Raw genomic sequence first — 55933 nt, 5'->3', positions numbered from 1 at the left:
CCGATGATCGCGGCGAACCCGATCGCCAGCAGCATCGCCACCGGCAGCCAGGTGAACCGCATGGTCAGCCGGATGCCGCGGACGCGACCGATCACCCAGGTACCCGGCGGTGGGCCGGCGGGCTGGGCGGGGTTCTGGGGATCGCGCGGTTCTGGCATCGACCCAACGCTACTTGTCCGGCGGTAACACCACGCTACATACCCACCTCACACGCCGACGCCGAGCGTGGCGACGTACCCCTCGGTCGCGTTTCCGGTGACCGTCGCGAGCTGATGTACGCCGCCGTCGTCGCCGAACACGTTGTCGTTCTCCAGGGATGTCCGGGCCAGGTTCTGGGCGCTGCCGTCGTAGCCGTCGGTGGCGTAGACCGTGTCGCACGCCTCCTTGGGCAGGGCGAGTTGGGAGGTCCTGGTGATCTTCCCGGCCGCGGTCGCGTCGTTCAGGCTCGAGTAGACCTCGAAGTGGATATGCGGCCAGCGGCCCATGTACGCCGCCGGGAAGATCGTGGTGAAGGTGACCTTGCCGGTGGAGTCCGCGGCCTGGACGCCCCGGAGGTAGTTCTCATCGGTGGCGCCGTCGGAGTACAGCGAGTAGCGGCCCTGGGCGTCGCAGTGCCAGAGGTAGACGGCCGCGCCGTTCAGCGGGGTGTCCTTGTCCGCGTCGAGGATCGTGAGCTCGACAGTGAGGGGTACGCCGCTCGCCACGCCGGATGCGGATCCGAAGGACTTGGTGAGGTCGCTGCGGACGATGCCGGACTCGGTCAGCACGTTCGGTCCGTTGGAGCCGTCAGCCGGGTACGGCCCACCGGTCTCTTGCGGGATCTCGTCGACGTCCGTCGCACCGGAGGTGGTGGAGGCGGTCGGCGAGCTCGAGGTGGTGGACGCCGTCGGCGAGGTCGAGGCGGTGGTCGGATCGGCTGTGACCGAGCCGGTGTCGTCCGCCGAGCAGCCGGCCACCGCGGCAAGGCCGGCGCCCGCGAAGAGGCCGAGAAAGCGTCGGCGATGCAGCGTGCCCAGGTCGTACTCCAGGCCCAGGTCGTGTTCACGGGGTGGCTTCGGTGGTGGCGTCATGCAACCAGCCTGACGAGTCGAGCCGATGGTCTTCCGAAAGTCCGCTGGGAGTTCGCTGTGAACAGGTTTTCCACAGACCCGGGTGGTGCGCACGCGAAGTGTCCATGGACTCGCCTAGGGTCTTGGGTATGAGCGTTGCAGCTGAAGTCGATGTGCATGGGCATCCCCGTGGGGCGTTGTCGCCGTCCCGGGCCGCGGACTTCATGAGCTGCCCGCTGAAGTATCGCTTCCGCGTCATCGACCGGCTGCCCGAGAAGCCGTCGTCCGCCGCCGTCCGGGGCACCGTCGTGCACGGTGTGCTCGAGCGCTTGTTCGACCTGCCGCGCGGTCAGCGGACGCTGGAGCACGCGGCCGAGATGCTCGAGCCGCAGTGGCAACACGTCCTGGAGATGGAGCCGGAGGTCGCGGAGCTGTTCGCCGAGGACGCGAGCGGCGAGGAGCTGGCCAAGTGGCTGGCCGAGGCGCACCAGCTGCTCGGGAAGTACTTCACCCTCGAAGACCCGAACGCTCTCGAGCCGGCCGAGCGGGAGCTGTACGTCGAGACCGCGCTGGAGTCCGGCCTGGTCCTGCGCGGGTACGTCGACCGCCTGGACGTCGCCCCGACCGGTGAGATCCGCGTGGTCGACTACAAGACCGGCCGGTCGCCGTCGGAGTTCTTCGAGGCCAAGGCCCTGTTCCAGATGAAGTTCTACGCGCTGGTGCTCTGGCGGCTGCGCGGCGTGGTGCCCGCGATGCTCCAGCTCGTCTACCTCGGCAACGGCGAGATCGTCCGCTACGTCCCCGACGAGGCCGACCTCCGCGCCTGCGAACGCAAGATCTCGGCCCTGTGGACGGCGATCACCCGGGCGCTCGAGTCCGGTGACTGGCGCCCGAGCCCCGGCCCGCTTTGCGACTGGTGCGACCACAAGGCCCTCTGCCCCGCCTGGGGCGGCACACCGCCACCCCTCCCGACCCGCTCGGTGGAGGAGGTCGCCGCCGAGTCCGCCGGGGTGGATCTGGTCGGCGTCGACGGCTGAGGCCGGCCACTCGCCCGCGGAGGAACCCTGGGTGGATAGCGTTCGTCGCATGAGTGTGGTTGACACGGCTGCAGTGCGTGCTGTCGGAGTGTGGAAGCGGTACGGCGGCGGCCAGACGCAGGTCGACGCGCTCGCGGACGTGAGTGCCGACTTCGGGAAGGGCCGGTTCACCGCGATCATGGGTCCCTCGGGGTCCGGGAAGTCGACCCTGCTGCATTGCCTCGCCGGCCTGGACAAGCCGACCGACGGACAGATCTTCCTCGGCGACGTCGACCTCACCCGGATGCCCGAGAAACAGCTCACCCACCTGCGCCGGGACCGGATCGGGTTTGTGTTCCAGGCGTTCAACCTGGTCCCGACCTTGACCGCTCTCGAGAACATCACGCTGCCCGTAGACCTGGCTGGGCGTAAGCCCGACCAGGACTGGCTCACGACTGTGATCGACACGATCGGCCTGACCGACCGCCTCGGGCACAAACCGTCCGAGCTGTCCGGCGGCCAGCAGCAGCGGGTCGCGTGCGCCCGGGCGCTCGTCTCCCGGCCGGACGTGGTGTTCGCCGACGAGCCGACCGGCAACCTCGATTCGCGCTCGTCGGCCGACGTACTCGGCTTCCTGCATCGTTCCGTCCGTGACTTCGGTCAGACCGTCGTCATGGTCACCCACGACCCGACCGCGGCCTCGTATGCCGACCGCGTGCTGTTCCTGGCCGACGGCAGGCTCGAGTCCGAGCTGCTCGACCCAACCGCCGAGACCGTGCTCGACACCATGAAGAAGCTCGACCCCGTGGTGGCCGGCTGATGCTCAAGCTCGGCCTGCGCTCGGTCCTCGCGCACCGGCTCCGCTTCGTGCTGTGCACGGTCGCGGTCCTGCTCGGCGTCGCGTTCGCCGGCGGTGCGATGGTCTTCACCGACACCCTCTCCGCCGCCCTGAAGAAGAACTTCACCACCAGTACGGCGGACATCACCGTCACGCCCGTCACTCCGATCGACGCCGGCACCGACCGGTCCGCGACCTTCCAGTCCACACTGGTCGAGCGCGTCGCCGCCGTACCCGGTGTTGCGAGTGCGAACCCGCAGCTCCTGGTCAGCGGAATACAGATCCTTGGTCCGGACGGGAAGCCGATGGAGACGTACGGCCTGCCGAACTTCGGGTCCGCGTGGCCCCGGGACTCCCGGACCGCGCAGTTCAAACTCCTCGAGGGCGACCTGCCCTGGGGCGTGGGCCAACTCGGCCTCGACCGGTCGACCGCGACCCGCCTGGGCTACGACTTGGGCGACCAGGTCCGGATCGTCACCCCGACCAGGGCCGTGACCGCCAAGCTCACCGCCATCACCACACCCAGTCTGGCCGGGATCTCGGCCGGCGCACCGCTCGTCACCTTCGACGCAGTCACCGCGCAACTGTTCCTGCTCGGCAAGCCGGGCTGGACCTCGATCAGTGTGGCCGTCCAACCCGGCGCCGATCCCGGCAGCGTGCGCAACGCGATCGCGCAGACCGTCGGCGACTCGGTCAAGGTCCGCACCGCCGCCCAGGTCACCGTCGATGGCCAGCACGACCTGGACAACACGTTCGGCGGCCTCAGCACCGTGCTGATGCTGTTCGCCGGCCTGGCGCTGTTCGTGGGGACGTTCCTGATCGTCAACACGTTCGCGATGGTGGTCGCGCAGCGATCCCGCGAGCTGGCGATGCTCCGGGCGATCGGCGCGTCCCGCGGCCAGGTCACCGGCACCGTCCTGGCCGAGGCGCTCGTCATCGGCGTGATCGGTTCGACCCTCGGTCTGCTCGTCGGCATCGGCGTGGCGGCGGGCATCCGGTTCTTCTATCAGCACCTCGACATCCAGATCCCGACCGCGCCGATGCAGGTCAGCGCCGCCACCGTGATCACGTGCTACCTGATCGGCATCGGTGTCACGATCGCGTCGGCGTACCCGGCGGCGCGCCGGGCCGGCAAGCTCCCGCCGGTCGCCGCGATGCGTGACGACGTGGCGCTGCCGGAGCGCTCGCTGCTGGTGCGCGTCCTCATCGGCGCGTTCATGCTGCTGATGGCCGTGACGCTGTACCTGATCGGGCTGAGCGCCGGTGCGCTCCCCGGCGCCGTCCTGATCGGGTTCGGGGCCGCGATCACCGTGCTCGGCGTCGTCATGGTGAGCCCGCTGATCAGCAGGTACGTCGTCCGCGCCCTGATGTGGCCGTTCGGGCGCAAGGCCGCGGTGACCCTGGGGCGCCGCAACGCCGAGCGGAACCCACGGCGGACCTCGGCCACGGCGTCCGCGCTGATGATCTCGGTCGCGCTGATCAGCGGCCTGCTCGTGATCGCCGCGTCGGCGAAGGCGTCGATCGACAAGAACATCGCCGACGAGCTCGGTACGGCGGAGCTCGTCATCACCTCCGACGGCCCGGCCGGCTTCAGCCCTCAGGTCGCCGACCGGGTCACGAAGGTCTCCGGCGTCCGGTCGGTGCATCAGCTCCGGCAGCAGGCCGGACAGGTCGGCGACTCCGCGGTGCAGGTCAGCGGTGTCAGCGATGGCACCCTCGACGGGTCGATCACCACGAAGTTCGACGCGGGCTCGGCGGCCGGACTGCACGACGGCCAGGCTGTCCTCCCCCGGAATCTGGCGAAAACCCTCGGCCTGAGCGTCGGCAAGACGTTCGACCTCACCACGACGACGGGCAAACACCGCCTCACCGTCGGCGGCATCCTGGCCCCGAACCGTCAACTGAACGCGATCGTGCTGTCGCTCCCGGCGTACGAGTCCGTCGGCGGCACCGCGAGCGACTGGGTCCTGTACGTCGAAGTTGCCCAGGGCACCCAAGTGGCGCCGGTCGCCGCCCTGATCCTCGGGCAGCTGAAGGACTACCCGTCGATCCAGGTCCGCGACCAGCAGGAGTACGCGGCCGGCGCCCGCGGACCGGTCAACAGCGCGCTGGCCGCGGTCGGCATGCTGCTCGCGCTCGCGATCCTGATCGCGATCCTCGGCATCATCAACACGCTCGCACTCGGCGTGGTCGAGCGGACCCGCGAGATCGGCCTGCTCCGGGCGATCGGCATGGACCGACCGCAGCTGCGCCGGATGCTCCGGGTCGAGTCGATCGCGATCTCGTTGCTCGGCGCCCTGCTGGGGCTGGCGATCGGGGTGCTGTTCGCGGCGTCCATCCAGTCCGCGATGGTCGACAACGGCCTGAACGTCCGCGACATCCCGGTGCTCCAGCTGGTGGTCGCCGCGCTGGCGGCCGCGGTCGTCGGCGTACTCGCTGCGGTCTGGCCATCACGGCGCGCAGCGCGTCTGGACGTCCTGCAGGCGATCGCCACGGAGTAGAAGGCGACCTACAGCCATACCACTGCCTACACAGGTAGCCTGCGATTGTGCCGGGCACAGTGCAGTCGATCGAGCGGGCTGCGGCCGTGCTGCGACTGCTCGCCGCCGCGCCCAACGGGCTCGGGGTGGCCGACCTCGGCAACGCGCTCGGGCTGGCGAAGACGACCGTGCACGGCATTCTGCGCACCCTGCACCAGGTCGGCTTCGTCGAACAGGACCACACCGGCGCGCACTACCACCTGAGCGACGCCTTCGGCCGGCTCGGCGAGAGCTACCTGGATCCGAACGAGCTCCGCAGCCGCGCGATCAACTGGGCCGACTCGCTGGCCTCCCGCAGCGGCGAGGTGGTCCGCGTCGGCCGCCTGGTCGAAGGCAAGGTCGTGGTCGTCCACCACGTCTTCCGGCCGGACGACAGCGACCAGGACCTCGACGTCGGTACGACGCTCCCGCCGCATGCGACCGCCCTCGGCAAGGCCGTGCTGGCGTTCGACACCAGCGGCGCCGCCCGGCCGCACAAGCTGGAGGCGTACACGACCCGGACGATCACCGACCCGGTCCGGCTCGTCGACGAACTGGCCGCGGTCCGCGCCAAGGGCTGGGCCGGCGAGTTCGAGGAATACACCGTCGAGCTGGCCGGCATCGCCGCTCCGATCCGGGGGCTCGGCGGCCTGGTGGTCGGCGCGGTCGGGCTGGCGGGGCGGGTCGAGCGCATCTGCGACAGCCGCCTGCGCCACCGCGCCGACCTGGTCAGCATGGTTCGTGCCACCGCGGAGGCCATCGGTCGTGACCTCCGGGAGGAGACTTGACGGGTGGGCCGAGTCGGTCGCGGAGAACCGGCCGGCGGGTGATCGGGGGTTGGGCAGATGGCTGAGCAATACGTGGCCGCAGTGGATCAGGGGACGAACTCGACGCGGTGCATCCTCTTCGATCGGCGCGGGCGGTTGGTGTCGGTGGCACAGCGGGAGCACCACCAGCTCTTCCCCCGGCCGGGCTGGGTCGAGCACGACGCCGGCGAGATCTGGAACAACGTCACCCGCGTGGTACCCGCCGCGATCCGGCAGATCGGCGCCTCGCCGTCCCAAATTGTTGCCATCGGCATCGCCAACCAGCGCGAGACCAGCCTGCTCTGGGACCGGATCACCGGCCGGCCGATCGGCCACGCGGTGACCTGGCAGGACACCCGGACGGACCGGCTCGTCACCGAACTGGCCGGCACCGAAGGCCCGGACCGGTTCGCGGATCTGTGCGGTCTCCCGTTGACGACGTACTTCTCCGCGCCGCGGATCAAGTGGATGCTCGACCACACCTCCGGTCTGCGGCAACGCGCCGAGCGCGGCGAGATCCTCTTCGGCACGATGGAAAGCTGGCTGATCTGGAACTTCACCGGCGGCGCGAACGGTGGACTGCACGCCACCGACGTGACCAACGCGAGCCGTACGATGCTGATGAACATCGAGACGCTCGAATGGGACGACAGGCTGCTGCAGGCGTTCGACGTACCGCGCGCGATCCTGCCGGAGATCCGCCCGTCGTCCGGGGTGTTCGCGACCGCGACCGAGGTGCTTCCCGGGGTCCGGATCGGCGCGGCCCTCGGTGATCAGCAGGCCGCGCTGTTCGGACAGACCTGCTTCAGTGCCGGTGAGGCGAAGTGCACCTACGGCACCGGATCGTTCCTGCTGCTGCACACCGGGCAGGAGATCGTCCGGTCCAAGCACGGCATGCTGACCACGGTCGCGTACCAGATCGGTGACCACCCGGCGTCGTACGCGCTGGAAGGGTCGATGGCAGTGACCGGCTCACTGGTGCAGTGGTTCCGGGACGGGCTCGGGATGATCCACACCGCGGCCGAGATCGAGACGCTGGCCCGGACGGTCGAGGACAACGGCGGGGCATACATCGTGCCCGCGTTCTCCGGCCTGTTCGCGCCACACTGGCGGAGCGAGGCGCGCGGGGTGATCGCCGGGCTGACCGGCTACATCACCAAGGGCCATCTCGCCCGCGCGGTGCTGGAGGCGACCGCGTTCCAGACCCTCGAGGTGGTCGACGCGATGAACGCAGACTCCGGGATCGCGCTGACCGCGCTGAAGGTCGACGGCGGGATGACGGCCAACAATCTGCTGATGCAGTTCCAGGCCGATCTGCTCGACGTACCCGTGGTGCGCCCGATGGTGACCGAGACCGTCTCGCTCGGCGCGGCGTACGCCGCGGGCCTGGCGGTCGGCTACTGGCCCGACCTCGAGGGGCTCCGCAGCAACTGGCACCGCGCCGGCCAGTGGCTGCCGCACATGGATCCCGCCCGCCGCGAGACCGAGTACACGAACTGGAAATCCGCCGTCCAACGCACCTTCAACTGGATCCGCCCGGAGGACCAGAGCCTGTAACCAGCCGGCCACGGAACAACTGGATGCTGATGGCAACGATCCAGAGCCAGAACAGGCTGTACGGGATCAGCCAGATGTCGGTCGTCCAGAAGGCGCGGCCGAGCAGGAATCCGACCGCCGCCACCAGCGCGAGCCAGCCGAGCAAGTTCGGCAACTGGTGGGCTGACAGGAAGATCCAGCCGGCGGCGAACAGGAAGCCCGCCAGCGGGACCCAGGAGGTCGCGAAGCCGAGATTGCCCATGTCGAACGCGTACCGGGCGATCTGCGGCTCGACTCCTTCGTCGACGCGGAACGCCGCGAGCTCCCACCCAGGACTCATCACCAGGACCACGAAGGCGATCCCGGATGTGAAGGCGGCGGCCGAGCGCCAGGCTGGACGGCCTTCAACCTCCCGGAGCACCACCGAGACGCCCGCCACGAACCAGGCCAGCGCCAGTACGGCGAGCACCCCCAGGAAGCTCCCGGTGGCGTAGAGGGTGTCGTGGCGGGCCTGCAGGAAGCGCAGGATCTCGTCGGCCGAGGCGTCGAACGGCGGCTCGGCGCCACCGACCTGCTGCAGTCCCTGGCTCGTGAACACCAGGACCAGACCGGTCAGTCCGGCCACCCCCGTGGCGACGGACATCGTCCGCCACTGCGCATTCAGCTGTGTGATCTCCCCGGCCATGCAGCCCTCCCCTGGCTCACATGTTTCGAGTAAGCCACGGGAGGGCTGGAGCGTCCAGAGGTCAGGCAGGCGACACGATATCCGGCGCCTCGAGGCGGACCTTGTCGGCGGACTCGTCGTCGGGCTGCTCCTGGGAGTCGCGCTCGGACTGGACCCGGCGGAGGTAGACCGAGACCTCGCGCTCGATCGCCGCCTCGTCCCAGCCGAGGGTCGGGGCGATCAGGCGGGCCGCGGCCTCGGCTGCGCCGACTCCACGGTCCCAGGCCTCGATCGAGATCCGGGTCCGGCGAGCCAGAACGTCGTCGAGATGGCGTGCGCCTTCGGCCTTGGCGCCGTACACGATCTCGGCCTTCAGGTAGTCCTGTGTGCCGGGCAGTTGCTCGCCGAGCGTCGGGTCCTCCTCGACCAGCGCGAGGACCTCGTCGATCATTGCGCCGTACCGGTTCAGCAGGTGCTCGATCCGGGCCACGTGCAGGCCGGAGCGCTGCGCGATCAGGTGCCGTTGGTTCCACAGGGCGTGATAGCCGTCGGCGCCGACCAGCGGGGTGGTCTTGGTGACCGACTTCGGCACCCGGCCGTCCAGGGCCGCCGCGGCGGCGTCGATCGCGTCCTTGGCCATCACCCGGTATGTCGTGTACTTGCCGCCGGCAACGACCACCAGGCCCGGCGCGGCGTGCGCGACGAGGTGTTCGCGGGACAGCTTCGACGTGCTCTCCGACTCACCGGCGAGCAGCGGCCGCAACCCGGCGTACACACCCTCGACGTCCTCGCGCGTCAGTGGCGTGGTGAGGACCGCGTTGACGTGCTCGAGCAGGTACTCGATGTCCTTGCTGGTCGCGGCCGGGTGGGCCTTGTCCAGGTGCCAATCGGTGTCGGTGGTGCCGATCAGCCAGTGCCGGCCCCACGGGATGATGAACAGCACGGACTTCTCGGTCCGCAGGATCATCCCGGTGCTGGACTGGATCCGGTCCTTCGGGACGACGAGGTGGATGCCCTTCGAGGCGCGCACGTGGTACTGACCGCGCTCCCCCACCATCGCCTGGGTGTCGTCGGTCCAGACGCCGGTCGCGTTCACGACCTGCTTGGCCCGGACCTCGAACTCGCGGCCGCTCTCCAGGTCCTTGGCCCGCACTCCGGTGACGCGCTCACCCTGCCGCAGGAAACCGGTGACCTTGACCCTGTTGGCCACGTGAGCGCCGTACGACGCCGCCGTCCGGGCGAGCTCCATCGTGTGCCGGGCGTCGTCGACCTGGGCGTCGTAGTACTGCAGTGCGCCGATCAGGGCGGACTTCCGCAGGCTCGGGACCAGCCGCATCGCGCCGCGGCGGGTCAGGTGCCGGTGGAGCGGCAGTCCGGCGCCGAAACCAGAGCTGACGGCCATACCGTCGTACAGGGCCACGCCGGCGCCGGCGTAGAACCGCTCCCACCACCGGTGCTGGAGCGGGTAGAGGAACGGCACCGGCTTGACCAGATGCGGTGCCAGGCGTTGCAGGAGCAGACCTCGCTCCTGCAACGCCTCGTGGACCAGCCGGAAGTCGAGCATCTCCAGGTAGCGCAGGCCACCGTGGACGAGCTTGCTGGACCGGCTGGAGGTGCCGCTGGCGAAGTCGCGCGCCTCCAGCAGTCCGGTGGTCAAGCCACGGGTCGCGGCGTCCAGCGCCGACCCGGTGCCGACCACCCCGCCACCGATCACCAGGACGTCCAGTTCCCGTCCGTCGGCCATCGCGTCGATCGCTTCGGCCCTCGCTTGCGGTGACAGAGCCACTACGCCCACTGTGCTGTTCCTTCCGATTCCGTTACCTACTGCCGATACCGCCTGATCAGCCGACGTCGACCCAGTCAAGCGTGCGCTGGACCGCCTTCTGCCAGCCGGCGTACCCCGTGGCCCGCTGTTCATCGTTCCACTGCGGCTCCCACCGCTTGTCCTCGTTCCAGTTCTGGACGAGTTCCTCCTTGTTCTTCCAGAAGCCGACCGCCAGGCCGGCCGCGTACGCCGCCCCGAGCGCCGTGGTCTCCGCCACGACCGGCTTGCTCACCGCCACGCCGAGGATGTCGGCCTGCATCTGCATGCACAGCTCGTTGGCGGTGATGCCACCGTCCACTTTGAGCACGTCCAGCTTGACGCCGGAGTCCTTCTCCATCGCGTCCGAGACGTCCTTGCTCTGGTAGCAGATCGCTTCCAGTGTTGCTCGGGCCAGGTGGGCGTTGGTGTTGAACCGCGACAGTCCGACGATCGCACCGCGAGCGTCGGAGCGCCAGTACGGCGCGAACAGGCCGGAGAACGCGGGCACGAAGTACACCCCGCCGTTGTCCGCGACCTGCCGGGCCAGCGTCTCGGTCTCCGCCGCGCCGGAGATGATACCGAGCTGGTCCCGCAGCCACTGGACGGCCGACCCGGTCACCGCGATCGAACCCTCCAGCGCGTAGACCGGCGCCTCGTCACCGAACTTGTAGCACATCGTGGTGAGCAGGCCCGCCTTCGACCGGACCAGCTCGGTGCCGGTGTTCAGCAGCATGAAGTTACCGGTGCCGTAGGTGTTCTTCGCCTCGCCCGGGTTGAAGCAGACCTGACCGACGGTCGCCGCCTGCTGGTCGCCGAGGTCACCGGTCAGTGGCACCACCCCGCCCACTGGCCCGTTCGCGAGCGTCTCGCCGTACTTGTTCGGGTCCGACGACGGCCGGATCTCCGGCAGCATCTGCCGCGGGATGTTGAAGAACGAGATCAGCTCGTCGTCCCAGTCGAGCGTCTCCAGGTTCATCAGCATCGTGCGGCTGGCGTTCGTCACATCGGTGACGTGGACACCGCCTTCGGTACCGCCGGTGAGATTCCACAGCACCCAGCTGTCGGTGTTGCCGAAGATCGCGTCGCCCGCCTCGGCGGCCTCGCGGACGCCGTCGACGTTCTCCAGGATCCACTGCACCTTGCCGGCCGAGAAGTACGTCGCCGGCGGCAGGCCGGCCTTCTGCCGGATCACGTCCCCCTTGCCCTCGCGGTCCAGCGCGGAGGCGATCCGGTCGGTCCGGGTGTCCTGCCAGACGATCGCGTTGTAGTAGGGCCGCCCGGTCTTGCGGTTCCAGACCACCGCGGTCTCGCGCTGGTTGGTGATGCCGACCGCCGCCAGGTCGCTGGCCTGCAGACCCTGCGCGTTCATCGCGGTCCGGATGACCGAGCTGGTCCGCTCCCAGATCTCCACCGGGTTGTGCTCGACCCAGCCGGCCTGCGGCAGGATCTGGTCGTGCTCCAGCTGGTGGATACCCACCTCGTTGCCGGAGTGGTCGAAGATCATGAATCGGGTGCTCGTGGTGCCTTGATCGACGGCACCGACGAAGTCAGCCATGGAAAGTCCTCTCCTCACACTGCTCTGTGCTGCGATGCGTCATGCTGCGGTCTCCTCGTCGGGAACTCGGCCCGGCTCCTCGTCCGCGTCACCGACGGGCAGGTTCCGACCGACCAGGAGGTCGTAGAGGAGCGCGCCGATGAGTGCCCCGATGATCGGTCCCACGATCGGGACCCAGAAATAGAGGTCTCCGAACTGGTCCTTGAAAGCTCCCCCGTAGCCGGTCAGGTAGGAGGCCAGCCGGGGCCCGAAGTCACGCGCCGGGTTGATCGCGTAGCCGGCCAGCGTGCCCCAGGCCATTCCGATGCCGACGACCAGCAGGCCGATCAGGAACGGGCCCAGGTTCGCCGCGGGGGCGGTGTTGCGCAGGTCGACGATGGCCAGGATGACCAGCATGAGGATCGCGGTGCCGATGATCTGGTCGAGGAAACCGCCCCATACCCCGACCCCGAGCTCCACGCTGCCGTTGCCCGGCAGGGTGGAGAACACGCCCTGACTCTTGATGGTCAGGCCAGGGTCGAACTTCTCCAGAACGGCGTTGTAGTTCCAGCGGACCACCAGAGCCGCCACGAACGCGCCGAGGAACTGCGCACCGATGTACGGCAGCACCTTCCGCCAGGCGAACCCACGGAACGCCGCCAGGGCGATCGTGACCGCGGGATTGATGTGGGCGCCGCTGATCCGGGCGGACACGTACACGCCCATCGTCACGCCGATACCCCAGGCCCATGCAATCGAGTCGTGATCCCCAATACCACCGGCCACCACTTGGGCCACCACACCCACACCGAACAGGATCAGGATGAACGTTCCGGCGAACTCCGCGGAACACTCAGCCAGAAGGGTTCGTGCTTTGACCGCTTCGGTCGTAGCCATACCGAGCCTCCCTTCCACGCCGTGACGACCACGGCTGTCCGGAATCTAGGAGCGATCGCGAGGCGGCACAACGCCCATCGTTCGACATTGTCGAACGCCGCGCCACCGACCTCCGACTGCGACACACGGTGACCTCATCGCCTCGAACGGGTACCACCCGGACAGGTCTCAGATCTCACCTCGTGCCAACCGGCTCGGGTCGGTCGGCGTCTGGGGTTTGGGGCTTCTCGGCTTCTGGAGGGGTTGGATGAACGTGTCGCTGCTCGGGGGCTGGTTTCCGGCGATGCTGGACGTCGTGACCGCTGCCGCCCTCGTGGTCGCGGTGGGGTGGCGGGATCGGCAGTGGCGCGTACGGGCGGTGCCGATGATCGCGGGTGGGGCGACGTTCGGGACGCTGATCGCCGCGTATCCGGCGGCACGATTGCTCGGCATCACCGATCCGCTGCCGTTCCACGTCTGGCTCTGGTTCGGGGCCGGGCTGGCGGCGTTGATCGTGCTGGCGGCCGGGTGGCGGAGCGCGCGCTGGTGGCGACGCGGGACGGCGGTCGTGGCGATCGCGCTCGCGACGCTGGTTTTCGCGAACCAGATCAACCAGTTCGTCGGCTACTACCCGACCATCTCCGCGGCGGTGAACGACTGGACCCACACCCCGCTGCCCGGTCAGGAATCCATGTCCGGGCTGGCACACGACGCCGGTACGGCGAAACTCCCGCCGGCCGGTCGATTGGTCGCGGTGAACATCCCACCGGCGTACAGCGGATTCCGGCATCGGCAGGAGCTGGTCTACCTGCCGCCGATCTGGTTCCGCGGCCGTCATCGGCCGACGCTGCCCGTGGTGGAGCTGATCGGCGGCGAGCGCGGTGGTCCGGGTGACTGGGTCCGGCTCGGCAACGCCGTACAGGTGTCGGACGACTACGCCCACCGCCACCACGGGTACGCGCCGATCCTCGTCTTCACCGATTCGATCGGGAGGTTCACCAACGACACCGAATGCGTCAACGGTCCGCGGGGCAACTCCGCCGACCATCTCGACCAGGACATCCCGCATTTCATCGAGCACACCTTCGACGCGTCCCGGAATCCGGCGCAGTGGGCCGTCGCCGGATTCTCGATGGGCGGCACCTGCGCCCTCGACCTGGTCGTCGAGCACCCGTCGACCTTCACCCACTTCGTCGACATCTCCGGCGACCTGGCCCCGAACAGCGGCGAGCCGGCCCAGACCCTCGCCGATCTGTACGGCGGGAACGTCGCCGCCGAGCACGCGAACGAACCGCTCCTGGTCATGCCTGCCCACGGCCGGTACCGCGGTGTGAGCGGCCTGTTCCTCACCAGCACCGCCGAGCTCCGGCACCAGCACGAGGCCGAGGAACTCTCCCAGGCCGCGGCCAAGGTGGACATCTGGTCCCGGGTCGACATCTCCCCCGGCAGCCACGTCTGGCAGTTCGCCGGTCCCGCCTTCGCGACCGCCTACCCTTGGTTGGCGAACCAGCTCGCCGCCGCCCCGGCTCACCGCGAAGCGAGGTCCTCGAAACCGGCGTGATGCCCAGACTGCGACGGCTCACCACCGCACTGCTTCTCATCGCACTCGTCGCCACCCTGGCCCGCGGCGGCGCGGTGAGCGCCACACCGCGGCCGCCGACCCCAGCGGTCGCTCAGCTCCATGTCGTCGCGCTCGGCGACTCGGTCACCTCAGGCACGGCCTGCAACTGCGCTGCCTTCCCCACGATGTACGGCGACCTTCTGCACACCCGGACCGGCGACACCGTCACCGTCGACAACCTTGGCGCAGGTGGCCTCGACAGCACCGGTCTGCTCCGGCGGCTCGACCAGCCCAACTCCCCCACGGAGCAAGCGATCTCCGTCGCCGACCTCGTGCTGCTCACCATCGGCGCGAACGACTTCGGCGACCACCACGACGACGTCACCGCCGGCCGCTGCACCGACACCGACTGCGTCGCCGACGAGCGCGAACAACTCACCATCAACCTGCACCGGATCCTCGGCCGCATCCACGCCCTGCGCGGCGATCAGCCGACCACGATCCTGGCGACCGGCTACTGGAACGTCTTCGAGGACGGCGAGGTCGCCCGCCGTACCTTCCCGGTCACGGGTCGCGCGGCCACCGACCAACTCACGCTCCAGGTCAACTCCGCGATCGCCGGCGCCGCCCAGAAGGACGACGCGAGATACGTCGACATCTACACGCCCTTCGAGCGCGACGCCGCCGACGTCACGACCCTGTTGGCCCCCGACGGCGACCACCCCAACGCCGCGGGCCACGCCCTCATCGCCCGGCTGCTCCTCGAGGCGACGCCCAGCCACTGACCTCAGCTGTCCTGTGTGTCCGGGCTCGGGGCCGGAGCCACGGGCTTGTCGGAGGGCTGGTTCTCCGGGAAGTGGCAGGCGGCCTGGTGACCGGGAGCCAGCTGCAGCAGCGGCGGCTCGGTGGTCTTGCAGATGTCCTGCGCCTTCCAGCAGCGGGTGTGGAAGCGGCACGCGGGAGGCGGGTTGATCGGACTCGGGACGTCGCCCTGGAGGCGGATGCGTTCCTGCTTGGCCTTCCGCTTGGTGTCCGGGACCGGGACGGCCGACATCAGCGCCACCGTGTAGGGATGCATCGGGCTCTCGTACAGGTCGACCCGGTCGGCGAGCTCGACGATCTTGCCGAGGTACATGACCGCGACCCGGTCCGACACGTGCCGTACGACGGACAGATCGTGAGCGATCATCACGTACGTCAGTTCGAACTCTTCCTGCAGGTCCTCCAGCAGGTTCACGACCTGGGCCTGGATCGACACGTCCAGGGCGGACACCGGCTCGTCGGCGACGATCAGCTTCGGGCGGAGGGCGAGCGTCCGTGCGATGCCGATGCGCTGGCGCTGACCGCCGGAGAACTCGTGCGGGTACCGGTTGTAGTGCTCCGGGCTCAGGCCGACCAGCTCGAGCAGCTCCTGCACCGCACGCTTCACGCCGTGCTCGGTCTTCACGTGCTGCAACTTGAACGGGGCGCCGACGATCTTGCCGACCGTGTGCCGCGGGTTCAGCGAGCCGTACGGGTCCTGGAAGATCATCTGCACGTCGCGACGCAGCGGACGCATCTTCCCGTCGCCGATATGGCTGATGTCCCTACCCTCGAGGACGATCTGCCCCGAGGTCGGCTCCAGCAGCCGGGTGAGCAGCCGTCCGGTCGTGGTCTTGCCACAACCGGACTCCCCCACCAACGAGAGTGTCTCGCCGCGGGTCACGTTGAAGGTCAGTCCGTCGACCGCCTGAACGGCGCCCACCTGGCGCTGCAGCAGGCCCTTGCGGATCGGGAAGTGCTTCACCAGGCCGGTGACCGACAGCAGCTCCTCGCCGAGCTTCGGCGCGACTACGCCCGGGACGGCGGTGGGGTCGGTGTTCGCAGTTGTCACAGTCGTCGTCCCGTTCAGAGCTTCGGCTTGATGTCGGTCTCCCACGCTGTCTTGCGGTTCTCCGGGGAGAGATGGCAGGCGACCAAGTGGCCGTCACCGATGTCCAGCAGGTCCGGCCGTTCGGTCTCGCTGGCGCCGCCGTTCAGGTGCGCGTAGTTGCAGCGCGGGTTGAACGCGCAGCCCTTCGGCACGTTGATCAGGCTCGGCGGCGTGCCCTTGATCGGGATCAGCCGCTCGCTGCGCTCCCGGTCGATCCGCGGCATCGAGCCGAGCAGACCCCAGGTGTACGGGTGCTGCGGCCGGTCGAAGATGTCCTCCGCGGTGCTGTACTCGACCGCCCGGCCGGCGTACATCACCTGGATGTCGTCGGCCAGCTCGGCGACCACACCGAGGTCGTGGGTGATGATGATGACGGCGGAGTTGAACTCGCGCTGCAGGTCCCGGATCAGGTCCAGGATCTGCGCCTGCACGGTGACGTCGAGGGCCGTGGTCGGCTCGTCCGCTATCAGCAGGTCCGGGTCGCAGGACAGCGCCATCGCGATCATCGCGCGCTGCCGCATACCACCGGAGAACTGGTGCGGGTACGCGTCGACCCGCCGGTCCGGCTGCGGGATGCCGACCCGGTCGAGCATCTCGACCGCGTGCTTGCGCGCGACCTGCTTGCTCACCTGGTTGTGCACCCGGTACGCCTCGATGATCTGGTGCCCGACGGTGTAGAACGGGTGCATCGCCGACAGCGGGTCCTGGAAGATCATCGCCATCCGCTTGCCGCGGAGCTGTCGGACCTCCTCGGGCGTCGACGAGACCAGGTCCTGGCCGTCGAGGAAGATCTCGCCGCTGATCCTGGCCACACCCGGTGGGTTCAGGCCCATGATCGACAGGCTGGTCACGCTCTTGCCGGAGCCGGACTCGCCCACGATGCCGAGCGTCTTGCCCCGCTCGAGCTTGAAGGAGATCCCGTCGACCGACTTCACCACGCCGTCGTCGGTCGGGAAGTGCACCTTCAGGTCGCGGACGTCGAGGAACGCCTCGCCCCGCGGAATGCGCTGGACAGTGTCTTGCTGGGGTTCGGTCACGAGATCCGCACTCTCGGGTCGACGACGGCGTACAGAACATCGACGATCAGGTTCGCCAGCACGATGAAGAACGCGGCGACCAGCGTCACTCCGAGCACCTTGGGCAGGTCGTTCGCGCGCAGTGCGATGACCGCGTACTGGCCGATTCCGGGCAGCGAGAACGTCGTCTCGGTCAGGATCGCACCGCCGAGCAACAGTCCCAGGTCGAGACCGAAGATCGTCAGGATCGGTGTCAAGGCGGACCGCAGGCCATGCTTGGCGACCACCGTTCGTTCGGTCAGCCCCTTGGCCCGGGCCGTGCGGACGTAGTCCTCGTTCATCGTCTCGAGCATGCCGGCCCGCGTGAGTCGCGCGTACGCCGCGGCGTACAGGAAGGCGAGCGTGGTCCACGGAAGGATCAGGTCGTACGCCCATTCGAGCGGGTTCGAGGCGTCCATCGGGTTCGTGCCGCCCTGCGCGGTCCACCCAAGGCCGTAGCTGAAGATCGACAACGCCAACAGGCCGGTGAAGAAGATCGGCAGCGAGACGCCGGCCAGCGCCACGGACATGAGTGATCGGTCCAGCACCGACCCACGTCTGAGCGCGGAGACGACGCCGACGCCGACGCCGCTGACGAGCCAGATGACGGCCGCGCCGACCGCCAGCGACAGGGTGACCGGCATTCGGGCGACCAGATCCGGCCAGACCGGGGTCTGGTTCAGGAACGAGTAGCCGAAGCAGGGTGCCGGGCAGTGCTCGACGGCCGGGCCGTAGTTGTAGTCCTGCCCGACGAACAGGCCCTTCATGAAGCGGCCGTACTGCACCCAGAGCGGGTCGGTGAAGCCGAGCCTCACCGCGGTTTCGTGGATCTGCTCCGCGCCCGCACTCTTGCCGACATAGCGGGAGGCCAGGTCGTCGCTGGTGGCACCACCGAGCTTCGGGACGAGGAAGAAGATCGAGAACGTCACGGCCGTGACGATGAAGAGCAGGACTATTGCTCCGATCACCCGGCGGACCAGATATGCGAACACGGTACTTGGCTTGGTGGCCGGTGATCATCACGATCACCGGCCACCGTCAGCCTTCACCTACCTCTGCTGGCGAATGTTGGTCAGGGCAACCGACGACTACTTCAGGCCGATCCCGGCGTAGTCGTACATGTTCTGACTGTCGCTCACGTACACGTTGGCCAGGGTGTCCGGACGGTACAGCAGGCCCTTGGCCCAGATGCCCGGCAGGACGGCGGCCTGCTCCATGACCTTCTTGTCGACGTCGACCCAGATCTTCTCGCGCTCTGCCTTGTCGGTGGTCTTCAGGGCCTGGTCGATCAGCTGGTCGACCTCGGGGATCCGGACGCCCAGGTTGGTGTTACCACCGGTGGGCCGGATGACCCGGCTGTCGACGATCTGGCTCAGGAAGCCGAAACCGTCCGGCCAGTCAGCACCCCAGCTGTAGACGATCAGGCCGAGGTTGTTGGCCTTCGCGTAGTCCGGCTTGCCGGCGTACAGCTTGGTGTAGTCGCCGGTCGGGTAGCCCTTCGGGGTCAGCTTGATGCCGACCTTGGCCAGCGACTGCTGCAGCGACTCCGCAACCGCCTTCTCCTTCGGGCGGTCGGCCCGGTAGGCGATGTTGGTGCTGAAGCCGGTCGGCATGCCACAGGCCTGCAGCGACGCCTTCGCCTTGTCCGGGTTGCCGTTCTTGTCGGCCTCGAAGCCGTAGTCGTCGAACTTCTGCGAACCGGTGACCAGCGGCGGCATCAGGTTCGTCGCGATGTCACCACCGACCGGACCGCCGTACGCACGCTGGTAACCCTCGTGGTCGGCCGCGTACAGGATCGCCTTGCGGCAGTCGACGTTGTCCAGAGGCTTGACCTCGCTGTTGAACACGGTGAAGTTCAGCCGCGGTGCGGGGACGTTGTCGGCGTGCGCCTTCAGCTGCGGGTTCGCCAGGATCTTGGCCTGGGTCTCCGCCTGCACACCGGTGCCGGCGATGTCGACATCGAGGTCACCGGCCTGCAGCCGGTTGTCGATGTCCGGGCCGTTCACGTTGTACGTGACGGTGATCTTGTCCGGCAGCGCCTTGCGGCCCGAGTTCGGGTCGGTCTTCGGGTCGTACTGGTCGTTGCGGACCAGGGTCAGGCCCTTGTTCGGGTCGTTGCTCTCGAACTTGTACGGGCCGGTCGAGATCGGGTGCAGTTTGTACTTCGCGCCGGTGTCCTTGGCCTGCGGCACCGGAGCGGTGGCCGGCAGCTGGGCGAAGTAGTCGAAGCCGGCGAACGGCTTGTTCAGGTGGAAGACGATGGTGTTGGCGTCCGGCGTCTCGATCGCCTTGGCGATCCCGGCCATCGTCGGGTCCTTGTAGACGCTGTAGTTCTTCGGGACGTCCAGCAGGAAGTCGTTGAAGTACGTCGGACCGTTCGGCAGCGTGGCCTTGTCCAGCGAGCGGGCGACGCCGTACTTGACGTCCTTCGAGGTGACCTCGGTACCGTCCTCGAACTTGACGCCCTTGCGGATCTTGTAGGTCCAGGTCTTGGCGTCGTCACTCGGCACACCGGCCGCCTCGGCGAGGTCCGGAACGACCTCCGCACCCGCGGCGCCCGGAGCCGACTTGAAGACCATCAGCGGCCGGACGTAGTTGCGGACGAGGTTCCAGGACAGGCCGTAGTAGGTGTCACCCGGGTCCTGGGAGTCCCAGTTCTCGGTGATCGCCATCCGGAGCGTGCCGCCCTTTTTGTCGCTCGGGTTATAGATCCCGGTGACGGCCGCGTTGTACTGCGGCGTCGTCGAGTTACCACCGCTGCCGGACCCGCTGGAGCTCTTGTTGTTGTTGCCCCCGCAAGCCACCAGGCTCAACGCGACGGCCGCACTGACGGCGGTTACCGTCGTGATGCGATTCCATCTCATCTGTTGTTGCACCCCTTTTTTCGTGAGAGCCAGGCTCCCTGGTTGGAGAGAAGTCCTATCGCGACCGCGGGTCGAGGGCATCGCGCAAGCCGTCGCCGAACAGGTTGAAGGCCAGCACCGTGATGAAGATGGCCAGGCCGGGCGGGACCATGTAGAGCGGGTCGACCTGGTACCAGTTCGCGGCGATCGACAACATGTCACCCCAACTGGCAGTCGGCGGCCGGACACCGACGCCGAGGTACGACAGGGCCGCCTCGAACAGGACGTTGGTCGGGATCAGCAGCGTCGCGTAGACCAAGATCGGTGCGATCAGGTTCGGCAGCAGCTCGGTGAACAGGATGTACGGACGCCGGGCGCCGAGACTCCGGGCCGCGTCGACGAACTCCCGCTCCCGCAGCGACAGCGTCTGGCCGCGGATGATCCGGCCGATATACGGCCAGCTGAAGAAGCCGATGATGAACACGATCAGCGCCACCCGCAGGTTGTCACCGCTCAGTCCGAGCAGCGAGTCCGGCAGCGCACCGACCAGCGCCAACGCGAACAGCACCAGCGGGAAGGCCAGGAAGATGTCCATCAGCCGGCTGATCAGCGTGTCCACCACGCCGCCGAAGTAGCCGGCCACGACGCCTGCCACGGTGCCGATCACGACCGACAGCAGCGTGGCCAGGAACGCGATCAGCAGCGAGATCCGGGCGCCGTACACGATCCGGGCGAAGATGTCGCGGCCGTTCACCGGCTCGACCCCGAACGGATGGTTCCAGCTGATCCCGTTCGCCTTGCCGATCGGCGTCTGCAGCGACGGGTCGACCAGGTCCTGGTGGAAGTCGTTCGGCGTCACGCCGACGAGCTTGCAGAGCAGCGGCGCGAAGATCGCGACCAGGATCAGGAACAGCACGAAGGCACCGCCGGCCATGGCGACCTTGTCACGCTTCAGCCGCATCCACGAGATCTGCCAGAGCGACCGGCCCTCGATCCTGCCGGCACCCTCTGCGACCGCCTCAGGCTGCGCTGCCTCTGATCCGGGCTCGACATCGAGTGGCACTGTCACGCGAAGGTACCCCTGCCTCGGTCGGTTGAACCAGAACGAAATCCGGTATGGCTGCGGCCTTAACCTGCCGCCATTACAGCCCGGAGTCAAACGCGGAAAGTGCTGCGTTGCCCGATCGTGATCGTCAGGAAATCGTCCCGTATCGTGGACGTTCGGCAGTAAACCACGCTGACGCACCCACGGTCGCCGGGGCCTCGCGAACCGTTACTGTCATGGCATCTTTGTGTCATTTCCGCAGGACGGAGAGATAGAGGTACGACAGCGGGTCCATCGCCGCCGGAACGTTCTCCAGATCCTTGCCTGCGACCACGGTCAGCCGGCCCTGCCAGCTCGGGATCACCGGGGCCTCCCGGGCGAGCACGGTCTGTAACTGCCCGACCAGATCGTCGCGCTCCAGGCCGTTCTGCTCGGTGGTCTCCTGCTGCAGCAACTTCGACGCCGCGGCCGAGCGGTAGCCGTTCTGGAACGCTCCGTCGGTGGCGACGAACTGCGCGAGGTAGTCGTCGGCATCCGGGTACTCCGGGATCCAGCCCGCGTGGAACAGGTCGTACGCCCCGGCCCGGGTCAGCTGCTGGTACTGCGGCCACTCCGCGCTCCGCAAGGTCACCCGGAACAGGCCCGAAGCCTCGAGCTGCCGCTTGAGCTCGATCACCTCGGCCTTCGCGCCCGCGCCGTACTGCGTCGGCGTCCAGCCGACCGTCAGCGGCACCGGCACGGTGATGCCCGCGTCCTTCAGGATCGCCGTCGCGGCCGCCTTGCTCGGCTGCTTGTACTCCGTCGTGAACGCGTCGACCTGCCCACCGAACCCGGGCGGCACCACGGAGTACAGCGGCGTGACGTGGTCGCCGTACGCCTTCTTGGCGATCGCCGGACGGTCGATCAGCTGCGCGATCGCACGCCGTACAGCCGGCTGGCGCGCGATCAGGGACTTCATGTGGAAGGCGAAGAACCGCGTGTCCGCGTAGTCGCTGTCGATCACCTGGACCTGATCCGACTTGCGCAGCTTGTCCAGCAGGCTCGGGCCGAAGCCGTGGAAGGCCAGGTCGGCCTTGCCGGTGGTAATCGCCTGGTAGAGCGCGGTGGAGTCCTTCAGCAGGCTGATCTCGACCCCGTCGTTCTGCGCGCCACGCGGACCGTGGTACCCGGCGAACTTCGCCAGCGTGATCTCCTCGCCGGGCTTGTACGCCGTCACCTGGTACGGGCCGCTGCCCATCGCCTTGGTGTCGAGCAGCTTGTTCGCCGGGTAGGCCTCCTCGTCCACGATCGACGCGGCGGTCGTGGTCAGCAGGTACGGCAGCCGGGCGTCCGGGCTCTTCAGGTTGAACACCGCGGTCAGGTCGTCCGGCGTACTCACCGACTTCACCGAGGTGAACAGGCCGGCCGCGCCACCCGGCGTCTTCAGCCGGAGCATCCGGTCGAAGCTGAACTTCACGTCCGAGGACGTCAGCTCGTGCCCGTTCGGGAAGGTCAGGTGCTCCTTCAGGCTGCACGTGTACGTCGTCGGCGAGTCGTACTGGCAGTCCGCGGCATCCGGCACCGGAGTCGGCTTACCCGGCATGATCGTCAGCAGGGTCTGGTACAGATTCGCCTGCACCGTCCGCGAGCCCACGTCGTACGGACCGGCCGGGTCGAGCGACGTGATCGCGTCCGTGGTCGCGAGCCGGAGCACCATCAGCTTCGGCGTCGTCTCACCCTGGTGCGGCGCGTTGTCGTCCGGCTCGCCGCACGCGGCCAGGGACACGCCCAGCGCGCCCACCGCCGCGGCCGCCGACACCCGGCGCACCCACTCGATCACGATCTCACCCTTCCCCAGCCCGTTCCCCGAACAACAACGCCCCCGAGGGCATCAAGTGACGGTAACTCGTCAATGGAGCAGCGCGCGCAGGGACTCCGGGGTGAGGGGCTCGAGGGAGCCGACGACGAGCCGGCGTGGCGCCTCCGGGATCGACACCCATTGCGGTACGGCGACGACGTACGCGCCGGCCGCGGTCCCCGCCTGGGTGCCGGTGACCGAGTCCTCGATCACCACGCACTGCGCCGGGTCAACGCCGAGCTTCGCCGCGGCGGTCAGGTACGGCTCCGGGTGTGGCTTGCCGAGGGTTACCTCGTCGCCGGCAACGATCACGTCGAACGGCTCCGGCGGCAGGTGGCCGAGCACCGCGTCGATCATCGTCCGGTACGACGCCGAGACGAGCGCGCACGGGATTTCCTCCTTGCGCAGCGCCTGCAGGAGCTCGACCGCACCCGGCTGGAAGGTCACCTCCTTGCGGAGCGCCTCGATCACCTCGGAGAACATCCGGTCGGCCAGCTCGTCAGCGGTGATCACCCCCGCGGGGATCCGCGACATCCACACCTGCACGGCGTCCCGCAGGTCACTGCCGATCAGCCCGACACAATCCTCGACCGTCCAGGTCGCGCCCAGCTCGGCCAGCAGTCGCAGCTGGACCTCCGCCCAGACCTTCTCGGAGTCGACCAACGTCCCGTCCATGTCCCACAGCACCGCTTGCAGGGGTGGCAACTCCAGCTCCTCCGTCAGTCTCCGGCGATCACGTCACACCTAGTTTCCCGTGTCACCCCAGGTCAGGACATGCCGGGTCTCACCGACACGTTCCGCTGGGCGTGAAACCCGGCACGCCGGACCGGCCGAGCACGTAGGCTGGCAGTCCGGTTTCCGGCGACCCCGCCGGATGGCTACAGAGACGACAGGGGGCCTGCGAGTGGTTGACCTCGCGAACCTGAGGGACCCGGTCGTGATCGCCGCGTTCGAGGGCTGGAACGACGCGGCCGAGGCGGCCACCGGAGCGGTCGACCACCTCATCGACGAGTGGGAAGCGGAGCTCGTCACCGCGATCGACCCCGAGGACTACTACGACTTCCAGGTGAACCGGCCCCAGGTCGGCTTCGACGAGGACGGCGTGCGACGGCTGTCGTGGCCGACCACGCGGCTCTACCTGGCCCGCCCCGAGGACACCGACCGGGACGTGCTGCTGATCCGCGGCATCGAGCCGAACATGCGCTGGCGGGGCTTCTGCCAGGAGCTGCTCGAGGTCGTCGACGAGTCCAACGCGCAGATCGTCGTCGTGCTCGGTGCCCTGCTCGCGGACTCGCCGCACACCCGGCCGATCCCGGTCTCGGCGAGTTCGTCGGACCCGGAACTGGCCGCGTCCTGGAGCCTCGAGGCGTCGACGTACGAAGGCCCGACCGGCATTACCGGTGTCTTCGCCGACCTCTGCAGCACCCTCGGCATACCGTCGGTCTCGATCTGGTCCGCGATCCCCCACTACATCGCCGGCACCCCGTGCCCGAAGGCGTCCCTCGCCCTGCTCGGCAAGGTCGAGGCGCTGCTGGACCTGCAGATCCCCGAAGGCGACCTCCCGGAGCTGGCCCGCGCGTGGCAGCGCGGCGCCGACGAGCTCAGCGAGGAGGACCCGGAGGTCGCCGAGTACGTCCAGTCCCTCGAGGAACAACGCGACACCACCGACCTCCCCGAGGCCACCGGCGAAGCAATAGCCGCCGAATTCGAACGCTACCTACGCCGCCGCAACAAAAACCACCCGGAGTAGCCGCTTCGGCTGTGGTCATGGCCCGGGACTGGGGAGGGTTTTACCCCGATATCGGCACATTTCCCTCCCCAGTCCACGCCAGCGAACCACGACACCTTGGCCGGTCCCGCCCAACCACGACACGCCGGCCCTCTACCCCGATGCCCGCCGAATCGAGCTAGCTGACGGTCAGGTCCCGGGCGGCGGTGGTGATGACGTCGTCGAGGACGGCGCGGGACGTGGCGAGGTCGGCGATCATGCGGTCGATGCGGTCGCGTTCGGCGGTCAGCGAGGTGACGAGCTCCGGCGTGGCGCGCTCGTTGGGGCCGCCGTCCGGGTCGCGCATGCACGGGAGCAGTTCGGCGATCTTCTTGCTGTGCAGGCCGGCGGCGAACAGCTCCTGGATCAGGATCACCCGGTCGACCGCCCGTTCGGCGTACTCGCGCTGCCCACCAGGAGTCCGCTCGGACACCAGGAGCCCGTGCTCCTCGTAGTACCGGAGCGATCGCTCGCTCACGCCCGTTCGCCGGGCCAGCTCCCCGATCCGCATCGCCGATCCTCCCGTGGGACTTGAACTTGACACTGATGTCAGATTTTACCCTCCCCGTATGACGCTCTTCGACTACAGCCCTATCACCGAACGCCCGCGGCTCACGTGGCCCGACGGCAAGCGAGTCGCCTTCTATGTCGGCCTCAACCTCGAGCACTTCGTCCCCGACCAGCCGTCGACGAGCATCTGGCCCCTCGACGTCAAGCCCGACCCCCTCAACCACGGCTGGCGTGACTACGGCGCCCGGGTCGGCATCTGGCGCACCATCGACATCCTCGACCGGCATGGCATCCGGGCCAGCGCGCTGGTCAACTCGATGGTTGCCGAGCACAACCCACAGATCATCAAGGCCGGCGTGGAACGCGACTGGGCGTGGCTCGCCCACGGCCAGACCAACTCGACCCTTCACACCGGCTATGAGCCGGACGAGGAACGCCGGATCCTCACCGACATCACCGACACCATCGAGACGGCCGCCGGTCAGCACCCCAAGGGCTGGATGGGTCCGGCCCTGACCGAGACCCACAACACGCCCCAATTGCTGTCCGAGCTCGGCTACAGCTACGTGCTCGACTGGACCAACGACGACCAGCCCTACCGGCTGAACGTCCCCGGCATGCTCAGCGTCCCGTACACGCTCGAGCTCAACGACCTCGGCCTGTTCCTGCGCGGCCTCACCGGTCCCGACTTCCTCCAGATGGTCAAGGACCAGTACGACGTACTCCGCGCGGAGTCCGAGCACAGCGGCCGGGTGATGGCGCTGGCCCTGCACCCGTTCGTGATCGGGCAGCCGTTCCGGGCGAAGTACCTGGACCTCGCGCTGGAGTACATCGCCGCGCAGCCCGACGTCTGGCTAACCACCAGCGATGACATCGCCAATCACTACCTGACCACCTAACGTCACCCGGAGTAGCCGGTCGCGGCGAGACTGGGGAGGCTTTTACCCCCATATCGGTACATTTCCCTCCCCAGTCCACCCGGGCCCGACGCCGATGGAGACCCCACGGGCCGGTGACCGGGTGGCTAGAGCTTCACTCCGAGGAGAGCGTCGACGGCCTGGGCGACCAGGCCGGGCGCCTCCGGGTCGTCGCCGTTGGCGGACGCCCAGGTGTCGACGGCTGACAGCGCGGCGACGGTGTCCAGGTCGTTGGTGAGCGCCGCGCGTACGGCGTCGACCGCGGCGGCACCGTCCGGACCCGAACCCCGGCCGATCGCACCACGCCAGACGTCCAGTCGCGCCTGCGCGTCGAGCAGATCGGACGGCATCCAGAACCAGTCCGTGCGGTAGTGGTGCGCGAGCAACGCCAGCCGGATGGCCATCGGGTCGGCACCGGCCAGGCGTTCCTTCGACACCAGCACGAGATTGCCCTTGGACTTGGACATCTTCTCGCCGTCCAGGCCGACCATCGCCTGGTGCACGTAGGCCCGCGCGAACGGGTACTTCCCGGTCGCCACCTGCGCGCCGCTCGCCGACATCTCGTGGTGCGGGAAGATCAGGTCCGACCCACCGCCCTGGACGTCGAACGTCATCCCGAGATGCTCGAGCGCGATCGCCGAGCACTCGACGTGCCAGCCCGGTCGGCCGCGGCCGACCGCCGAGTCCCAGGCCGGCTCGCCTGGGCGCTCGTGCCGCCACAGCAGGCTGTCCAGCGGGTCCCGTTTGCCTTCGCGATCGGGGTCGCCGCCGCGTTCGGCGAACAGCTCCCGCATCGTCTCGCGGTCGTACCCGGAGACGCTGCCGAACGCCGGGTCCGCCTTCACTGCGAAGTACAGGTCGCCGTCGACCGAGTAGACCGCGCCGGCCCGCTGCAGGTCCTCGACCGCGTTCGCCACCAGGTCGATCGACTCCACGACACCGACATAGTGCTGCGGCGGGATCACTCGCAACGCGGTCATGTCGTCGCGGAAGAGCTGGATCTCCAGATACGCCAGGTCGGTCCAGTCGACACCGGTCTCGGCCGCGCGCTCGAGCAGCGGGTCGTCGACGTCGGTGATGTTCTGCGTGTAGTGGACGTCGTACCCGGCGTCTCGCCAGAGCCGGTTGACCAGGTCGAACGTCAGGTACGTCGCCGCGTGGCCCATGTGGGTGGCGTCGTACGGTGTGATGCCGCACACGTACATCCGGGCCGTCGCGCTGTCGACCGGTGGCACCTCGACCAGCCCGCCAGAGGCGGTGTCGTAAAGGCGCAGCCGCCGGGCCGGGCCCGGCACGACCGGGATGTCTGGTTTCGTCCACGCCTGCATGCATCGGAGCTTATGCCAGTCCGGTTTTCAACGACGCGACACGTTCCATTCCCCGGTCGAATCCGGCTCAGAACGCGGGCCAGGGAATGGCAGGCCAATCGTCGCTGGGCAACGGATAGGCACCCGTCTTGAGCAGGGTCGCACAGCGCTCGCGGGTGGCGGTCAGCTCGACCGCGGTGATCAGCTCGCACAGCTGCTGACCGAGTCCACCGGCCAGCTGGTCGGCCAACCGGCGTACGTCGTCCAGCAGGTCGGCCGGGATCGGGTCGCCGGCCCAGCCCCACAGGACCGTCCGCAGCTTGTCGTCGGCGTTGAACGTGACGCCGTGGTCGACGCCGTACACCCGGCCGTCGCCCGGGTTCAGCACGTGGCCGCCCTTGCGGTCGGCATTGTTGACCACGGCATCGAATACCGCCATCCGCCGCAACGCCTCGTTGTCCGCGTGCACCAGCGTCACCGGGTTGTGCCGGCCGTCGAGCGCGTCGAGTACGCCGAGCCATCCGGCCGGCACCCGTCCTTGCGGAACGATGTCGACCAGCTCGGTCTCCCCCGGCCCGAGCTCGGCCTCGTCGATCCACAACTGCACCATGCCCTCGCCGAGCGGCCCGTCGCGCAACAGCGTCGGCGGCACGACCGACCACCCGAGCGCCTCGGAGACGACGTACGCCGCGAACTCGCGCTGAGCCAGCGTGCCGTCGGGGAAGTCCCACAACGGCCGCTCCCCCTGCACGGGCTTGTAGACCACGGTCGCGGTCTCGCCGTCGAGGCTCACCGATCCCTGGAAGGTGCCGTTCGACGCGGCCACGAGCCGGCCGTGCAGGGACAGCTCTCCCTGGGCGAGCAGGTCCGGATCGCTCATTCCGGCAGGTGCCTGCGGTAGCCGTTGGCACGTGGACAGATATGCCCCTCCGGGTCGATCGGCCGGCCGCAGAACGGGCAGCTCGGGCGGCCGGACGCGACCAGGGCGACCGCCCGCCGGGCGAACGCGCGGGCCTGCTCCTCGGTGATCCGGACGACGAACACCTCGGCGTCGTCGGACTCCATCGCGGCCGTGATCGGGTCGGTCTCCTCCTCCAGCTCGGCCTGCTCGCCGGTGACGACCGCGAACACCTCGATCACCACCCGCTCGGCGTCGGCCTCCCAGGCCAGCGTCATCGTGCCGGCCCGGAACTCCTCCTCGATCGGCTGCTCCAGCGGGTCCGTGTCGTCGACCGTGGTCAGCGTGGCCGGGTCCCGGTCGAACCGCCGGGCCACCTCGTCCAGCATCACGTCGAGCCGCTCCGCGAGCGCCATCACCTGTTCCTTCTCACAGGCCACCGAGGTCAGCCGGACGCCGGCCCGCGCCTGCAGGAAGAACGTCCTCGCACCGGGTTCCCCCACGGTGCCGGCGACGAACCGATCCGGGTCGTCGTAGGAATGCACAACTCGCGCCATGTCTAGACCCTATTACCGTCCACCGACCACTGCGTCGGAAGACTGCTTCTTGGTCCGTCCCTTGGCCGGGGGTTTGGGGATCAGGGACTTCAGTTCGCTGCCGGAGTCGTTCAGCCGGACCAGGAACGGGCGGGTCGGGGTGTAGGTGATGATCGTGGTCGACGCGGTGTCCACCACGATCCGCTGGAAGGTGTCCAGGTGCTGACCCAGCGCGTCCGCGACGATCGCCTTGATCACGTCGCCGTGCGACACCGCCACCCAGATCGCACCGTCGCCGTGGCTCTTCGCCAGCGCCGCGTCGTGCGCCCGTACGGCGTCGACGGCACGCTGCTGCATGGCCCGCATCGACTCCCCGTTCGGGAACGTCACCGCGGACGGGTGCTGCTGGACGACCGCCCACAACGGATCCTTCGCCAGGGTGGCGATCTTCTGCCCGGTCCAGTCGCCGTACCCACACTCGGTCAGCCGCCGATCCGTTGCCGGACGCAACCCTTCGTGGAGTTTCGCGATCGCCGCCGCCGTCTGCTTGCAGCGCTCCAACGGTGAGGTGACGAGCGCTGCCAGCGGCAGCTCGGCCAGCCGCTGCGCGACCGCCTCCGCCTGCTTGACGCCGGTCTCGTCCAGCTTCACACCCGGCGTGCGGCCGGCCAGTGTGCCGGATGTGTTCGCGGCACTGCGGCCGTGCCGGACCAGAATCACCGTGGGCATGACCTGCACGCTATCCGGTCCGGTCAAGCGACGGTGCCATGATGGTGGCGTGATCGTGGACTGCGGCGTGTACGCCGAGGGCGAACGGCAGGACCTGCCCAGGGATCCCGAGACCGTTGCCCAGGCCATCGACGACAACGGCGAGTGCTTCGGCTGGGTCGGCCTGCACGATCCGTCGGACGCCGAGATGCGCCGTGTCCAGGGCCTGTTCGACCTGCACGAGCTCGCGGTCGAGGACTCGCTGAAGGCCCACCAGCGGCCGAAGATCGAGCGGTTCGGCGAGGCGATCGTCGTCGTCCTGCGTACCCTCTGGTACGTCGACGAGGGCGATGCCGTGGAGACCGGCCAGCTCAGCGTCTTCATCGGTCCGCGGTACGTCGTGACCGTCCGGCACGGTGAGGGCGGTGAGCTGGCCACGGCCCGGCACCAGCTGGAGGAGCGTGCCTCCCTGCTCGGCCACGGTCCGGCCGCCGTCCTGTGGGCGATCTGCGACTCGGTCGTGGACGACTACGAGACTGTTGCGGAGTCGGTCGAGCTCGACGTCGACGAGATCGAGAGCTCGGTGTTCTCGCCCGAGCGCACCAGCGACGCCGAGCGGATCTACAAGCTCAAGCGCGAGGTGCTCGAGATGCGCCGCGCGATCCAGCCGCTGCGCGATCCGATGGAACAGTTCGCCCACGGCATGCCCGGCATCAACCCGAAGGCCGCGCCGTACTTCCGCGACGTCGTCGACCACCTCAACCGCGTCTCCGACCAGACCGAGTCCATCGACACGCTGCTCAGTTCGGCCCTGCACGCCCACCTGGCCAGGGTTTCGGTACAGCAGAACGACGACATGCGCCGGATCTCGGCCTGGGTCGCCATCGCCGCGGTGCCGACCATGGTGGCCGGCATCTACGGGATGAACTTCGACAACATGCCCGAGCTGCGCTGGCACTTCGGGTACTACGCCATCCTCCTGCTGATGGCCGTCACCTGCACCACCATGTACCGCTTCTTCCGCAAGGTGGGCTGGCTTTAAGTAGCGGTGATCGTGCTAGTGGCCAGCAGGATGACGAGCACGATGCCGAGCAGGAGGCGGTAGAAGGCGAACACCTCGATCGTGTGGTTGACGAGGAACCGCAGCAGCCAAGCGATCGACACATAGGCGACGATGAAGCTGACGACGGTCCCGACCAGCAGCGGGACGGCGCCGACGTCGCCGTTCAGGGCGTCCTTCAGCTCGTACGCACCGGCCCCGACCAGGGCCGGAATGCCGAGCAGGAAGGAGACCCTGGCCGCGGCCACCCGTTCCAGGCCGCGGAACAGTCCGGCCGAGATCGTCGCGCCCGACCGCGAGATGCCCGGGATCAGCGCCAGGCACTGGACCAGGCCCATCACGAGCGCGTCGACGAAGGTGAGCTTCTCCAGCGGTCGGCTCTTGGTGCCAAGGCGCTCGGCGGCAACCATCACGAACGACCAGCCGATCAGAGCCGCGGCCACCCACCACAGGCTGCGCAGCGGACCGGAGATGATGTCTCGCGCGAGGAACCCGACGATGACGATCGGCACCGAGCCGACGATCACGTACCAGCCCATCCGGTGGTCGAACTCGCCGCGGTGCTCGGGTTTGACCAGGCCGCGCACCCAGGCGACGGCGATCCGCCGGATGTCCTTCCAGAAGAACAGGACGACCGCCGCGATCGCGCCGACCTGGATCACCGCGGTGAAGCCGGTGATCGCCGGGTCGTCGATCTGCAGGCCGAGCATCTTCGACACGATGGTCAGGTGGCCGGTGCTGGACACCGGCAGGAATTCGGTCAGGCCCTCGACGATGCCGAGGATGATGGCGTCCCAGATCGTCATCAGTGACCGACTCCGGCGAGGTCGAGGGCCTCGGCGACCGTGCGCAGGTCGGCGATCCGCTGGTCGACGGTGGAGGCGAACGGCGTGATCGCGACGGTCGTCGCCCCGGCCTCGGCGTACGCGGTGAGCTTCTCGGCCATCCGCTCCTTGCTACCGAGCAGCGAGATCGAGTCGATGAATCCTTGCGGTACGGCGGCCATCGCCTCGCGGTGCTTCTTGTCCAGGTAGAGGTCCTGGATCTCCTTGGCCTCGTCGGCGTAGCCCATCCGGACCGCGAGCGCGTTGTAGAAGTTCTTCTCCCGGCTGCCCATGCCGCCGATGTACAGCGCGGCGTACCCACGGATCGGGTCGGCCGCCGCTTGCAGATCGTCTCCGGTCATCACCGGTACGGACGCGACGACATCGAAACCGTCGAGTCCGAGTTGGCGGGTCTCGCGGCCCGTCCTGGAGTGGTTCAACTGCTCTCCCAGATAGGCGGGGTCGTTGAGGATGCCGAGCCAGCCGTCGGCGATCTCGCCGGCCAGCTCGAGGTTCTTCGGGCCGACCGCGGCCAGGTAGATCGGCACGTGGTCGCGGATCGGCCGGACGGTCAGCTTCAGTGCCTTGCCGGGTCCGTCGGGCAGCGGCAGCGTGAAGTACTTGCCCTCGTACGCGACGGTCTCGCGGCGGAGAGCGGAGTTCACGATGGCAACGTACTCACGCGTCCTGAGCAACGGCTGAGAGAACCGGACGCCGTGCCAGCCCTCCGACACCTGCGGTCCGGACACGCCGAGGCCGAGCCGGAACCGGCCGTTCGACAGCCGGTCCAGGGTGGCCGCGGTCATCGCGGTCATCGCCGGGGTCCGGGCCGGGATCTGGAAGACCGCCGCGCCGACGTCGATCGTGGTGGTCTGGGCGGCGATCCAGCTGAGCAGCGTGGCCGCGTCGGAGCCGTACGCCTCCGCCGCCCAGGTGACCGAGAATCCGAGCCGCTCGGCCTCCCTCACCAGCCTGAGATGATCCAGATGGTCGTCGCCGCCGAAGACGAAGCCGATGTTGAGTCCGAGTCGCATGACTGGCGAGCCTAGCGAGCCGTTGTCGGTGGCCCGCAATAGGCTCGGGTCATGCAGCAGCGCTATCTCGGTCACAGTGGACTGGCGGTGAGCAGGCTCGGCCTGGGCACCATGTCCTGGGGCCGCGACACCGACGAGCACGAGGCGCGCGAGCAGCTCGCCGCGTTCGTCGCCGCCGGCGGCACGCTGATCGACACCGCGGCGGCGTACGGCGACGGCGACAGCGAGCGCCTGATCGGGTCGCTGCTCGGCGACGTGGTGGACCGCGACGATCTGGTGATCGCGACGAAGGCCGGGTTCAGCGTCCGCCGCGGCGAGCGGATCACCGACACCTCGCGGGGTGCCCTGCTGCGTGACCTCGAGGCGTCGCTGCGACGGCTGAACGTCGACCACATCGACCTGTGGCAGCTGCACACCTGGTCGGACGACGTACCGCTGGAGGAGACGCTGTCCGCGCTCGACCACGCGGTGAACTCGGGCAAGGTCCGGTATGTCGGCGTGTCGAACTACGCCGGCTGGAAGTCGGCCCGGGCCGTCACCTGGCAGCAGGCCTGGCCCGGCCGCGCGGTGCCGGTGTCCAACCAGGTCGAGTACTCGCTGCTGGCCCGCGACGCCGAGGCGGACGCGATCCGCGCGGCCGGCGGGCTCGGGATCGGGGTGCTGGCCTGGTCGCCGCTTGGCCGCGGTGTGTTGACTGGAAAGTACCGAACGGGCATCCCGGCGGACTCCCGGGCGGCGTCTCAGCATCTGTCCAGATTCGTCGACCCCTATCTCGACGGCCGCGGTTCGGGCATCGTGGAAGCGGTCGCACGAGCCGCCGACGGGCTCGGCTGGACCCCGCTCGAGGTGGCGCTCACCTGGGTGCGGGACCGGCCGGGAGTGTCGGCGGCGATCGTCGGGGCCCGGACGGCGATGCAGCTCAAGTCGGTTCTGGGTGTGGAGGAGCTGACCCTCCCGCCCGCGATCGTCGCTGCGCTGGAGGATGTGTCGTAAGTCGTTGGAGGTGCGGATGGCCGAATATGAGCTACAGCAGTTCGAGGTGTCCAGGACGGAATCGCGTGGCGCGGTCCGTCGCTTGCTGACTGAGCACGCCGAGTACGGCGGCTGGGAGCTGGCCCGGCTGAGACGCTACCCCGACGGCACCCGGCGGGTCTGGCTCCGCCGCCGCATCATCCGGGTGATGCGGACCCTCTGAGCAACGCGGTCACGAGCTCCCGGCGACTGCCGACGCCGACCTTGTCGTACGCCGCTCGCACATGTTCCTGCACGGTGTGCGGCGACAAGCACAATCGCTCGACGATCTGCCGTGTGGAGAACCCCTGCAACAGCAACTCCGTCACGCGCTGCTGAGCCGGCGTCAACCCATGCACATCCAGCAGGAACGACCCCAGCTGCGCCGGAGTGACCGGCTCGATCACCACCGCGGTCCGCTCGCCACCGCCTCGAAGTGTCGAGGCGTGCAGGGCTAGCCAGCGGCCCGCCTTCGTCCGCACCTTGACCGCCGGCGCTGCGGGCAGTTCCTGCACCCGCATCAGCTGAGCGGCCACCGCTCGCACCGCGACGGGGAGCTCGCTGCGACGATCCGGATCCAGCTCGGCCAGCCAGTGCTCGGCCTCCGCACTGATCGACTCCACCCGCAGATCCGCATCGAGCACGACCACCCCCGGCCCGACGTCGGCGGTCTCCATCGACCCCGTGCGGAGGCCTCGTCGCAGTCCCTCGGCCAGATGTGGTGTCAGGCGCCGTACCAGCTGCAACTCCTGCTCCGAGAACCCGGCGTCCGCGTCCTCGCGGTGCAGGCAGATGACGCCCCAGCAGCGGCCGTTCGACACCAGCGCGGCCCGGAGTTCGTCACCGAGACCGAGTGGCCGCATCACCTCGGCGTACCGAGCGCTGCTGGCCCAGTCACCCTTCGTCGCGTGTCCGAGTGAGCTGACCGGATCGCGGGCCGCGGCGAGTGTGGCGAACTTGTTCACATCCGTCTGGCCGAACTCGTTCGCGAGGAACTGCTCGGTCACCGCACCGAGCGGTTCGTCCACACTCACCGCCGTGAACAGCACCGTGGCCGGATCGACCGTCGCGAAGAACGCCGCGTCGATCGTCATCAGGCCCTTCAGCCGGCGCAGCGTCTCGGACCGCAGCTCATCGGCGTCCAGCCCCGCGTAACAGCGCTGAATCAGCACGTCCAGGCGATCCGCCGCCCCCATGATCGTGATGCTACGCCGGTACGACGCCGAGCTGTCTGAGGAAACCGAGGTCGTCCAGGCGGCCCCAGCGTTCGACGATCCGGCCGTCGCGCAGCCGGAAGATGTTGATCCCGGGCAGGCTGACGGTCTTTCCGGTCGGCGCGATGCCCATCACCTCGCCTTCGTGGGTCCCGCCGGCGGTGAACCGCTCGACCACGATGTCGCCCTCGGCAACGAGTGCGTGCAGCTCGCTGTGCCAGTCGGGGAACGCCGCCCGCATCATTGCGCCGGCCGCCCGCATCCCGTCACCGTCCGGCGTGACTCCGAACGGCGGATCGTGGTTGATGAAGTCCTCGGCGAGGTACGTGTCGACCGCGCTCGGGTCCCCCTTGGTGAACAGTCCGTCGATGAAGTCCCTGACGACGGCTTTGTTGCTGTCTGTCGTGTTCATGGCATCGATGCTCCGACGGCCCGGCTCCCCGGCGTACCCCTACTAGTTGGGGTTTCGTGTCGCTGAAATATCTCTGCAACAGAGGTATTCTGGGCAGCATGAGCAACGACGCCCTTGCCGAGGAGTTGCTGGCCGCGCTCGGGCTGGTGCGTCGGCACCTCCGTCGATCCGCGGGTCGGCCCGGGTCGCTGTCGACACTGACCGGCTCACAGACCGAGCTGGTCCGGACAGTCCGCCGCAATCCCGGCATCTCGGTGACCGAGGCCGCCGCCGAGCTCGGCTTGGTCGCGAACACGGTGTCGACACTGGTCGGTCAGCTCATCGAGCGCGGGCTGCTCGTGCGCGCCCCGGACGAGGCCGATCGCCGCGTCGCGCGGCTGACCTTGACCGAGCCGGCCCGTGAGCAGGTCGAGGCCTGGCGCGACCGCCGTACCGCGCTCGTCACCCAGGCGCTCGACAGCCTCGACACCGACGACCGGGACGCGTTGCGGGCCGCGTTGCCGGTGCTCGGCGTACTCGCGGAGCGGTTGCACCCCCAGCAAGACGAACGTGCCCTGGTCCAGCAGGGGAAGGAGCGAGGATGAGTGCGGATTCAGTGCCTGACCCGGTTCCGGCCGTCCGGATCGACGGCTTGAGCCATCGGTTCGGCGATCATCTCGCCGTCGACAACCTCGATCTGGAGGTCTCACCCGGCGAGTGTTTCGGCCTGCTCGGTCCGAACGGCGCCGGCAAGACCACCACGCTGCGCGTCCTCAACACCCTGTACCCACCACAGTCCGGCACGGTCCGGGTCTTCGGGCTCGACGTCCGCACCGAAGCGATGTCGGTACGGCGGATGCTCGGCTACGTCCCGCAGCAGCTGTCGATCGAAGGGGCGCTGACCGCCCGGGAGAACGTGTCGTGGTTCGCGCGGCTGTTCGACGTACCGCGCCGGGAGCGGGCCGCCCGGGTCGCCGAGGTGCTCGAGATCGTCGACCTGACCGATGCCGCGGACCGGCTCGCCTCGACGTACTCCGGTGGCATGGTGCGCCGCCTGGAGCTGGCGCAGGCGCTGGTCAACCGGCCGGCTCTGCTCGTACTGGACGAGCCGACGGTCGGCCTCGACCCGGTCGCCCGGGATTCGGTCTGGGCCCGGGTTCAGCAGATGCAGGAGCGGTACGGGATGACCGTGCTGCTGACCACGCACTAAATGGAGGAGGCCGACCTGCTCTGCGACCGGGTCGCCCTGATGCACGAGGGCCGGCTGCGCACGATCGGGAGCCCGGACGAGCTCAAGGCCGAGCTCGGACCCGATGCCAGCCTCGAGGACGTTTTCCGCCACCACACCGGCGAGAGTCTCGCCGCTGCCGAGAAGGGAGGCCTGCGCGATGTCCGTGGCACCCGTCGCACCGCCCAACGCATGGGCTGAGTCCAGGCCCCGGGCCGCCGTCCGGCTGCTGTCGCGGATCGCCACGTTCTGCCTGGTCGAGTTGCAGAAACTGCGGCACGACCGGACCGAGCTCGTCACCCGCGCGATCCAGCCGATCCTGTGGCTGGTCATCTTCGGCCAGACGTTCAGCCGGATCCGGGCGATCCCGACCGGCGACGTTCCGTACCTGGACTATCTCGCGCCCGGCATCATCGCGCAGTCCGCCTTGTTCGTGGCCATCTTCTACGGCATCCAGATCATCTGGGAGCGCGACGCCGGCATCCTCACCAAGCTCCTCGTCACGCCCAGCCCGCGCTCCGCCCTGGTGACCGGCAAGGCGTTCGCGGCCGGCGTACGGACGATCTCGCAGGCGATCGTCGTCATCATCGTCGCCGCGCTGCTCGGCGTCAGCATGACGTGGAATCCGCTGAAGTTGCTGGCCGTGTTCGTGGTCGTCGTCCTCGGCGCGGCCTTCTTCTCCTGCTGTCGATGACGATCGCCGGCCTGGTCCTGCGGCGCGACCGCCTGATGGGCATCGGCCAGGCGATCACGATGCCGCTGTTCTTCGCGTCCAACGCCCTGTACCCCGTGAGCTTGATGCCCGGTTGGCTGCAGGTCATCAGCCACGTGAACCCACTCACGTACGAGGTCAGCGCCCTGCGCGGCCTGCTCATCGGGCTACCCACCAACTACTGGCTGGACTTCGGAGTCCTCATCGTCGCCGCCACCGCCGGCATCTGCGCAGCCGCCTCCCTCCTCGGCCGACTCGCCCGCTAAAGGTCGTGCCGCATCCAGACGTTCGGCTCGACGTACACCGCGTGGTCATGCCGTACGTCGCAATGCACCGGGACGAGCGCCTTCGGGACGATCACGTCACCCGTCGTGTCGAACGGCAGGCCGGTCCACTCGCGCCACTCCGCCAGTGACCCCGCGATCACCATCGACCGGGGCGCCACCTTGACGATGAATGCGCCCGCCTTGACGTGCACCCGCAGCCACGGATCTTGTGGCAGACCGTCTGGGCGCAGTTCCTCGATGTACTCCGTCATCGGCTGATCCGCGTCCGTCTTGCCGTTCGGCCGGACCGGCGCAAACAGGGCGCTGTGTCCCTTGGCCTTCACCGCCGCGCGCATCGCCCTGAGCATCTCGTGGGACAGGCCGCGGCCGAGGTGGGAGGGCCGGATCAGGATCTCCAGTGCACTCGACACGTTCGGCTCTCGGCCGTTGCGCAGGTCGGCGAAACCCCAGTGCAGCACCCGGTCCCAGCCGCCCGACGGGAGCTCCGTGCGATTCTCGTCCGGGAAGACGAACGGGATGCTCCGGCCGTGCGCCACCAGCTCACCGTCCTCGGTCGCCACCACGCACTGGTCGGGGAACCGCACCGGCACCTGACCCATGAACGCGTTACCGATCGGGTCGTTGTGCATGAACTCGGGCCACGCGTCGGCGAACTCGTACATCCGCTCCAGGTACTCAGGCCGCTCGGCCAACGTGGTGATCAGGATCTCGGACATACCCCGCAGTCTCGCACCGCACCAGCACGAGTACGGCGATCAGCGCCGTCAGCAGCCCGGCTCCGACCAGAGTGTGCTCAGCCCCCAAGGCAGCGATGATCGGCCCGCCGGCCAGCATCCCGGCCGAACTGCTCGCACTCACCACCACACTCTGTCCCGACAACAACGTCCGCCGCTCGGCACCGGCCGACGATCGCGTGATGATGACGGAGATCGCCGCGATCCCCAGTACGACGGTCAGCCCGGAAAGCGCACCCATCACGGCCACGACCGCCGGAGTGGTCCACAGACCCATGCCGATCCAGCACAGCCCCATGACGGTCCAGGCGATCGATGCCAACGGCACCGGCCGGATCCGCCGGACGATCGCCAGCGAGATCGCGGTCCCGATCACCGACCCCACGCCGTACCCGGTCATGCCGGCGGCGAGGTAGATGCCAGGCCGCCCGCGCTCCTCGCCGATTACCGACAAGCCGAGAGTGAACGCGAACCACGTCACACATCCCGTACCCCGGACGATCCACCCGTAGAGCACCTCACGACGCCCTTCGAGGCTCGCCCGGATCGAGGGTGTCGCTATACCTCCAGGTGCTCGCTCGCCGCGCACAGTGCAGGCCAGCAAACCGGCAGCGAGCACGGTGGCGGCTTCGACCCAGAGCAGTCCGTTCGTCAGGTCCGCCGCCACCGCCAGGGCGCCGACGACCGGGCCGACCATCATGCCGATCCGGCGGAGTCCGTCCTGCCAGGTCAGCAGTACGACGGCCCTGCCCTCACCCCACCGGTCTCCGGTGTCGGCGAGCAGAGCCGAGCGGCCCGGGGTGGACAGCGCGTCGCCGCAGCCGAGCAGGAGTCCGCTGATCACCAGCAGCGCAGGAGTGAGGAGTCCGAGCATCGCCGCAGCCGGCACGAGGGCCAGCGCTGCCGCCGAGACAGCCGCAACCATTGCGAGCCGCGGGCCCGAGTCCACCCATTGCCGGGCCTTCCGGGCCCACCACGGTGACAACAGCACCGGTATGCCGGCCGCACCACCGACCAGGCCGGTCGCGGCGACCGAGCCCGTGTCGCGCAGGATCACCAACGGCAGCGCGACCTGCGCGATCCGGAAGGCGAAGTCCGCCGCTCCCCCACCGGCGAGCAACGCCAGCGCTTCGGACCGGGCTCTCATACCCTTGATTCTTCAAGGTTTCCGGACTCTCAGGTAGTGAGCTGGTGTTGCCTGGTTGCCATAGGCTGAGCCTATGGCCTCATTACCTTCGGTCGAGGACCTGCGGCTGGTCCAGGCCATCACCCGCACGGGCGCCGTCGGCACGGCCGCCCGCGAGCTGCGCATCTCGCAGCCCTCCGCGTCCCAGCGACTGAGCCGGCTGGAGCGCCTGTGCGGCACCAAGCTCTTCGAGCGCGACACCCGCGGCGCCCGCCCGACCGCGGCCGGCGCCGAGCTCAGCCGCCGGGCCGACCACATCCTCGGCCACCTCGAGGAGGTGTACGCCGCCACCCGGGCGGCCGCCGTCGGCCGGCAACTGGTGATCGGCACCTTCGCCAGCCTCGCGCCGATCCTGTTCCCGGTCCTGGACGCCGATCTGCCCGGCCTGGACATCGAGCAGCAGGTCGACCACGGCCACTTCCTGGTCGAACGCATCGCCGAGGGGACGATGGACGCCGCCTTCATCGCGATCGCCGACCAGATGACCCTGCCGCGCGGCACGGTCGCGCGCCGCGTCGGCCGCGACGAACTCGTCCTGTTCGTCCCACCCGGCGCCCGCCCACCCGGCCGCGGCCGGCACCCGCTGAAGGATCGTCCGGTCGCGTTCGCCACCTACGACCGCGGCATCGAGGACATCCACGCCCGCCTGGCCGCCCTCGGCGCGCTCCCACGCCGCGGCGTCACCCTCAGTACAACGGTCGCCATGGCCCGCCGCCGCGCCCACCTGGCCCTGGTCCCCCGCAGCACCCTCGCCACCGAACTCCGCCCCGGCGAACACCTCACCCCCGCTCCCTTCCGCTACCGCCTCGCGCTCTCCGTCGTCACCACCCCCACGCCACCCAAACCACTGATCCAGTACCTCCCGCGCCTCCGCGCCACGTTGAACTTGTCGTGAACACCGGCGTGCCGCGGCCAGCCGTACGGCAGACTCGGACGTATGAACCTGCGGGGGTTGGCGCGCGACCGGCGACTGTTGACGGCGTTCTGGGGTACGACGGTCGTGCAGGTTGCGGCCGTTGCCTTCGACGTCAAGATCCTCAAGCAGGCCAGCAAGGTGCCGCTGATGCCACTGCTGTGGTCATGGTCGCGGACCCAGGACGCACCGCCACTCCTCCAAGCGGCCTTGCTGGCGTCGGCCGCCGGTGACCTCCTCCTCGAGACCGATCTCCAACTGGCCGGTATGGCCGCCTTCGCCGCCGCCCACGCCTGCTACGTGGCGGTCTTCCTCGCCAACCCGGCGCAACGGTCGTGGCGCGTGCTGGCGGCGTACGGCGCGCTCTGGGCGGCGCTGATCGCGGCGCTCTCCCCCGGGTTGGGTGGCCAGCGCGTGCCGGTCGCGGCGTACGCGTTGTTGCTCACGGCAACTGCGATCGCCTCGCGGTGGCACAGCCCGCGCAGCGGACTCGGCGGCACGTTGTTCTTCATCTCCGACGCGCTGATCGCGCTGCGGATGGCCGGCCGGGACTTCCCGGGACGCGGCGCGCTGGTGATGTCGTCGTACGCGATCGGTCAGTACCTCCTCACCTCCGGCATCACCGCAGCGCGACCGGATCTGACCGGTAGTGGTCAGAGGCGTTGACCTCTGGTCGCGGATCGCGATGGGGTGATCGGGTGGCGACCGTCGACGACGTACGAAGCCAGTTCCGGACACCGCCGCCCGAGGGGCGGCCGATGATGCGATGGTGGTGGTTCGGGCCGTCGGTGGACCGGGGTGAGCTCGACCGCCAACTGCGGGCGATGGCCGCGGCCGGGCTGGGTGGTGTCGAGGTCGCCTTCGTCTATCCCCTGGGCCCGGTCGACACACCGTTCGGTTCGGACAAGTTCCTGCACGACGTCCGGCATGCTGCGCGAACTGCACGCGATCTCGGGCTGAGGTTCGACCTGACGCTGGGTAGCGGCTGGTCCTTCGGCGGCGGGCATATCGGACCGGACCTGGCCGCGCGCCGGCTCTGCTGGGATCGGCGCGAGATCGGCCCCGAGGCGTACGACGTACCGGCGGTGGCGGCGTGGCCAGGAGACGAGGTCGTCGCGGCGTTCGTGGGCGAAGGATCAGCGGGCGTGCCCACGTCGTACGTCGAACTTCCGGTCAGCGACGGCACGATCCGGGTGCCGCGGGGCAACGGGCCGCGTGAGGTGCTGATCGCGTCCTCACGACTGACGGGGCAGAACGTCAAGCGAGCCGCGGCGGGCGCGGAAGGGCCGGTGCTCGATCACTACTCGGCGGCTGCTGCGGCCGAACACATCAGGTGTGTCGCGGAACCGCTGCTGATGGCCGCCACGCCGGAGCGGGTCGGATCAGTGTTCTGCGACAGCCTGGAGGTGTATCAGGCCGACTGGACAGCGGGCATCCTCGAGGAATTCGGCCGTCGGCGCGGATACGAGTTGCGGCCGCGGCTGTACGAGTTGCTCGTCGACACGACCGGCTCGAGGCAACTGCGTATCGACTTCCACCGCACGTTGTCGGAGTTGTACGAGGAGAACTTCGTCGCGGTCTTCCAGCGCTGGGCGGCCGGGCACGGCGTACCGTTCCGGATCCAGAGCTACGGCGAACCGCCCGCGACGATGAGCAGCTACCGCTTCGCCGACCTGTTCGAGGGCGAGGGCTGGGGATGGACGAGCATCCCGGAGACGCGGTGGGCGTCGTCGGCAGCGAGCATCCACGGCCGATCGGTCGTGTCGGCGGAGGCCTGGACCTGGGTCCACTCGCCGTCGTTCCGCGCGACGCCGCTCGATCTCAAGGGCGAGGCGCACGAGCACTTCCTGTCCGGCGTGAATCAGCTGATCGGGCACGGCTGGCCGTACTCGCCGTCCGGCGGCGCCGGCCGGGGCTGGATCTTCTACGCCGCCGGCGCGCTCGACGACCGGAACCCTTGGTGGCCGGTGGCAACGGATCTCTTCGGCTATCTGCACCGCTTGTCCTGGTTGCTGCAGCAGGGAACACCGGTCCGGCCGGTCAAGGTCTACGTGCCGGCCTCCGACGCGTACGCCGAGATGCACGGATCGGTGAATCTGTATCGGACCGTACGACGGTTGATCGGCGACGACATCCCGCGCAGCATCCGGTCGGCCGGACTCGACTTCGACCTGATCGACGACGACGCGCTGAGTGTGGTCGACCCGGCCGGGGTTCCGCTGGTCGTCGTACCCCCGGACGCGACGATGCCGGAGGCAACTACCCGCTGGCTCGACGCGGTCCGCGCGGCCGCCGGCTCGGTGGTCGGCGACCCGTCGGCTGCGCTGCCGGCCGCACCGGTGACAGCGCCGGACGACGTCGGGGTGGTGCACCGGCGACTGGACGACGGTGACGTGTACTTCGTGGCGAACACCGGCAACGAGCCGCGGACAGTCCGCTGCGAGGGGCCGGTGGAGCAGTGGGATCCGTTGACCGGCGCGGTCACGGTCATCGACGGGGCGGAGGTGACCTTGGACGCGTACGAGGCGACCGTTCTCGTCCCGGCCAACTCGTCGGCAGAACGGGTCGCGGTGGAAGAGGTGACGGTCGGCTCGGGCGGAGGGGCGTGGGTGGTCGGCTTCGCCGATGAGACCACGCCCGTGACGCTCCCGCACCGATGGGAGGACGATCCCGTCCGAGCGGCGTACTCGGGATCCGCGACCTACCGGACCTCGATCGAGCTACCTGATCTGGCAGCGACCACGCGGGTGCTGCTCGACTTCGGCGCCGGCCAAGCAGTGTCCGCCGGGACCGAGACCTATCTACCAGCACACTCATATCGGGCGATGCTCGTGCCGCCGATCGGAGTCGCCGCCGAGACCTGGCTGAATGACACCCTCTGCGGCACGCTCTGGGCGCCGCCGTACCGCGTCGACCTGACGCACGCGGCGCAGCCCGGACCGAACGAGCTGCGCATCGTCGTCCACAACACCGCGGCCAACGCCTTGGCGGCAGACGATCACCTCGCACCGCTGGTCGAATCCGTCACCGCGCAGTACGGACGCCGCTTCGATCTCCAGAACGTCGAGCATGCCGCCGACTTCCTGAACTCAGGTCTGCTCAACCCACCGACGGTGCTCCTGCGGCATCAGGCCTGATCGAAGAAGCGGTCCAGGACCCGGGAACCGAATTCCAGGGCGCTCGTCGGCACGCGCTCGTCGATACCGTGGAACATGCCCATGAAGTCGAGGTCCGGCGGCAGTTGCAGCGGCACGAACCCGAAGCAGCGCACTCCCAGCCGACTCCACGACTTGGCGTCCGTACCACCCGACATCAGCAGCGGCGCGGTCCGGCTCTGCGGGTCCTCGGCCGCGAGGCAGGCCTTCATCGCCTCGACCAGACCACCGCTGAACTCGGTCTCCAGCGCGATGTCCTCGACCACCGTCTCGCGCCGCACCTTGTCACCGATCAGCTCGTCGATGGTGGCGAAGAACTCGTCCTCGTACCCGGGCAGGAACCGGCCGTCGATGTGCGCCTCGGCGTCGCCGGGGATCACGTTGACCTTGTAGCCGGCGTTCAGCATCGTCGGGTTGGAGCTGTTGCGGATCGTCGCGCCGAACATCCGGCTGAAGCTGCCCAGCTTCGCCAGCGTCGCGGTCATGTCGTCCGGGTCGAGCTCGATCTCGAGCACGTCCTCCAGCGTCTTCAGGAACTCCCGGACCGTCGGCGTCATCCGCAGCGGCCACTCGTGCGTGCCGATCCGGGTGACCGCCTCGACCAGGTTGGTGACCGCGTTGTCGGTGTTGACCATCGACCCGTGGCCCGCCGTACCGCGGGCCTTGAGCCGCATCCAGTTCATGCCCTTCTCGGCGGTCTCGATCAGGTACAGCCGCAGGTCGTCCTTCACCGTGATCGAGAACCCGCCGACCTCGCCGATCCCTTCGGTGCAGTCGGCAACGGTGTCCGGGTGGTTGTTGACCAGCCACTGGGCGCCGTACGCGCCGCCGGCCTCCTCGTCCGCGGTGAAGACGAGCCGCACCGGCCGCCGCGGCTTGACGCCGGCGCGCTGCCGCGCCCGGACCACCGACAGCACCATCGCGTCGAAGTCCTTCATGTCGACCGCGCCGCGGCCCCAGACGCACCCGTCGAAGATCTCCCCGGCGAACGGGTCGACCTTCCAGTCCTTCGGATCGGCCGGTACGACGTCCAGGTGGCCGTGCACGAGCAGCGGATCGGCGGACTGGTCCTCGCCTTCCCAGTGCGCGACCAGCGAGGCCCGGCCGGGCTCCGACTCGTAGATCGTCGACTCGATCCCGACCTCGTCCAGCTTGGCCGCGACGTACTCGGCGGCGACCCGCTCACCGTTGCTCTTGCCGTTGCCGTAGTTCGTGGTGTCGATCCGGATCAGCTCACTGCAGAGCTCCACCACCTCGGCGTCGGGGGTGTACGACGTACGGTCTCTCGGCGTCGGAGAAGTCATGCGACCCATCCTCCCCCACCGGGTCGGTCAGACCGTCGTCAGGTCAGGGTGATCGAGTCGCCGGAGATGGTGATCTGCTTGGGCGGAAGTGGTCGCGGCGCCGGTCCCGCGACTACGGCGCCGGTGGCGATCGCGTACTTGCTGCCGTGGCAGTCGCAGTTGATGGTGCCGTCCGCGACCGTCGCGACCGGGCAGCCCAGGTGGGTGCAGATCGAGCTGAATGCCTTGAAACTGCCCTTGGCCGGCTGCGTGACGACCACCTGGTTCGGCGCGAAGATCACCCCGCCGCCGACCGGGATGTCCTCGGTCTTGCCGAGGATGGCGTTGGCCGGTGCCGGGGCCGGCGTGCTCTTGGATTGGCCGTACTTGGCGCAGCCGGTCACGGTCGCCAGTCCGGCGGCGACGAGCAAGGTACGGCGACTGGTCTCGGACACAGGTGGTCCCTTCAACGGATGACGCCGAACGTGGTGAAGAACCACAGCGACGAGGTCAGCCACAGCCCGACCAGGGCGGTGAACACGGCACCGCCGGCCACGGGCAGCAGCCACGACGGCGAGTCCTTGCGACTGAGCGTGAGCATCTTCGCCACGAACGCGCCGTAGAAGAAGCAGCCGAGCAGTGAATGGATCAGTACGCGCGGTTCGCCGTACTGGAATCCCAATGCGTACAGGCAATGCGCGACCACGGGCAAGGTGACCGCGACCGCGGCACGGCCTGACCAGCGGTGGAGCGGGCCGACCCAGGCGCGCCCGGCCAGACCCTTGAAGTGTCCGAAGAGGGCCATCGCGGAGACCACCTGCACCACGCCGAGCAGCAGGGCGAGGGTCGCCATCCAGGCCTTGACGGACTGGAAGCTCGAGAAGCCCGCGACGTTGATCGCGACGCCGGTGGGGTCGTGGACCCGGCCGTAGACGCCGAGTGCGACCGCGGCCGCGGCCCCGACCCCGAGTGGGATCCCGACCCTCGTGACCTGGTGAACCGGTGTCGTCGTCACATCCGCTCCTCAGAACGTCTCGTCACCGGTGATCGACTGCGCCGTCACCTGCACGCCGTCGACGCTCGCAACCCGGCTCCCCGGATCGAGCCGCGGCGCCGGCGCCGGCGTCCCGTCGTTGTCGACGCCGACCTGACTGCCGTCCGGCAGCACGATCCACCCGATGGTCCTGCCGCTGCTCGCCGACCGATACAGCCCGGCCGGCGGACCAGCCGCGCTGATCGCGAAGTGCAGCGTGCGGCCACGCAACGTGAACGTGCCGATCGCCGACTTCGCGGAAGCCCGGCCGACGAGCCGTTCGCCGGTACGAGAGCGCAGTGCGAGCTGACCTGTGGTGAACGTGCCGGTCAGCCAGGCCTCCAGCCGGCGCCCGTCGCAGACGTAGGCGACGGCTCGGTCGTCCTTGACCGCAATGGCGACACTCGCCTCACGCTCCGTCGTCCTGCCGGCGTAGACGGTTGTCCGTTGCGCCGACGGTGTAACGGTCTTCTGCGGCACCGCAGTTCGGGTTGGCGGTGTAGCCGAGGGTTCCGTGGTTGGCGGCGTACTCGTCACCGGCGCGGTCGCGGCCGCGGTGCCGGCCGGGCTGCCGGTCTGGGTGCTGTTCACGACGAGCAGGGCGACGAGACCCACGGCGGTCGCCGCAAGTGTCACCAACGGACTGCGTTGCCCCATCTCGTTCCCCCCGGAGCGCGTTGATCCGAGGATCCCGCCCGGCGCTCACCCGGTCAACGGCTGAGCGCTCAGAGCACCTTCAGGCCATACATCTCACCCAGTGGGTCGGCGATCAGCTCGATCCTGGCGCCGTCGGGGTCGCGGAAGTAGATCGACGTACCGCTCTCCTCCAGGTATTCGACGCCGGCCTCGTCCAGGTTGTGCTTCAGCCGCTCCCACTGCGCCGGCTCCACCGAGATCGCCAGGTGATGCAGTCCGCCCAGCACCTCGGCGTACGGACCGAGATCGAGTCCGGGGAAGTCGAAGAACGCGAGCAGGTTCCCGTTCCCGATGTCGAAGAAGAAGTGGCTGGACCCCTCGTAGTCGCGGTTCCCGACGATCTCCGTCAGCGGGAACCCGAGCACCTCCTGGTAGAACTTGACCGTGCGCTCGACGTCCGCACTCAGCAGCGCGGTGTGATGCAGCCCGCGCGCGGAACTCTTCCCGCCCGGTGTCAGGTACGTCGTCCTGATCCGGTCGCGCTCGGCCTCGATCGCGGGCAGGTCGATATCGGTCATGCGATCCCCTCAGATCCGGAAGAACAGGTTCAGGTAACGGTCGGCGACCGCGCGGTCGCCACGGATCGTGCCGGCGTTGCTCCGGCCGAACGCGGTCAGCACGAAGCTGCCCGGGTCGAATTCGAGGACCGTCGGCAGCCCGGTCGCGTCCCCCGGCTCGTAGTCCATACCATCCGGGCCAACCCGCACCAGAGTGTCGCCGGCGTTCGGGCCGCTGGTGATCCGGATGCCGAGCTCGCACGAATCCTTGGCGCCGGTCGTGTACTTCCACAGCACGAACATGAACGGAACCAGCAGATCCGCCGCCTCGCCCGAGAGCCCGTGGGCCCGGCCGGTCCCCTGCCGGATGTCCCAGGAGTGGACGCCGTAGTCCATCAGCTGGAACGCCGGGAAGAAGAACGCCGGCAGCGGACCCATGTAGAAGTGCGGGACGTTGAACCCGGTCCACTCCTCCGGGCCGAGCGCGTCGAAGATCTCCATCATCTTGTCGAAGTCCGAACGCAGCCGCTCGACCAACTCGGTCCGCGGCACCGACCGCAGCGCCAGCGCCTGTGTGTCCACCCGCGCAGCCATCCCCGGCAACCCGTACGCCTCCGGCAGCTCCTGGTCGGCTCGAGCCGCGTCGAAGGCGACGAAGTACGCCTCCGTCGTGTCAGTGATGTGCGCCACCACGTCCCGTACCTGCCAGTGCCCGGCCCCGGTCGGCGCCTCCCAGACGTCGTCGGAGTCCACCATCTCGAAGAACTGTCCGGCCTCCCGCCGCACCACCCCGAGCATCGTCTCCTTGCCCTCGAAGGACATGCCGTTCCACCCGCTCATGCCCCCTCACCTCCCACCACGAGCCGCTCCTTGAATTTCAAACTACGCTCTCCCCACCCCCTCGTCACCACCCCGCCCGCCCGATGTGAATTCCACCCCTGGAGTTTGCTACTGTTCTCCGGTCAGCACCGCTGAGGCGGTGCGACCACTCGTCCGGGTGGCGGAATAGGCAGACGCGCTAGCTTGAGGTGCTAGTGCCCTTCGCGGGGCGTGGGGGTTCAAGTCCCCCCTCGGACACCGACACTATCCACACGCGGGGCAGGCGTGATCGAGACTTCAGCCGCTCGCGTCCGATGGTCGCAATCGACCATCAGTCGAAGGGCGTCGTACAACTCAGCGAGCTCCCGCGGATTCGCCCGATCCAGCGCCCGTGCGATGTCACCTAGCTGGTCAACCATCGCTCGAATCTCATTCGACGTCAGCCGCTCCGGGTACTCGATCGTCGCCAGGCCCACCTCGGCCGATCGCTTCTCAGCAACCGCGGCGTTGTACTGCGTGGTCAGCTCGGCAGGATCCCAGCCGGCCTCCAACGCGTGCCGAAGCCGCGACATCGTCGCCTCGGCCGCGATCCTCCTCTTGAAGTCCGACTCCGCGCGGTCTGCCGGTCCGTCATCCTCGACGGCAGCCGCGAGCTCCTCGACCGTGGCGTCCAGATACTCGGGACTGAAGAGCTTCGCAATCCAATCGTTGACCTTCGTGCTGAGCTGATCCATCCGCAGATACACCGTCGGCGGATGCTCCAAGGAAGCGCTCGATCCAGGGGCCAGGGTGCGCGCCGCGCACCGCCAGAACTCAGTGTTCCGGCGCATGGCCCCTTCCATCTTTCTCGTGCAGATCCTGCACCGAACCCGGCCTCTGAACAGACATGTGTGTGGTGTCTGAACGCGAATCCGCTCGCGAGATGTCTGGTCGCGCAGGCCAGCCCCCCGGCGAGCGCGTATCTCGAGCTGGACTCGCGTGAAGTCCTCGACCGACACAATCGCGGAGTGCGCGGGCTCTCGCGAGCGGACGATCTTTGAGGTCGGCGACTTCCGGAACCTCACCACGTGGCCGGCGGCCACGTCTTCAGGATCGAGCAGCTCCTCGACCTTCTGCCATCGGCCATAGACCGCGAGCCGGTGTAGCGCGGGTTGTCCAGGATCGCCTTGACCGTCGAAGACTGCCAACCATCTCCACGCCGGTGCCTGTTCTGCTGCGGAGAGTGCGCTGACGGGCAGGCGATACCTTCGGCATTGAGTGTCTCAGCGATCGCCCTGAACCCGAGTCCACCCAGGTACATGGCAAAGATCCGCTCCACGATCGGTGCAGCGAGCTCGTCGATCGCGAGCACACGAAGCCGATAGCCCTCCTGCGCCTTCCGCGGGCCCGTGATCGTCATCGCCATGTCGTGAACCGTGTTCTCCGGATCGAAGCGGCCACCGAGGCTAGGTATCCAGAGGGACACGCCGTACCGATCGAACTTCGGCCACGTCAGACTGAACTGATTGCTGAACCAGCACCGCGTGGCCTCCCCCACCACCAGCCCATCCCACCCACGACCAGGATCCTTCAACACCTTCAACAGACGGCTAGCCTCTTCACGCCGCTCCCGCGGCAACGATCGCGACTGCCCGATATCGAAGAAGTCTTCGACGATCACACCGCCCAGCGGCTCCACAAACCGCGCAGCCTCCCCCACCTGCCACGCCTTCGACGTCCTCGGATCCTGGTTGTCCTCCGTCGAACACCGCCCGTAGAACGCCAGCCGCCCGATCCCCTCCCCCGCCACAGGCTTCTCAGCGAGCGCCTCCATCCCCAGCAGGTCATCGAGTGTGGCCCAATCATCCATCGGCTCTCCGCTCAAGACGCGTTCTCCTCGGCTCGGGAAGCGCCCTCGGCCGCACGCTCCTCCCGCGCCAGTCGTACAACAATCCGGCAGAGGACACGAGCGGCCTGTGGATAAAGCACCGGCACTCCGTCGGCGACCACCCTTGTCCACAGCTCCGAGTCATGACTCGGAGCTGTGGACTCGCTAGCGGATCGCCCAACCGTCATATCCGCTCAACGCCCCTACGCCGTCAGGCTGCCCAAACGCTCGCGACGTTGATCAGGAAACCCGCATAACGTGGCAAGCGCGAGACGGCCCGGCGTCGGCCTGCGAGATGGCCGTTGCCGCGCGGCGGATAGCAGTCGCATCTTGGAAGGCATGGACGTAAGTGCCGTAGCGCTCGAGCTGTATGGGCTGACACCCGAGGAGTTCACCGCTGCGCGCAACAGCGTCGCCAAGACGGCGAAAGCAACCGGTGACGTCCGAACCAGCGCCGCGGTGATGGCCCTCCGGAAACCGACACTCGCCGCCTGGCTAGCCAACATCCTGGTCCGAGCCGATCCCGACGGCATCAACAACCTCACCGAACTCGGCGAGGAGCTACGCCAAGCCCACCTCACAGCCGACGGCGCCCGCCTGCGCCGGCTGACCCCACGCCGCCACCACCTGGTCGCACAACTCGTCAGAACAGCACGAGCGCACGCTCAGGGGCTAGGACACCCAGCAAGCGAACAGATTGCTCAGAAGCTCGCCGAAACCCTCGACGCAGCCCTGATCGACCCGGCGCCGCCCAGCTCCTCCGTACCGGCCAACTGACCAGCGCCCTGCGCCACGTCGGCTTCGGCGTCGTCGACGAAACTGGCGAACCAGCCCAGCTCGCCCCCTCAAACTCAGAGTTGTACGCAGCACCCGCCCAAAGCCACCGGCGAAACGACCCGCCCGCCGGCCGCGAGCCGCGAGTACGGCCGACGGCGCACCGAAAAGGCACCGCGCCGAACTCGAGTCTCGCGCCAAAGAGGCGAACACTGACTACGCCCAGGCCGAAGCTCAACGGGTCGAAGCCGAGGCAGAACTCGACGCACACGAGCACCTCAAGGCGGACCTGAAAGCCACCATCGAGCGCCTCACCGAAGAACTCGAGCACGCCCGCCACCAGCTCCGCGAAGCCGAACGCCGCACGAAGCGCCTCCGGCACGAACGCGACCGCACAGCCCGCAATGCGGCCGCCGCCCAACGCCGCCGCGACGCGAACCAGCAGCGCCTCACAAGCCTCGAGGGCTGACGCAGCTACCGCACGGCTGCGCGAGAGGGAGTTGGCGGGTCTTCCTATGGGCAGGATCGGGTGATCGCCTGAGATGCGTCGCGGTCGGCCGCGGTGATCGGCAGTGTGTATTTGCGGCGACCTGGAGGTAGCGCAGGACGTAGGTGCACCGGTAGCTGCGGTTGATCGGCAGCCACTCGCCGGGCCCGTCGTCGTTCTTGCAGGCGTGCGCCGGTCCGTCGACAGCCAGCAGGTTCGCGGCCTCGTAGGTAGCGAAGTCGACGCGTCGCTGCAGCGGCCATTGGGCCGGCCCATGTCCCAGGCCCGGGCCAGCGGGTACAGGTGGTCGATCTGCACCTTGGTTGCGGCGACCTTGCGGAACTCGATCCGGCGACCGGTGTAAGGGTCAGTGAGAAGGGTGCCGGCGATGACGACGCATCGGGACCGACCGCGGTAGTACACCGCGGTCAGTTGGGCCGCGAGTACGTCGTTGCGGGTGTCGCAGCCGTTGTGGCCACCACGGCCTGAGTGGTCGTCGGCCCAGGCCTGCCCGGACTGGTCTCGCTTTACCCAGGCACGTCGGGCCGGGTGGCGATGCCGCGGGCTTCGCGGAGTTCGGCAGAGATCAGCTTGGCCGAGCCGGTCGCTGGCTGGGCCGGGGCGGGGCTCCGGGGTGGGTGTATCGACCCGGCCGGGTCGGCGCCAGCCACTGGATAGGCGCACCCGTTAGCCGCGAGGTCGAACGCCCGCAACAACAGGTGTCACCGCTGTCATACCTGCTTAGGGCAATCCGACTAGTGCCAGCGCCATCTGACGGCGAGGCTCCGACCTGGTGGCGAGCCTCACCGACAAGGCAGCCTGGGATCGCCTCCAGGTCCACGTACAGCTCGGCGACGATGCGCCGCTCGAGACCGTCGAGTACTTGCAGGGCAGGCTCGACGGGTCATCGGCCCCGACACCATCAACCAGCGGCTCGGGGCAGCGCTGGATAGCCGACTGCTGCTAAGGATCTGGCCGCTCGCGGGCTCGTCCTGGCGGCTCCGACTCGCACCTTGTCGTATCCCGATCTTGTGGATCAAGCTGGTTCCACGTCCGAGGATCGGAGCAGACCATGGCCGCGCTGCATGCTGACCTGACGTACACCTACCGCCGGCACAAGGCGGTGGTGCCCGCTCAGACGGGACCGACGGAAGTACTCGCGCAGATCGAGCGCCTTCTGATCGCGGCGTCAACCGCATACCGCGAACGGCGGTACGCCGAGGCGATCGACGCCTACATGGCGGTCCGGCGGCTGATCTGGTCCCAGCTCGCGCCGCTGGTGACATTCGACGAGGTCATTATCGCGAAGATCGACCTGATCCCCGCGCTGCTGTCCTATAGCGCCGAGTTCCTCAACCTCCTGACCATTGAGGAGCCCACCGCGGGCGCGCGGCCGCGCGAGGAGCCGGTCGTCGACCCGGACAGCCCCCTCGGTCTCTTCAGCGGGAAGGTCACGCGTGCGGGAAGCCTGGCCGCCGCCGACCTCGAGCTCGCGCATCAACTACAGGCCCGGGGCAACGCGCAATCGGCCGAGTTCTTCCGGTCGCGCGCGCTCGCGCGCGACCCCGAGTTCGTGGCCCTGCTCGAGCACGCGGAGCCGCCGGTGCCCGCAGCCCCGCAGCGCGAGCGCGCCGAGGGCAACGTCGGTCACGCGATCGTGCCGGCCCACGACCGCGCGGCTGCAGCGGCGGCGCCCCAGGACATCGTGACCGAGACCTCGACAATCGGCATCCCCGTCCAGCTCACCGCCGCCGATCGCTCTTACGCCGTGCGTGTCGGAGATACCGTGGAGCGGGTCAGCTGGAAGGTGGGCGACGCGCCAGCCTCCCACGACATCCTCAAGGCCGTGTACGAGGGGCGCAAGGAGATCGAAGGGTTCTCTGACTCGCTGCTCCACCCGCGCGGGCCGGCCGACGTCGCGATCAGCCTCACGCACGCCTTCTACTACGAGACGCCGCTCGGTCTTGCCGAGGCCTACCACGCGATGGGCGACTACGGACAGGCCGAGGCCTGGTACGTCACCGCCGCGGGCTACCAGTACGTGAACCCGAAGGCGGAGGCGCCCTACGTCTGGGCGCGGCTGGCCACGTGTCACCTGGACCACGGCAACACGCTGTTTCGGGCGGACAATGCCGCCGCCGCGCTTCCGATCTACGAGAAGGTGCTGACCGTCGACGGAGCCGCGCCCGCGGGAGCGGCCTTGTACACGCTCCCGGGCCTGGCGCCGGCCAGCGTGCAGGCGGCGCAAGTGATCGCCAACCTGGCCACTCCGGAGCACATCGACCGGGCGGCCGTAAGCCCAGCGATCTCGGTCGTGATCTTCGAGGTCCACGCGCAGCTCGCCAAGATCGCCGGCGGTCTCGACTTCTGGGGCCACTCGGCGACCAACGTGCCGATCTGGACCTTCGAATACCTGCAGCAGGTCGCCACGACGTTCTGCCAGCTCGCGATCGGCGCCGAGCGCGACGCCATCTCGTTCTGGGAGAAGGCCGACTCCGGCAGCCTCACCCGCATGCAGCTCACGCAGAGCGTGCAGGTCTCGACGGCCGAGCTCGCCGCCGCGAACCGGCAGACGGACGCCGCGCTTGCCGAGCTCGACGTCTACCGAACAGCCGAGAACGTGGCCCGTCTCCGCGCCGCGAACGCCCGCGCGAACTATGCCGACTACACGGAACGCTCATGGTTCTGGACACTGCACCAGGCGCTGTCCAGCCAGCTCTCCGGCGGCGAGAACCGCACCCCGGACGAGCTCAACCAGCTGGCCGACCGCATCATGAGCCAGGCCTACACGGAGGCCAGGAGTGCCACTCAGCTCGCGGTCGCCGAGGGCCTCGCGGCGGCCCGCCTCCAGCGCGACTACGAGATCCACGCGATGGACCGGCACGCGCAGGAGCTCGACGCCGCAGCCGACCAGGCCGCGTATGAGCGCGTGGCCAGCCAGGCGCGTCTGGACGCCACGCGAGCCGGCGCCAACGCGGCCGGCGTACGCGTCGACGCGGCGGAGGAGCTGCTCGAGGCGTTCGACGAGCAGCGCTTCACGCCGGACGTGTGGCACGCGATGGGCGAGCGGATGAACAGCCTCGCCCGGCGTTACCTCATGATGGCGCTCGACATCGCGAAGCGGATGCAGCGTGCGTACAACTTCGAGAACGACGTCGAGGTCTCGATCGTCCGGCCGGACTACCAGGCGCAGACCGTGAGCGGGCTGCTCGCCGCCGATTCGCTGCTCGCCGATATCCAGGCCTTCACGTACCAGCTGATCACCTCGACGGACTCGGCGCCGCAGCCGATCAGGCAGACCGTCTCGCTCGCCGCGCGCTACCCGTTCCTGTTCGAGACCCAGTTCCGGCGTACCGGGCGGATGGAGTTTCAGACCGGTTTCGACGACTTCGATGCGAAGTACCCAGGCACCTACGCGGGCCGAATCGTGACCGTGGAGGTCGAGGTGGACGGGATCGTTCCCGCACGCGGCCTGAGCGGCACGCTCACCAACAGCGGTGTCTCGCACTACCGTGTGCCCGCCCGGCGCTCGCCAGCCGGCGCCAGCGGCGTAAAGCACCGGCTGCAGCCGATGGAGTCGCTGGTCCTGAGCGACTACGACCAGCGCCAGGACGCGATCGTCGTGGCGTCCGACCGGCGCCTGCGCGCGGTGTTCGAGGGCGCGGGGCTAGCCTCCACGTGGACGCTGTCGCTCCCGCCGGAGGCGAACGAGCTCGACTACGCCTCGATCGTCGACGTTCGGCTCACGTTCACCTACCAGGCACGGTTCGACCCCGACCTGCGCGACCGTGTCGTCGCGGAGCTCCAGGCAGCGCCGGCGGTCAACGAGCGGCAACGGCCGTTCCCGCTGCGATGGCTGTTCCCCGACGCGTTCTTCTCGTTCTACACGGGCGGCACCCTCGCCGTCACGCTTGGCGGCAGTGACTTCGCGGCGACGGAACGGGACCCGCGACTACTCGGCGTCGGCCTGACGGTGGTGACGACACCGCTCGCGGCTGTCGACGGGCTCGCGCTGCGCGTGACCTTGCCAGGCGCGACCGCCGCGGTCCACGTCACGTGCGACGAGGACGGCGCCGTCGAGGCCGACGCGTTCGCGGCGGCACTCACAACTGCGGGGCAGCAAAACGTCCTCGGGCAATCGGCCCATGGTGCCTACACGATCGAGGTGCGGACCGCCGACAACCCCGGCCTGGATCTCGAGGCGATCGACAACATCGCGCTGATCCTCGGCTACTCGTACACGCGGCGCGGCTGACGCGAGGCACACGATGCCCACCGAGATCGGCTTCGCGAGCCAGACTCCGTCCCTGCCGAAGGGCGGCGGCACCGGCGGCCTCGGCGAGACGTTCACCCCCGACCTCTCGACCGGCACGGGCACGCTCGTCGTGCCGCTCGACCTACCCAACGGCCCCAACGACATCGCACCGCATCTGTCGTTGCACTACGACACCGGTGGGCCGAACGGACCGTTCGGCCTCGGCTGGAGCATCCCGCTGCCCCGCATCAGCCGCTCGACCACCGGCGGGCTGCCGCGCTACGACGACTCGGACACGCTCGTGCTCGAAGGCTCCGGCCCGCTCGTGCGCACGGCGGGAGGGCTCCGGCCCGAGGTCGAGTCCGGCGAGTGGCGGATCGCTCCGGCCACCGGGCCTGCGGGCGACGGGCTCGGCTTCCTGGCGACCGACCGAACCGGCAGGCGCTTCCACCTCGGCACGACCGCCGCGTCACGCATCCCGGGGCTCGCTGGAGTGCCGCTGACGTGGCTGGTCGACCGCATCGAGGACAACCTCGGCGAGGCGGCGACGTTCACCTGGGAGGCCGACGAGGCGCAACGGTACCTCGCCACCGTCGCGTACGGACCATTCGAGGTGCGGCTCGACTACGAGCCTCGGCCCGATGCGCTGCGCTGGTCGCGCGCCGGATTCGTGCTGGTCACCGACCGGCGATGCCGCGGCGTCGAACTGCACCTCTCGTCGCCGCCGGCGGGCGAGCCCTCGCTGGTTCGACGCTGGACGCTTGGCTACTCCGCGTCCGTCCCGAGCGAGGCTTCACTGCTGACGACGGTCACGCTGACCGGGGTCGCGAGCGATGGCACGACGCTCGACGCGCCGCCCCTGCGGCTCGAATACACGGCTGCGGCGGCGCCGGCGCTCCGTGCGCTGCCGCCCGAGGACGAGGGCGCCGGGGCG

General features: G+C 68.8%; 53 protein-coding genes, 1 tRNA gene and 2 pseudogenes (1 of these 56 only partly in view). 23 read left to right on the top strand and 33 right to left on the bottom strand.

Features of this window, described 5'->3' with window-relative positions; all coding sequences use genetic code 11:
* Positions 1 to 158 carry the beginning of a site-2 protease family protein gene (locus ACXC9Q_RS03160; protein ID WP_457054949.1) on the bottom strand. 994 nt of this gene lie to the left of the window's left edge, so 158 of the gene's 1152 nt are visible here — the first part of the coding sequence; its start codon is at positions 156 to 158; the stop codon falls past the left edge of the window.
* 48 nt (positions 159 to 206) lie between these two features.
* Positions 207 to 1070, bottom strand: a complete 864-nt coding sequence (locus ACXC9Q_RS03155) for an intradiol ring-cleavage dioxygenase (protein ID WP_457054948.1) — start codon at positions 1068 to 1070, stop codon at positions 207 to 209.
* Between the two features lie 128 nt (positions 1071 to 1198).
* Here ACXC9Q_RS03155 and ACXC9Q_RS03150 point away from each other — a divergent pair, with 128 nt between their 5' ends.
* From ACXC9Q_RS03150 to glpK (ACXC9Q_RS03130), 5 genes are read left to right on the top strand one after another with little or no spacing between them, the layout of a single operon-like run.
* Positions 1199 to 2086 (top strand): RecB family exonuclease, encoded by an 888-nt coding sequence (locus ACXC9Q_RS03150; protein ID WP_457054947.1) that lies wholly within the window; start codon positions 1199 to 1201, stop codon positions 2084 to 2086.
* 49 nt (positions 2087 to 2135) lie between these two features.
* Complete coding sequence (locus ACXC9Q_RS03145) at positions 2136 to 2885, top strand: ABC transporter ATP-binding protein (protein WP_457054946.1); 750 nt, start codon at positions 2136 to 2138, stop codon at positions 2883 to 2885.
* Complete coding sequence (locus tag ACXC9Q_RS03140) at positions 2885 to 5404, top strand: ABC transporter permease (RefSeq protein WP_457054945.1); 2520 nt, start codon at positions 2885 to 2887, stop codon at positions 5402 to 5404. The genes ACXC9Q_RS03145 and ACXC9Q_RS03140 overlap by 1 nt, the downstream gene beginning before the upstream one ends.
* Before the next feature lie 47 nt (positions 5405 to 5451).
* Positions 5452 to 6210, top strand: coding sequence for an IclR family transcriptional regulator (locus ACXC9Q_RS03135; RefSeq protein ID WP_457054944.1), 759 nt, complete (start codon positions 5452 to 5454; stop codon positions 6208 to 6210).
* 57 nt (positions 6211 to 6267) lie between these two features.
* Entirely contained in the window at positions 6268 to 7785 is a 1518-nt protein-coding gene (gene glpK, locus ACXC9Q_RS03130) for a glycerol kinase GlpK (protein WP_457054943.1), read from the top strand.
* On the opposite strand, the gene ACXC9Q_RS03125 is transcribed toward glpK (ACXC9Q_RS03130), so the two are convergent.
* The 4 genes from ACXC9Q_RS03125 to ACXC9Q_RS03110 all read right to left on the bottom strand — a co-directional run bounded on the left by ACXC9Q_RS03125 (position 7751) and on the right by ACXC9Q_RS03110 (position 12663).
* Positions 7751 to 8449: a hypothetical protein gene (locus ACXC9Q_RS03125; RefSeq protein ID WP_457054942.1), complete on the bottom strand. Its 699-nt coding sequence runs from the start codon at positions 8447 to 8449 to the stop codon at positions 7751 to 7753. The two genes, glpK (ACXC9Q_RS03130) and ACXC9Q_RS03125, sit on opposite strands and share 35 nt — an antisense overlap.
* Before the next feature lie 61 nt (positions 8450 to 8510).
* Positions 8511 to 10223 (bottom strand): glycerol-3-phosphate dehydrogenase/oxidase, encoded by a 1713-nt coding sequence (locus tag ACXC9Q_RS03120; protein ID WP_457054941.1) that lies wholly within the window; start codon positions 10221 to 10223, stop codon positions 8511 to 8513.
* 46 nt (positions 10224 to 10269) lie between these two features.
* Positions 10270 to 11787 carry a glycerol kinase GlpK gene (glpK, locus tag ACXC9Q_RS03115; protein WP_457054940.1) on the bottom strand — a complete coding sequence of 506 codons (1518 nt, stop codon included), beginning with the start codon at positions 11785 to 11787 and terminating at the stop codon, positions 10270 to 10272.
* Between the two features lie 39 nt (positions 11788 to 11826).
* A complete protein-coding gene (locus ACXC9Q_RS03110; protein ID WP_457054939.1) occupies positions 11827 to 12663 on the bottom strand; it encodes an MIP/aquaporin family protein in 837 nt (278 codons plus the stop codon).
* Between the two features lie 247 nt (positions 12664 to 12910).
* On the opposite strand from ACXC9Q_RS03110, the gene ACXC9Q_RS03105 reads away from it, so the two are divergent.
* The gene (locus ACXC9Q_RS03105; RefSeq protein WP_457054938.1) at positions 12911 to 14203 is read left to right on the top strand and encodes an alpha/beta hydrolase; all 1293 of its coding nucleotides are present in this window, start codon (positions 12911 to 12913) and stop codon (positions 14201 to 14203) included.
* Positions 14203 to 14988: an SGNH/GDSL hydrolase family protein gene (locus ACXC9Q_RS03100; RefSeq protein WP_457054937.1), complete on the top strand. Its 786-nt coding sequence runs from the start codon at positions 14203 to 14205 to the stop codon at positions 14986 to 14988. Before ACXC9Q_RS03105 ends, ACXC9Q_RS03100 begins: the two co-directional genes overlap by 1 nt.
* Positions 14989 to 14990: 2 nt before the next feature.
* On the opposite strand, the gene ACXC9Q_RS03095 is transcribed toward ACXC9Q_RS03100, so the two are convergent.
* The 7 genes from ACXC9Q_RS03095 to ACXC9Q_RS03065 form a co-directional block, all read right to left on the bottom strand.
* Positions 14991 to 16076: an ABC transporter ATP-binding protein gene (locus tag ACXC9Q_RS03095; protein WP_457054936.1), complete on the bottom strand. Its 1086-nt coding sequence runs from the start codon at positions 16074 to 16076 to the stop codon at positions 14991 to 14993.
* Positions 16077 to 16090: 14 nt separating this feature from the next.
* A complete protein-coding gene (locus ACXC9Q_RS03090; RefSeq protein ID WP_457054935.1) occupies positions 16091 to 17152 on the bottom strand; it encodes an ABC transporter ATP-binding protein in 1062 nt (353 codons plus the stop codon).
* A complete protein-coding gene (locus ACXC9Q_RS03085; protein ID WP_457054934.1) occupies positions 17149 to 18162 on the bottom strand; it encodes an ABC transporter permease in 1014 nt (337 codons plus the stop codon). The genes ACXC9Q_RS03090 and ACXC9Q_RS03085 overlap by 4 nt, the downstream gene beginning before the upstream one ends.
* A 96-nt stretch (positions 18163 to 18258) precedes the next feature.
* Positions 18259 to 20034 (bottom strand): ABC transporter substrate-binding protein, encoded by a 1776-nt coding sequence (locus ACXC9Q_RS03080; protein WP_457054933.1) that lies wholly within the window; start codon positions 20032 to 20034, stop codon positions 18259 to 18261.
* A 55-nt stretch (positions 20035 to 20089) separates the two neighbouring features.
* Positions 20090 to 21082 (bottom strand): ABC transporter permease, encoded by a 993-nt coding sequence (locus tag ACXC9Q_RS03075; RefSeq protein ID WP_457054932.1) that lies wholly within the window; start codon positions 21080 to 21082, stop codon positions 20090 to 20092.
* A 226-nt stretch (positions 21083 to 21308) separates the two neighbouring features.
* Positions 21309 to 22877 (bottom strand): ABC transporter substrate-binding protein, encoded by a 1569-nt coding sequence (locus ACXC9Q_RS03070; protein WP_457054931.1) that lies wholly within the window; start codon positions 22875 to 22877, stop codon positions 21309 to 21311.
* Positions 22878 to 22946: 69 nt separating this feature from the next.
* Complete coding sequence (locus tag ACXC9Q_RS03065; protein WP_457054930.1) at positions 22947 to 23600, bottom strand: HAD family hydrolase; 654 nt, start codon at positions 23598 to 23600, stop codon at positions 22947 to 22949.
* A gap of 199 nt (positions 23601 to 23799) precedes the next feature.
* On the opposite strand from ACXC9Q_RS03065, the gene ACXC9Q_RS03060 reads away from it, so the two are divergent.
* Positions 23800 to 24645: a PAC2 family protein gene (locus tag ACXC9Q_RS03060; RefSeq protein ID WP_457054929.1), complete on the top strand. Its 846-nt coding sequence runs from the start codon at positions 23800 to 23802 to the stop codon at positions 24643 to 24645.
* 157 nt (positions 24646 to 24802) lie between these two features.
* Here the strand turns inward: ACXC9Q_RS03060 and ACXC9Q_RS03055 are convergent, their stop codons facing one another.
* Complete coding sequence (locus tag ACXC9Q_RS03055; protein WP_457054928.1) at positions 24803 to 25174, bottom strand: MerR family transcriptional regulator; 372 nt, start codon at positions 25172 to 25174, stop codon at positions 24803 to 24805.
* A gap of 58 nt (positions 25175 to 25232) precedes the next feature.
* Between ACXC9Q_RS03055 and ACXC9Q_RS03050 the strand changes: the two genes are divergently transcribed.
* Positions 25233 to 26072 carry a polysaccharide deacetylase family protein gene (locus ACXC9Q_RS03050; protein WP_457054927.1) on the top strand — a complete coding sequence of 280 codons (840 nt, stop codon included), beginning with the start codon at positions 25233 to 25235 and terminating at the stop codon, positions 26070 to 26072.
* Between the two features lie 125 nt (positions 26073 to 26197).
* On the opposite strand, the gene mshC is transcribed toward ACXC9Q_RS03050, so the two are convergent.
* From mshC to ACXC9Q_RS03030, 4 genes are all read right to left on the bottom strand, one after another.
* Positions 26198 to 27418 carry a cysteine--1-D-myo-inosityl 2-amino-2-deoxy-alpha-D-glucopyranoside ligase gene (gene mshC / locus ACXC9Q_RS03045; RefSeq protein WP_457054926.1) on the bottom strand — a complete coding sequence of 407 codons (1221 nt, stop codon included), beginning with the start codon at positions 27416 to 27418 and terminating at the stop codon, positions 26198 to 26200.
* Positions 27419 to 27485: 67 nt separating this feature from the next.
* Positions 27486 to 28277: an SCO1664 family protein gene (locus ACXC9Q_RS03040; RefSeq protein ID WP_457054925.1), complete on the bottom strand. Its 792-nt coding sequence runs from the start codon at positions 28275 to 28277 to the stop codon at positions 27486 to 27488.
* Complete coding sequence (locus tag ACXC9Q_RS03035; protein ID WP_457054924.1) at positions 28274 to 28852, bottom strand: DUF3090 domain-containing protein; 579 nt, start codon at positions 28850 to 28852, stop codon at positions 28274 to 28276. The genes ACXC9Q_RS03040 and ACXC9Q_RS03035 overlap by 4 nt, the downstream gene beginning before the upstream one ends.
* A gap of 12 nt (positions 28853 to 28864) precedes the next feature.
* Positions 28865 to 29560, bottom strand: a complete 696-nt coding sequence (locus ACXC9Q_RS03030; RefSeq protein ID WP_457054923.1) for a histidine phosphatase family protein — start codon at positions 29558 to 29560, stop codon at positions 28865 to 28867.
* 49 nt (positions 29561 to 29609) lie between these two features.
* Here ACXC9Q_RS03030 and ACXC9Q_RS03025 point away from each other — a divergent pair, with 49 nt between their 5' ends.
* Positions 29610 to 30581: a magnesium and cobalt transport protein CorA gene (locus ACXC9Q_RS03025; RefSeq protein ID WP_457054922.1), complete on the top strand. Its 972-nt coding sequence runs from the start codon at positions 29610 to 29612 to the stop codon at positions 30579 to 30581.
* Here ACXC9Q_RS03025 and ACXC9Q_RS03020 read toward each other — a convergent pair.
* Together ACXC9Q_RS03020 and ACXC9Q_RS03015 are read right to left on the bottom strand one after the other, a co-directional pair.
* Complete coding sequence (locus ACXC9Q_RS03020; protein WP_457054921.1) at positions 30578 to 31405, bottom strand: undecaprenyl-diphosphate phosphatase; 828 nt, start codon at positions 31403 to 31405, stop codon at positions 30578 to 30580. The two genes, ACXC9Q_RS03025 and ACXC9Q_RS03020, sit on opposite strands and share 4 nt — an antisense overlap.
* Positions 31405 to 32457: an LLM class F420-dependent oxidoreductase gene (locus ACXC9Q_RS03015; protein ID WP_457054920.1), complete on the bottom strand. Its 1053-nt coding sequence runs from the start codon at positions 32455 to 32457 to the stop codon at positions 31405 to 31407. The genes ACXC9Q_RS03020 and ACXC9Q_RS03015 overlap by 1 nt, the downstream gene beginning before the upstream one ends.
* A gap of 51 nt (positions 32458 to 32508) precedes the next feature.
* On the opposite strand from ACXC9Q_RS03015, the gene ACXC9Q_RS03010 reads away from it, so the two are divergent.
* Together ACXC9Q_RS03010 and ACXC9Q_RS03005 are read left to right on the top strand one after the other, a co-directional pair.
* Complete coding sequence (locus ACXC9Q_RS03010) at positions 32509 to 33450, top strand: aldo/keto reductase (RefSeq protein ID WP_328520594.1); 942 nt, start codon at positions 32509 to 32511, stop codon at positions 33448 to 33450.
* Positions 33451 to 33466: 16 nt separating this feature from the next.
* A complete protein-coding gene (locus ACXC9Q_RS03005) occupies positions 33467 to 33652 on the top strand; it encodes a DUF5703 family protein (protein ID WP_130448421.1) in 186 nt (61 codons plus the stop codon).
* On the opposite strand, the gene ACXC9Q_RS03000 is transcribed toward ACXC9Q_RS03005, so the two are convergent.
* Both ACXC9Q_RS03000 and ACXC9Q_RS02995 read right to left on the bottom strand, forming a co-directional pair.
* Entirely contained in the window at positions 33627 to 34664 is a 1038-nt protein-coding gene (locus tag ACXC9Q_RS03000; RefSeq protein ID WP_457054919.1) for a LuxR C-terminal-related transcriptional regulator, read from the bottom strand. The two genes, ACXC9Q_RS03005 and ACXC9Q_RS03000, sit on opposite strands and share 26 nt — an antisense overlap.
* Positions 34665 to 34674: 10 nt before the next feature.
* Positions 34675 to 35094, bottom strand: a complete 420-nt coding sequence (locus tag ACXC9Q_RS02995) for an ester cyclase (protein WP_457054918.1) — start codon at positions 35092 to 35094, stop codon at positions 34675 to 34677.
* Positions 35095 to 35192: 98 nt separating this feature from the next.
* On the opposite strand from ACXC9Q_RS02995, the gene ACXC9Q_RS02990 reads away from it, so the two are divergent.
* The 4 genes and pseudogenes from ACXC9Q_RS02990 (at position 35193) to ACXC9Q_RS02975 (ending at position 37279) form a co-directional block, all read left to right on the top strand.
* Positions 35193 to 35678, top strand: coding sequence for a MarR family winged helix-turn-helix transcriptional regulator (locus ACXC9Q_RS02990; protein ID WP_457054917.1), 486 nt, complete (start codon positions 35193 to 35195; stop codon positions 35676 to 35678).
* Positions 35675 to 36283 carry an ABC transporter ATP-binding protein gene (locus ACXC9Q_RS02985; protein WP_457054916.1) on the top strand — a complete coding sequence of 203 codons (609 nt, stop codon included), beginning with the start codon at positions 35675 to 35677 and terminating at the stop codon, positions 36281 to 36283. Before ACXC9Q_RS02990 ends, ACXC9Q_RS02985 begins: the two co-directional genes overlap by 4 nt.
* Positions 36284 to 36502: a hypothetical protein gene (locus ACXC9Q_RS02980; protein ID WP_457054915.1), complete on the top strand. Its 219-nt coding sequence runs from the start codon at positions 36284 to 36286 to the stop codon at positions 36500 to 36502. It begins immediately after the preceding gene.
* Positions 36462 to 37279, top strand: a pseudogene (locus ACXC9Q_RS02975) (ABC transporter permease). The gene ACXC9Q_RS02980 and the pseudogene ACXC9Q_RS02975 overlap by 41 nt, the downstream one beginning before the upstream one ends.
* On the opposite strand, the gene ACXC9Q_RS02970 reads toward ACXC9Q_RS02975, so the two are convergent.
* Positions 37276 to 38016, bottom strand: coding sequence for an N-acetyltransferase (locus ACXC9Q_RS02970; protein ID WP_457054914.1), 741 nt, complete (start codon positions 38014 to 38016; stop codon positions 37276 to 37278). The pseudogene ACXC9Q_RS02975 and the gene ACXC9Q_RS02970 sit on opposite strands and share 4 nt — an antisense overlap.
* Positions 37976 to 39181, bottom strand: a complete 1206-nt coding sequence (locus ACXC9Q_RS02965) for an MFS transporter (protein WP_457054913.1) — start codon at positions 39179 to 39181, stop codon at positions 37976 to 37978. The genes ACXC9Q_RS02970 and ACXC9Q_RS02965 overlap by 41 nt, the downstream gene beginning before the upstream one ends.
* 73 nt (positions 39182 to 39254) lie before the next feature.
* Between ACXC9Q_RS02965 and ACXC9Q_RS02960 the strand changes: the two genes are divergently transcribed.
* The 3 genes from ACXC9Q_RS02960 to ACXC9Q_RS02950 are packed head-to-tail and all read left to right on the top strand — an operon-like array spanning position 39255 to position 43270.
* Entirely contained in the window at positions 39255 to 40115 is an 861-nt protein-coding gene (locus tag ACXC9Q_RS02960) for a LysR family transcriptional regulator (RefSeq protein ID WP_457054912.1), read from the top strand.
* Positions 40116 to 40157: 42 nt separating this feature from the next.
* The gene (locus tag ACXC9Q_RS02955) at positions 40158 to 40799 is read left to right on the top strand and encodes a lysoplasmalogenase family protein (protein WP_457054911.1); all 642 of its coding nucleotides are present in this window, start codon (positions 40158 to 40160) and stop codon (positions 40797 to 40799) included.
* 32 nt (positions 40800 to 40831) lie between these two features.
* Positions 40832 to 43270 (top strand): glycosyl hydrolase, encoded by a 2439-nt coding sequence (locus ACXC9Q_RS02950; protein WP_457054910.1) that lies wholly within the window; start codon positions 40832 to 40834, stop codon positions 43268 to 43270.
* Here ACXC9Q_RS02950 and ACXC9Q_RS02945 read toward each other — a convergent pair.
* The 6 genes from ACXC9Q_RS02945 to ACXC9Q_RS02920 form a co-directional block, all read right to left on the bottom strand.
* The gene (locus tag ACXC9Q_RS02945; protein ID WP_457054909.1) at positions 43261 to 44592 is read right to left on the bottom strand and encodes a M20/M25/M40 family metallo-hydrolase; all 1332 of its coding nucleotides are present in this window, start codon (positions 44590 to 44592) and stop codon (positions 43261 to 43263) included. The two genes, ACXC9Q_RS02950 and ACXC9Q_RS02945, sit on opposite strands and share 10 nt — an antisense overlap.
* Before the next feature lie 38 nt (positions 44593 to 44630).
* The gene (locus tag ACXC9Q_RS02940; RefSeq protein ID WP_457054908.1) at positions 44631 to 45026 is read right to left on the bottom strand and encodes a Rieske (2Fe-2S) protein; all 396 of its coding nucleotides are present in this window, start codon (positions 45024 to 45026) and stop codon (positions 44631 to 44633) included.
* 11 nt (positions 45027 to 45037) lie between these two features.
* Entirely contained in the window at positions 45038 to 45586 is a 549-nt protein-coding gene (locus ACXC9Q_RS02935; protein ID WP_457054907.1) for a DUF6529 family protein, read from the bottom strand.
* Positions 45587 to 45595: 9 nt separating this feature from the next.
* Positions 45596 to 46261, bottom strand: coding sequence for a hypothetical protein (locus ACXC9Q_RS02930; protein ID WP_457054906.1), 666 nt, complete (start codon positions 46259 to 46261; stop codon positions 45596 to 45598).
* 68 nt (positions 46262 to 46329) lie between these two features.
* A complete protein-coding gene (locus ACXC9Q_RS02925) occupies positions 46330 to 46818 on the bottom strand; it encodes a VOC family protein (protein WP_457054905.1) in 489 nt (162 codons plus the stop codon).
* 9 nt (positions 46819 to 46827) lie between these two features.
* Positions 46828 to 47637 (bottom strand): maleylpyruvate isomerase family mycothiol-dependent enzyme, encoded by an 810-nt coding sequence (locus tag ACXC9Q_RS02920; RefSeq protein ID WP_457054904.1) that lies wholly within the window; start codon positions 47635 to 47637, stop codon positions 46828 to 46830.
* 151 nt (positions 47638 to 47788) lie between these two features.
* Between ACXC9Q_RS02920 and ACXC9Q_RS02915 the strand changes: the two genes are divergently transcribed.
* Positions 47789 to 47874: transfer RNA gene (locus ACXC9Q_RS02915), tRNA-Leu, on the top strand.
* On the opposite strand, the gene ACXC9Q_RS02910 is transcribed toward ACXC9Q_RS02915, so the two are convergent.
* On the bottom strand, positions 47856 to 48698 hold the full coding sequence (locus ACXC9Q_RS02910) for a hypothetical protein (protein ID WP_457054903.1): 843 nt from the start codon (positions 48696 to 48698) through the stop codon (positions 47856 to 47858). The genes ACXC9Q_RS02915 and ACXC9Q_RS02910 overlap by 19 nt on opposite strands.
* On the bottom strand, positions 48677 to 49480 hold the full coding sequence (locus ACXC9Q_RS02905) for a recombinase family protein (RefSeq protein WP_457054902.1): 804 nt from the start codon (positions 49478 to 49480) through the stop codon (positions 48677 to 48679). The genes ACXC9Q_RS02910 and ACXC9Q_RS02905 overlap by 22 nt, the downstream gene beginning before the upstream one ends.
* Positions 49481 to 49822: 342 nt before the next feature.
* Between ACXC9Q_RS02905 and ACXC9Q_RS02900 the strand changes: the two genes are divergently transcribed.
* On the top strand, positions 49823 to 50260 hold the full coding sequence (locus tag ACXC9Q_RS02900; RefSeq protein ID WP_457055773.1) for a hypothetical protein: 438 nt from the start codon (positions 49823 to 49825) through the stop codon (positions 50258 to 50260).
* Positions 50261 to 51062: 802 nt separating this feature from the next.
* Here the strand turns inward: ACXC9Q_RS02900 and ACXC9Q_RS02895 are convergent.
* Positions 51063 to 51167: pseudogene (locus ACXC9Q_RS02895) on the bottom strand (deoxyribonuclease); the annotation flags it as partial.
* A gap of 649 nt (positions 51168 to 51816) precedes the next feature.
* Here ACXC9Q_RS02895 and ACXC9Q_RS02890 point away from each other — a divergent pair.
* Together ACXC9Q_RS02890 and ACXC9Q_RS02885 are read left to right on the top strand one after the other, a co-directional pair.
* Positions 51817 to 54999: a Tc toxin subunit A-related protein gene (locus tag ACXC9Q_RS02890; RefSeq protein WP_457054901.1), complete on the top strand. Its 3183-nt coding sequence runs from the start codon at positions 51817 to 51819 to the stop codon at positions 54997 to 54999.
* Between the two features lie 13 nt (positions 55000 to 55012).
* Positions 55013 to 55933: SpvB/TcaC N-terminal domain-containing protein (locus ACXC9Q_RS02885; protein ID WP_457054900.1), on the top strand; the 921-nt coding region annotated here is incomplete at its 3' end.

This window comes from Kribbella sp. CWNU-51, assembly GCF_054073265.1.
This window is presented reverse-complemented; position numbering and strand designations above follow the sequence as displayed.

What these genes read in the sequence shown, in the direction of transcription:
- ACXC9Q_RS02980 (WP_457054915.1), top strand. Translation starts at nt 36,284, where the DNA reads ATGGAGGAGGCCGACCTGCTCTGCGACCGGGTCGCCCTGATGCACGAG.
- ACXC9Q_RS03080 (WP_457054933.1), bottom strand. Translation starts at nt 20,034, where the DNA reads ATGAGATGGAATCGCATCACGACGGTAACCGCCGTCAGTGCGGCCGTC.
- ACXC9Q_RS03150 (WP_457054947.1), top strand. Translation starts at nt 1,199, where the DNA reads ATGAGCGTTGCAGCTGAAGTCGATGTGCATGGGCATCCCCGTGGGGCG.
- ACXC9Q_RS03040 (WP_457054925.1), bottom strand. Translation starts at nt 28,277, where the DNA reads ATGAGCGATCCGGACCTGCTCGCCCAGGGAGAGCTGTCCCTGCACGGC.
- ACXC9Q_RS02890 (WP_457054901.1), top strand. Translation starts at nt 51,817, where the DNA reads ATGGCCGCGCTGCATGCTGACCTGACGTACACCTACCGCCGGCACAAG.
- ACXC9Q_RS03155 (WP_457054948.1), bottom strand. Translation starts at nt 1,070, where the DNA reads ATGACGCCACCACCGAAGCCACCCCGTGAACACGACCTGGGCCTGGAG.
- mshC (WP_457054926.1), bottom strand. Translation starts at nt 27,418, where the DNA reads ATGCAGGCGTGGACGAAACCAGACATCCCGGTCGTGCCGGGCCCGGCC.
- ACXC9Q_RS03005 (WP_130448421.1), top strand. Translation starts at nt 33,467, where the DNA reads ATGGCCGAATATGAGCTACAGCAGTTCGAGGTGTCCAGGACGGAATCG.
- ACXC9Q_RS02920 (WP_457054904.1), bottom strand. Translation starts at nt 47,637, where the DNA reads ATGAGCGGGTGGAACGGCATGTCCTTCGAGGGCAAGGAGACGATGCTC.
- ACXC9Q_RS02985 (WP_457054916.1), top strand. Translation starts at nt 35,675, where the DNA reads ATGAGTGCGGATTCAGTGCCTGACCCGGTTCCGGCCGTCCGGATCGAC.
- ACXC9Q_RS02965 (WP_457054913.1), bottom strand. Translation starts at nt 39,181, where the DNA reads ATGAGAGCCCGGTCCGAAGCGCTGGCGTTGCTCGCCGGTGGGGGAGCG.
- ACXC9Q_RS03105 (WP_457054938.1), top strand. Translation starts at nt 12,911, where the DNA reads ATGAACGTGTCGCTGCTCGGGGGCTGGTTTCCGGCGATGCTGGACGTC.
- ACXC9Q_RS03100 (WP_457054937.1), top strand. Translation starts at nt 14,203, where the DNA reads ATGCCCAGACTGCGACGGCTCACCACCGCACTGCTTCTCATCGCACTC.
- ACXC9Q_RS03035 (WP_457054924.1), bottom strand. Translation starts at nt 28,852, where the DNA reads ATGGCGCGAGTTGTGCATTCCTACGACGACCCGGATCGGTTCGTCGCC.
- ACXC9Q_RS03140 (WP_457054945.1), top strand. Translation starts at nt 2,885, where the DNA reads ATGCTCAAGCTCGGCCTGCGCTCGGTCCTCGCGCACCGGCTCCGCTTC.
- ACXC9Q_RS02990 (WP_457054917.1), top strand. Translation starts at nt 35,193, where the DNA reads ATGAGCAACGACGCCCTTGCCGAGGAGTTGCTGGCCGCGCTCGGGCTG.
- ACXC9Q_RS03125 (WP_457054942.1), bottom strand. Translation starts at nt 8,449, where the DNA reads ATGGCCGGGGAGATCACACAGCTGAATGCGCAGTGGCGGACGATGTCC.
- ACXC9Q_RS03110 (WP_457054939.1), bottom strand. Translation starts at nt 12,663, where the DNA reads ATGGCTACGACCGAAGCGGTCAAAGCACGAACCCTTCTGGCTGAGTGT.
- ACXC9Q_RS03050 (WP_457054927.1), top strand. Translation starts at nt 25,233, where the DNA reads ATGACGCTCTTCGACTACAGCCCTATCACCGAACGCCCGCGGCTCACG.
- ACXC9Q_RS03020 (WP_457054921.1), bottom strand. Translation starts at nt 31,405, where the DNA reads ATGACGATCTGGGACGCCATCATCCTCGGCATCGTCGAGGGCCTGACC.
- ACXC9Q_RS02955 (WP_457054911.1), top strand. Translation starts at nt 40,158, where the DNA reads ATGAACCTGCGGGGGTTGGCGCGCGACCGGCGACTGTTGACGGCGTTC.
- ACXC9Q_RS03010 (WP_328520594.1), top strand. Translation starts at nt 32,509, where the DNA reads ATGCAGCAGCGCTATCTCGGTCACAGTGGACTGGCGGTGAGCAGGCTC.
- ACXC9Q_RS02900 (WP_457055773.1), top strand. Translation starts at nt 49,823, where the DNA reads ATGGACGTAAGTGCCGTAGCGCTCGAGCTGTATGGGCTGACACCCGAG.
- glpK (WP_457054943.1), top strand. Translation starts at nt 6,268, where the DNA reads ATGGCTGAGCAATACGTGGCCGCAGTGGATCAGGGGACGAACTCGACG.
- ACXC9Q_RS03030 (WP_457054923.1), bottom strand. Translation starts at nt 29,560, where the DNA reads ATGCCCACGGTGATTCTGGTCCGGCACGGCCGCAGTGCCGCGAACACA.
- ACXC9Q_RS03145 (WP_457054946.1), top strand. Translation starts at nt 2,136, where the DNA reads ATGAGTGTGGTTGACACGGCTGCAGTGCGTGCTGTCGGAGTGTGGAAG.
- ACXC9Q_RS03000 (WP_457054919.1), bottom strand. Translation starts at nt 34,664, where the DNA reads ATGGGGGCGGCGGATCGCCTGGACGTGCTGATTCAGCGCTGTTACGCG.
- ACXC9Q_RS03015 (WP_457054920.1), bottom strand. Translation starts at nt 32,457, where the DNA reads ATGCGACTCGGACTCAACATCGGCTTCGTCTTCGGCGGCGACGACCAT.
- ACXC9Q_RS02995 (WP_457054918.1), bottom strand. Translation starts at nt 35,094, where the DNA reads ATGAACACGACAGACAGCAACAAAGCCGTCGTCAGGGACTTCATCGAC.
- ACXC9Q_RS02945 (WP_457054909.1), bottom strand. Translation starts at nt 44,592, where the DNA reads ATGACTTCTCCGACGCCGAGAGACCGTACGTCGTACACCCCCGACGCC.
- ACXC9Q_RS02970 (WP_457054914.1), bottom strand. Translation starts at nt 38,016, where the DNA reads ATGTCCGAGATCCTGATCACCACGTTGGCCGAGCGGCCTGAGTACCTG.
- ACXC9Q_RS02930 (WP_457054906.1), bottom strand. Translation starts at nt 46,261, where the DNA reads ATGGGGCAACGCAGTCCGTTGGTGACACTTGCGGCGACCGCCGTGGGT.
- ACXC9Q_RS02925 (WP_457054905.1), bottom strand. Translation starts at nt 46,818, where the DNA reads ATGACCGATATCGACCTGCCCGCGATCGAGGCCGAGCGCGACCGGATC.
- glpK (WP_457054940.1), bottom strand. Translation starts at nt 11,787, where the DNA reads ATGGCTGACTTCGTCGGTGCCGTCGATCAAGGCACCACGAGCACCCGA.
- ACXC9Q_RS02960 (WP_457054912.1), top strand. Translation starts at nt 39,255, where the DNA reads ATGGCCTCATTACCTTCGGTCGAGGACCTGCGGCTGGTCCAGGCCATC.
- ACXC9Q_RS03055 (WP_457054928.1), bottom strand. Translation starts at nt 25,174, where the DNA reads ATGCGGATCGGGGAGCTGGCCCGGCGAACGGGCGTGAGCGAGCGATCG.